Here is a 57,671-nt window from a genome sequence, read left to right as displayed (position 1 = left end):
CGCCCTCGGCAGGCTTCACGCTGGCGAGATCGACGCCCAGGTCCTGCGCCCGTGCCCGAACGGCGGGCGAGGCCAGCACCTTCTTCTGCTCCCTCTCCCCTTGTGGGAGAGGGAGTTTGCGCTTCTTCGACGCCGGGGTTTTCCGCCTCTAGCACCGGTTCCTCGGTCGCGGGCGACGCCGCTTCCTCGACCGCATCGGTCTCGATCACCATCAGCGCCGATCCGATCGGCACCTGATCGCCGACCTCGCCTGCCAGTTCGACCACCATTCCCGACACGGGCGATTCCATCTCGACGGTCGCCTTGTCGGTCATCATGTCGGCGACCGACTGGTCCTCTTCGACCCGATCGCCGAGCTTGACGTGCCAAGCGACGATCTCGGCCTCGGAGATGCCTTCGCCGATATCGGGCAGGCGGAAGGTGAAACGAGCCATGTCAGGCGTCCTTCAGCAAGTTCTTGAGCGCCTGGCCGATACGGACCGGGCCGGGGAAATAGGCCCATTCCAGGCTGTGCGGATAGGGCGTGTCGAAGCCTGTCACGCGCGCGATCGGCGCTTCGAGGTGATAGAAGCAGCGTTCTTGAACCAGCGCGGACAGCTCCGCGCCGTACCCGCCGGTGCGCGTCGCCTCGTGCACGATCATGCAGCGGCCGGTCTTCTTCACCGATTCCTCGATCGCCTCGATGTCGAGCGGTACGAGCGTGCGCAGGTCGATGATCTCGGCATCCACGCCCATATCGGCGACCACGGCGGCGCAGACATGGACCATCGTGCCGTAGCACAGGATCGTCACCGCCTCGCCTTCGCGCACCGTCGCCGCCTTGCCCAGCGGGATGCGGTAATAGCCGGTCGGGACCTCGCCGCCGGGATGCTTGGACCAGTTTTCGGCCGGACGATCCCAATGGCCGTTGAACGGGCCGTTATAGATGCGCTTGGGCTCGAAGAAGAGGACAGGATCATTGTCCTCGATCGCGGCGATCAGCAGGCCCTTGGCGTCGTACGGGGTCGCCGGGATCACCGTCTTGATGCCCGAGACATGGGTGAAGATACCTTCGGGCGACTGGCTGTGCGTCTGGCCGCCGAAGATGCCGCCGCCGAAGGGCGAGCGTACCGTAATGGGGGCGGTGAACTCGCCCGCCGAGCGATAGCGCAGCCGTGCCGCCTCCGACACGAGCTGGTCGAGCGCGGGGTAGATATAGTCGGCGAACTGGATTTCGGGGACGGGGCGCAGGCCGTACGCGCCCATGCCCACCGCGACGCCGATGATTCCGCATTCGGTGATCGGCGTGTCGAACACACGGGTCTTGCCGTATTTCTTCTGCAGGCCCGCTGTCGCCCGGAAGACGCCGCCGAAATAGCCGACATCCTCACCCATCACGACCACATCGGGGTCGCGCGCCATGACCACATCCATGGCGGAGTTGATCGCCTGGATCATGTTCATGCGGGTCGTTTCGCCCGCGTCGGGAGCGGTTTGGTTGATCAGGTCGCTCATCAATTATCTTCCACCCCGGCGAAGGCCGGGGTCCAGTTGCGAGACGATAGGAGGCACACGATACCCTGCGATCGCAAGGACGTGGCGACTGGACCCCGGCCTTCGCCGGGGTGGTGCCGAACGGGGGTCACTTCCGCGCCCATGGCCGTCCGCTCGCTTCTTCCTCATCCAGCATCTGCTGGCGCTGCTCGCGCAGATGCCAGGGCATCTCCTCGAACACGCCGTCGAACAGGCTGTCGAGCGGCTGGTGCAGGCCGTGGCCCAATATACCGTTCGCCTCGGCCGCCTTTTGCGCGGCGCGGACCTCCTCGGCGACTTCGCGGTCCTGGGTCGCGTGGCGCTTCTCGTCCCACTCGCCCAGGCCGATCAGATGGTCCTTCAACCGCCGGATCGGATCGCCCAGCGGCCACGCCGTCGGCTCGCCCGCCGAGCGATACTGGGTGGGATCGTCGGAGGTGGAGTGCCCCTCGGTGCGATAGGTGAAATGCTCGATCAGCGTCGCACCCTGGTTGGTCCGCGCCCGCTCGGCCGCCCACTGCGTCGCGGCATAGACCGCCAGCGCGTCATTGCCATCGACCCGCAGCCCCGCAATGCCATAGCCGATCGCCCGCGCGGCAAAGGTCGTCGCCTCCGCACCCGCAAAGCCGGAAAAACTGGAGATCGCCCACTGGTTGTTGACGACGTTCATGACGACCGGCGCGCGGTAGACGGCGGCAAAGGTGCAGGCCGAGTGGAAGTCGCCTTCCGCCGTCGAGCCCTCGCCGCACCACACGGCGGCAATGCGGGTGTCGCCCTTGGCGGCCGAGGCCATCGCCCAGCCCACGGCTTGCGGATATTGCGTCGTCAGATTGCCCGAGATCGAGAAGAAACCAGCCTCTTTCGCGGAATACATGATGGGCAGTTGCTTGCCGCCCAGCCGGTCCGCGCTGTTGGAATAAATCTGGTTCATCATGTCGACCAGCGACCAGTCGCGCGCGATCAACAGCCCCTGCTGGCGGTACGAGGGGAAACACATATCCTCATAATCCAGCGCATGGGCAGCGGCGACGGCGACCGCCTCCTCGCCCAGCGCCTTCATGTAGAAGCTGGTCTTACCCTGGCGCTGCGCGCGGAACATGCGCTCGTCAAAGGCGCGGAGCAGCACCATGTGGCGCAGCATCCGGCGGAGACGATCGGCCGAGAGCCGGGGGTCCCAGGGACCGACCGCGCGGCCCTCGTCGTCCAGCACGCGAACGAGCGTATAGGCGAGTTCATGGAAGCTATCGGCGGGCGCGGCGGTGTCCGGGCGGCGCTGCGCACCGGCGGGCGGAACCTCGACACTGGCGAAGTCGACCGCATCGCCCGGCCGGAATTTCGGCTCAGGGACATGCAGCTGCAACGGGGCCAGGTTGGCGCGCGAAATGCCTTCTGGCGGCACGGCCATGCTCTCTCCTCAAAGCTTCGCCCGATTCCGCTCGGGTCGTTGCTATCTTTCAACCGGATGGAATTTTATTTCAAGCGCATTTTGGGGCGCTTCGTCCGGTGTAACGCGTCGAGTGGTGGTGTTTTCCCTTTCGGTCGAACCACCCTCACCCTTCCCACCCGCTGACGCGGGCGGGCCCCTTCCCTCTCCCGGCGGGAGAGGGAGGGAGGCGCGAAGCGCTGGAAGGGTGAGGGCGGCTTCCGTCAGTTTCCCGTAATCGCCGCCTCGAACGGCACCACCGGATGCGGGGCTTCGTCATAGAAGTTGACCACCGGCGCATCGGCCCAGGCGTAGCGGACACGGACATCACCCGGCTTCGCATCGGCCAGTCGTACCTCCGACCCGTTCACGCTCGCATTCGCATAACGACAGGCGCTTGCGTCACACAGCTCGAATCCGATCGGCGCGGCCGCACTCCACGCATGAAGCGCGCCCTGCACCCCGTCGAAGCGCAGCACGACCTCTCCCCCCGCGCGGGTGGCCGAGGCGATCATCGGCCCGGACGCATGGGCGCGGTCGCCCGCCTCCAGATGCTGTTCGGCGAAGACCAACCGCTTGGCGAGTTCGTTCTTGTCCGCCGGATGGATATCGTTGCGCACGCCGATATCGATCGTCGTCGCCAGCGCCGCATGATTGTCGCGCAGCACCGCCAGACGCTGCGTCTCGCGCAGGGCCGCCCAGCCGCTGTCGCCGATCTTCACCGGCGGCGCGCCGAAATCGGCGAGCTGGACGATCAGGAAGGGCAGGTTCGGGTCGCCAAACTGACGCCGCCACCCGGTCATCAGCGCCGCCAGCCGGTCGCCATAGCTGGCGAGCCCGACATCGGACTCGCCCTGATACCAGGCGACGCCCTTCAACCCGATCGGACCCAGTGGCGCGATCATGCCGTTGTAGAGTGTGCCGAGCCCCGCATGGCTTTCCCAGGGGCTGCGCGGATAACTCTGGTCGTTCGCCTTATAGACCGAATAGCGCCACCCGGTGCCGAGCGGGATGGGCTGGCCGCCCGCGGGGGTGAACTGGATCTTGTCGCCGGGACCGAACATGCCGCCCGGACCATAGGTATCGCCCAGCCCGACGACGATCTCGTTGTGTCCCTTCTTCAGGGCCGAGCGCGGCACGGTGTAGCGCCGCCAGTCGCCCCAGCCAAAGGTCGCGCCGACGACCACGCCATTGACCCAGACGGTGTCGAGCTCGTCGATTCCCGCCAGTTCGATCACCCCGTCGCCGGTCGGGGCGGTCGGCAGGTCGAAGCCCTGCCGGAACCATACCAGCCCGTTATAGTCGGCGAGTTCGGGCACGCCCCATTCCTCCCACGGGCCGAATTTGGGCACCGGGGTCCAGTTCAGCCGGTCGGGGGCGTTCCACGGCTCCTGCCCGCGTTTCGTGCCCATCGCCTTGCGCCACCACTCGCCCCAGCGGTCGCCGAACGCGCGCAGGCCCGCCGCATGGTCGCGCGCGTACAGGGCCAGCAGATCGGCGTCGGCCGACAGGCCGGGCAGCTTGCGCGCATCGGTGGGGTCGATCCATGGCAGGATCTTGGTCCCACCCCAGCTCGAATCGATCGCGCCCATCGGCACATTCGCCTTGGCCGCCAAATCCTTGACCATCAGATAGCAGGCCGCCGAAAAATCGGCGACGCTGGCGGGCGAAGCGGCGGCCCAGACCGGGCGCTTCTCCAGCGGCTCATCGGCGGACAGGCCGACATGATGGGCCACGTCGAGCAGCCGGATACGGTCATTGGCCGCGCCCTTGACCAGCCCCTCGCCGTTCAGCGCCTGCTTGGTCGGATATTCCATGTTGGACTGGCCCGAGCACAGCCAGACGTCACCGACCAGCAGGTCGTCCATCGTGTCGACAGCGCCGTCCTTGCCGGTCGCGGTCAGCGTCAGCGGGGTGGCGGTCGCCGCCATGGCGGGCAGGGTCGCGCGCCAATGGCCCTTGGCATCGGCAGTCGCGGTGGCGCTGGTTCCGCCCAGCATCACGGTGACGCCCTCGCCCGCGTCGGCCGCGCCCTCGACGATGATCGGCCGATCGCGCTGCAGAACGGCATGGGCGCTCATCGGGGTCAGGATGCGCGGCCGCGCCTCCGCCATGACCGGCCAGGCCGCCGCCGTGCCGAACAGCAGCGCCCATACCGCCCCTCGCCCCGCGCCGGACCGTGATTGCCCCTTCCGCATATCATCCCTCTCCTATGCCCGGCATACGCGCGATTCCCCGCCGCCCATGGCTGTCCCGCCGATCATAGGAGGGGCCAAATGATAACGCTATCGGGAAACGAAGCTCCCTAATGCGGGATGGGGGAGGCCTCTCAGGGCTTCTCGCCCTCGAACGACAGGGTCGCGCGGATCGGGAAATGGTCCGACGGATAGACCTTGCCCCGGTGATAGGTGTCGGTCGTCACGGTGTCCGCCTTGAACCCGCGCAGGAAGAGATAGTCGATCCGGCGGTCGGGCGTGCCGGTGAAGTCGTGGAAGGTCAGCACCGGCCCCTCGCGCCGCTTCGCGCTGCCCCAGGCATCAGTCAGCGCGCCTGCGAAGGTGCGATAGGCGGCCGTATCCGGCCGGGCGTTCATGTCGCCCGCCAGGACCAGCGGCAGCCCCTTGGCCAGGTCGGGCAAGCGCGACAGGATCAGCCGGGCCGCCTTGTCGCGCGCCTCGCCGTCCTGATCGCGGTGCGGCAGATGGGTGTCGACGAACAGGAAGCGGTGCGGCTTGGCCTCCCTGGTCTCGAACACCGCCCAGCTCGCCAGGCGCGGCAGGTCGGTGCCCCAGCTCTGGCTGCCCACCACCTCGGGCGTGTCCGACAACCAGAAGTCGCCCTGGTCGATCAGGGTCAGCCGGTCGGTGCGATAGAAGATTCCCATATGCTCGTCGGCGTGCCCGCCGCGCCGGTCGCGCCCGAACCAGCGATAACCGGGCAGCGCGGCGACGATATCGTCCCCCTGTCGCTGGAGCAGTTCCTGCGTCCCGATCACATCGGGCGCGGCGCGGCGGATCAGTTCGACCATCACCGGTCGCCGCACCGCCCAGCGCTGTGCCCCCTCGTCCGAGGCATAGCGGACATTGAAGGTCATGACCTTCAACGGCTCGGCCAGCGCGCCGGTCGCGACGAGTAGCCCCGTCGCCAGCACCGCCAGGCCTCGTATCGTCCGCCGCATCGCCGTCATTGAAACTGCCCTTCCCATCATTTCACGCGCGGTCCGTCACCGCTCGCCCCGGCCATGGCGGACCAGCATGGCAGAGGCGTGACAGCCCGAGCAGACCAATAACGATCCATTTTATGATTGAGAGTTATTATCATTATCGATACTGGCCGCCGACATTCAGTGGTTTGGGGTTTATCGAATATGTCGAAGGCGATCGGATGCGCCGTGTTGCTGGCCGGGATGGCGATGGGCCAGGGTGCGGTGGCGCAGACGTCGCGCGCGCCGGTCGATGGCGGCAGTGACGAGCAGAAGGATATCGTCGTCACGGCCCTGCGTGACGCCAATGCCAGCATCACCGGCACTGATACGCCCCCCAACCGCTATCCCCAGTCCTTGCGCATCATCGACCGCGCGTTGATCGACCGGACCGGCGCGACCCGACTGGACGACACGATCGACCTGGCGGGCGGCGTGTCGCGGCAGAACGATTTTGGCGGGCTGTGGGACAAATATGCCATTCGCGGCTTTGCGGGGAACGAGAATAGCGGCCCCGACATCCTCATCAACCGCTTCAGCAGCAATCTGGGCTTTAACGCGCCGGTCGATGTCGCGACGGTCGAGCGGTTCGAGTTTCTGAAAGGCGCCGCCGCCGCCCTGTCAGGCATGGGCGAGCCGGGCGGGTCGCTCAACATCGTCACCAAGGCACCGACCGACACCCGCCAGGGCGAGGTGTCGCTCAGCTATGGCAGCTGGAACCGGGTGCGCGCGATGGGCGATATCAGCGGCCCGGTGACGAATACGCTGTCGGCCCGGCTGATCGGCGTGTCGGAGGAGGGCGACAGCTTTCGTCGGTTCGTCCACACCGACCGACTGCTGCTGGCCCCCTCGGTCTCGTTCACGCCCAGCCAGGATCTGCGCTTCCTCTATCAGGCCGAGTTCATGCGCAACCGCGCGCCGATCGATCGTGGGGTCGCCGCGATCAAGGGCAATCCCCGCGCCATGGACCGCGACACGTTCCTGGGCGAGCCCGCCGATGGCCGCATGACCCAGCGGATGCTGTGGCAGCAAGGCAGCGTCTTTGCGACACTGACCGACCGGATTTCGCTGGAGGCCGGGTTGTCGAGCCGCGACGGCTTCCTGACCGGCCATGCCACCCAGGTCGATTTCGGCGCGCGCGGTGTGCAGGCCGATGGGCGGACGATCGGGCGCTCCTATCGCTATCATGATTTCCGCTGGCAGGACCTGACCGCCCGTGTCGAGCTGACCGCCAAGGTCGACTGGCTGGGCCTGTCGCACGACATCCGGGTCGGGATGGACCGGGTGCGGCACGGCCTGGACTTCCGCATGGATCAGGCGCGCGGGCGGCCGGGTGCGCCGATCCTGACCATCGACGCCTTCGATCCCGTCTATGGCCAGCCGCTGCCGGTGCCGCAGCCCTTCGCGCTGCGCCATTCCTCCTATCGCAGCGAGAGCGTCTATGCGCAGGACCTGATCCGCTTCGGAGACTTCACCGCGCTGATCGGCGCGCGCTGGAACAGTTTCCGCGAGACGATGGTCAATGCGTTGCGCGGCAACCTGACGCTGGAGACGGTTGATCGCGGCGTAACCCCGCGCGCCGCGCTGACCTGGTCCGCAAGCCCGAACTTCTCGCTCTTCACCAGCTGGGGCCGGTCGCTGCGGCTGAACCCGTCGGACGGGGTGAGCAGCTTCGATGCCGAGCGTAGCGAATCCACCGAGCTGGGCGCGAAATACACGCTCTTCGGCGGAGCGCTGACCGGCCAGACCGCGCTGTTCACCATGACCAAGCGCAACGTGCTGAACCCCAATGCCACCGACGTGTTCGTCAAGACCCAGATCGGGCGGCAGCGGTCGCGCGGGGTGGAGACGGTCGCAGACCTGCACCTGACCGGCGGGCTGACCGGCACCGCGACCTATACCTATACCGAGGCGACGGTGCGCAACGACAAGAACGCCGCGCTGATCGGCACGATGCTGTCCAACGTGCCCAAGCATATCGCCGCGCTCGACCTGCATCAGCGGATGGGCGACATGACGATCGGCGGCGGTGTCACCCATGTCGGCGCGCGCAATGGCGATCCCTTCGCCAGCGGCTATCGCCTGCCCGGCTATACGATCGTTCGGGCGGATGCGACCTGGGCGGTGAACCCGCGCTTCGACGTTCGGCTCGACCTCGAGAACCTGTTCGACACCTATTACATCGCCAGCAGCTATGCCGATGTGTGGACGATGCCCGGTGCGCCGCGCAACGTTCGCGTGACGCTCCGGGGGCGGTTCTGATCCATACTTCCTCCCCTCTAAGGGGAGGTGGCAGGGCGTAGCCCTGACGGAGGGGTGTCCCGCTCTCGATAGGGTGACACCCCTCCACCAGCTTCGCTGGTCCCCCTCCCCTTGCAGGGAAGGAAAGTTAGCCGAGCAGCCGTTGTAACGGCTCGGTCAGAACCTCTTCCACCGCCCCGCCCCGCCGAACCAGGATACGCGCCGCGACCCGCATCGGTGCCAGCGCCGACAGGTCGGGGAACAGCACCGCGACGGCGGTCGCCAGCGCATCGGCCAGCATCGCAGTTTCGGCGACGACATGGACCGCGATCACCCCGTTGGTCGGCGGGCGGCCGGTGCGGGGGTCCAGGCCGTGCTCGCCCTTGCGATAGGTCCCGCTGCCCGCCACCGCCATCTGGTGCAGCGCCACGCGCATCGCGGGCAGATCGACGCCCGGCGGAATTTCGAGATCGACCCACCAGGGATCGCCATCGGGTCGCGTGCCGCGCCCGACCAGCTCGCCCCCCACCTCGACCAGGCAATGCCGAAAGCCCAGCGCCGCCAGCGTGTCCGCGACCGCATCGGCGGCATAGCCCTTGGCGATGCCCGACAGGTCGAGCGTGATGCCGCCCGGCTGCCACAACCGCGCGCTCGCGCTATCCCAGCGCAGGCGATGCCAGCCACCCGAGACGCGAGCCCGCTCGATCGCCGCCACGTCAGGCTCAGGCTGCGGCCCCTTCGGCCCATGGCCCCAGAGATCGACCAGATGCCCGATCGCCGGATCGAACGCGCCGTCACTCAGCGCCGCGACGCGCAGGGCCGTGTCGATCACCGTCGCAAAATCGGGCGGCAGCACACTCCAACTGCCCGTTGGCGAGCGGTTGAAGTGCGACAGCACCGAGTCGGTCTCCCAGTGGCTCATCTGGGCGACGAGATCGTCCAGCCGCGCCTGCACCGCCGCCCCCACATCTTGCGCGCCGGGCACGTCGTGGGTGGCATAGAGCACCCGCCACATCGTCCCCATCGTCTCGCCGCCCAACGTGACGACCGCCGCCGGATCGCCGTTCGCCACGGCGTTCGGGTCGATCCGGGGCGGCAGGATGATCCTCACGGGGTCATGACTTCCAGCGTGGTGGTGTAGCTCATCCGCCGCTGAGTCGCGCGCGGGGCGGTGGGCTTGTCGTCGGTCAGCGTCGCATTCAGCCAGTACATGCCTGCGGCGGGCCAGGCATAGGACAGCACGCCTTGCGCGTCGGTGGTCACCTCCTTGGCCCCTTCGGCGTCGCGGTAGCGCTTGCCGCCGGGGACGATGGTGACCTTCAGGTTCGGCGCAGGCTTGCCGTCGACCAGAAAGCGGAACTTCGCCGTCTCGCCCGCGACCAGTTCATCGGGGTGGGTGACGGGATCGAGTTCCAGCCCCTTGCCCGTCGGCTTCAGGACGGTGCGCGTCGGCTCGCCCGCCGTCACGAAAATCTCGTTACGGCCGAGCGTTTCGGTCAGCGTCACGTCGGTCGCATTGGCGGGGATGTTGGCGACGGTCAGCGGCGGCTGGCGCACGCCGTTCGGGCCGGGCGGTCCGCCACGTCCACCGACGCGCTTCTCGACGCCATCGACCTTGAAGCTGCCCATGATCCCCGACATCTCGCTGCCGATCTTCCAGGTGCCGGGCTTGTCCAGCTGCACGTCGAAGACCGAGCGATAACGCCCGGTCGATCCGTTCTGGATGCGGCCGGGCGTGCCATCGGGCTGCCAGACCTTCATCCATTCGATCCGGCCGGGCTGGTGGTCGGCGTAGAACAGGTCATTGGAGACGGCGCTGTCGACCGTCACCCAGCTGTCGGTGCCCGAGAAGATGGTGCCCGAGGGGAGCAGCCACATGCGATGCGCCGAGGCGAAGCCGGGAATGGCGAGCAACGCGGCGGCGGCGAGCAGCTTGAGGCGATGGTTCTTCATGATGATCCCCCTGTCAGCGCGCCGAGACGGTCACGGCGCCCAGTTCATGGCTGCCCGCCCCGCGCGCGTTGGGGTTCGGCACGGTCAGCGGCACCTGCACCAGCTCGCGCCCGCCGGTCTCGCGCGCAGCCTCGACGTTCAGGACATATTGGCCGGGCTTCAGGTCGGCGGGCAGCGGGATGGCATGGGTGCCGGGCGCGCGGGTCGCGCCGCTGATCCCGTTTGCGGGCATCGCCATGCTCCGCCCGCCCTTCCGCCACCAGGCGCGCAGGTCGGACAGCCACTTGGTGCCGGGCTCGCCGCCCTGCTTCTTGACGTCGTACCAGATGGCGAGCGTGCGCGCCGGGCCGCCGGTCGCAGGCTCCAGCCAGACCGCGACATAGGGCTTGTGATATTCGGCGACGTTCAACTTCGGAATGGTGACGTTCACCGTCGCGGCGCTCGCCGCCCCCGGCAGTGCCACCGCGCCCAGCGCCAGAATAGCGGTCGATCGCATCGTGAGTTTCTCCATCAGTGCAGGACAAAGACGGCGATCGCCGCCGGGATCAGGAAGCCCGCCGCCACCAGCGGCCAGGTCGAGGGCCGGTGCCGCGCGTGCATCTGGAGCAGCAGCAGCCCGGTCAGGGTGAAGACGATACAGGCGACCGCGAAGACGTCGATGAACCAGAACCAGGCGGCCCCGGCATTGCGCCCCTTGTGCAGGTCGTTGAGATAGGAGATCCAGCCGCGATCGGTCCGCTCCGAGGTGATCGCGCCGCTCGTCCGGTCGATGCTGACCCAGGCATCGCCGCCGGGGCGCGGCATGGCGACATAGACTTCGCCGTCCGACCATTCGCCCGGCCGGCCGGCGGGATCGAGATCGACCGCGCGCTCCACCGCTTCCGCCACGCGGGGCGGCAAGGGCGCATCGTTCGTCTTCGGGTTGGCCAGCAGCGGCCGCAGGCCGGGGGCCAAGAGCCCACTCTTCTGCACGGTCTTCGGGCTGGCCGAGATGCTGGCGGCGTGGTTCAACGTGAGCCCGGTGATCGCAAACAGCATCATGCCTACCAGCGACACCGCTGCGCTGATCCAGTGCCAGGTGTGGAACTGCTTCAACCACCAGCTGCGCCATTTGCGCTTCTTGGACTTGGAAAGGGTCGCGGCGGTCATGCGTCGGCCCAGCGGCGCAGCAGGTTGTGGTAGACGCCGGTCAGCTCGACGACCGAGCGATCCCCCTGCCCCTTGTCCGCGCCGACCCGCTGCACCGCGCGGTCCAGGTCGAACAGGATGCGCCGCTCGCCATCGTCGCGGACCATCGACTGAATCCACAGGAAGGAGGCGACGCGCGTGCCCCGCGTCACCGGCTCGACCCGATGGAGGCTCGAGGCGGGATAGAGGACCGCGCTCCCGGCCGACAGCTTCACCCGCTGCTCGCCATAGAGATCCTCGACCACCAGTTCGCCGCCGTCATAGGCGTCCGGGTCCTCGAGGAAGAGGGTCAGCGACAGGTCGGAGCGCATCCGGAAATCGCTGCCCCGCTTCAACCTTACGGCATTGTCGACATGCACGTCGAACGCCTGTCCGCCCGCATAGCGGTTGAACAGCGGCGGATAGACCTTCAGCGGCAGCGCCGCCGCCACGAACAAGGCTGAGCGGCCCAGCGCGTCGAGGACCATCCGTCCCGCCTCGACCGCCGCCCCCGAATCCTCGGGTAGTTGCTCGTTGCGCTTGGCAAGCGCCGCCTGCGGGCCGGAGGTGGCGTTGCCGTCCGCCCAGGCTCCCGCATCGATGACGCGGCGGACCTGGGCGACCCCGGCGGGATCGAGGATATCGGGGAGGACGATCAGCATGAGCGCAGGCTAGTCCGGTCAGAAATTATAGAACAGGCTCAGCGTCGCCTGACGCCGGTCGCCCGGGACCGCCCAGCCGCCCGTGACGACGCCGGTCGTCGCGTTGATGTTGTTGCGCACGCCCGTGACGTATTTCTCGTCGGTGAAGTTCTGGACGTTGAGCTGCATCGTCCAGCGCTGGGCGATGGTGTAGGCCAGGAAGGCGCGGTGGATCAGATAATCGTCCACATGGAACTGCACCCGATTCCCCGCAACGGGGACGTTGGTCGCGAACGATCCCTGATAGGTCAGGCCGTAACCGACCTCCAGGCCGAAGGGCAGCTTGTAGGTGGTGAACAGGCTGCCCGAATGCTCGGGCGTCTGGACCAGCTCGGCACCTGCCTGCGGATCGAGCACGCCCGCCGCCTTGTCGCGGTTGGAGATACTCTGCAGCACCTTGCCGTCGAGATAGGTATAGTTGGCGAAGATCGTCCAGGCCGGGGTGATCGCCCCCGACGCACCCAGCGCGATGCCGTCGACGCGGCTGCGCCCGTCCAGCACCTGCAAGCCCACCGGCAGCGCCGGATCGTTGGAGGGCACGCGGTAATTGGTCCGCTCGTTGCGGAAGATGGCGGCGGTCAGCTCCAGGCGACGACCGAACAGCCCGGCCTTCACCCCCGCCTCGTAATTCTTGGCGGTCTCCGGGGCGACGGCGCAGGGGTTCGCGGCGGTCGCGGTGGACGGCACGCCGCAGCCCAGCCGGACGGTCGTCGAGGACGGCGTCTTGGCATTGCCATAGCCCGCATAGATGCTGACATTCTCGACCGGGTGGAACACGGCGCCCGCGCGCCAGGAGAGCAGCTTCTCGCGGCTGACCTGCGGCTGATAGGCAAGTTGCCCCGCATTGGCCGCCGCCAGCGGCAGGGCGCGGAAATTGGCCTCCTGATATTCCCAGCGCACGCCGCCGTTCAGCTCGAAGAAGCGGTTCAGCGCCAGCGTGTCGAAGGCATAGACGGCCAGGTTGCGAGTCTCGCTGCGCGACTGGGCGGTGGCCACGAAGTTGATCGGGCCGGCATAATTGGTGTTCGGGTTGGCGATCTCGATCGCGGGCTGCGCCACCACGCTGCCGTCCGCGTTGCGCAGCAGCGACCCCTGGGTCAGGCGGTAATTCTCGATCATGCCCGACATGCCGATGTTCAGGACATTGTGGAAACCGCCCTTCGCGCCTGCCTCATGGCGCAGGTCGATCTGGTTGGTCAGCATCTGGTTCTGCTGATCGCGCACCAGTCCGCGCGGACCGGACGGCAGGTAGAAGCCCGCTGGCAAATTGGTCGGGCATGCGGCGCCGATGGTGGCGCCCGGCGTCGCCGTCACCGGCTGGCGGTTGGTCGAGGCCAGACAGAAGGTCCCCTGTGGCGCGGAGGTGACGCTATACTGAGTCACCTGCTGCCAGCGGGTCAGGTTGCGCACGCTCCAATGCTCGTCGATCTGGTGGCGGAAGGTCGTGGTGAAGCGATCGACCGTGCTGTCCTGCCGGTCGAGATTGGCGATCCCGAAATAGCTCGAACGCTTGGCGCCGGGCACGAAGCCATCGACCAGGCCATTGTCGAACCAGGGAATGCCATAGACCGGCGTGTTGCGATCCTCCTGATGGACATAGGCCAGCGTCAGGCTGGTCGGCCCGCCGATGCCGATCGTGACCGAGGGCGCGATGCCCCAGCGCTCCATCTTCTCGACATCGCGGCCGGGTACGTCGTTATGGTGGTAGGCGCCGTTCAGGCGCACCGCGACCAGGTCCGACACGCGGACATTGCTGTCGATCGCGCCGCGATAATAATTGTCGGTGCCGACCGAGCCCTGCATGATCGTCAGCGTCTCGGGCGTGGGCACCTTGGAGACGAGGTTGATCGTGCCCCCGACCGAACCCGATCCGTTGAAGACGCTGTTCGCGCCGTTATAGACCTCGACCTGTTGCAGGTTGAACGGGTCGGTGCGGCTATACTGCGCACTGTCGCGCACCCCGTCGATGGTGATGTCGTTGCTGGCCGAATAGCCGCGCAGGTTGATCGAATCGCCATAACCGCCGCCACCCTCGCCCGCGCCGAAGGTGATCCCCGGCAGTGTCTGGAGCACGTCGCGCAGCGTCTGGAGATTCTGTTTCCGGATGGTCTGCTCGCTGACCACGGTGATGGTCTGCGGCGTGTCGAGCAGCGCGGCGGTCGCCTTCGGGCTTTCCAGCGTCGCGGTGGCGGCGCGCTGACCAGTCACGACGACCGTGTCGCGCTGCCCCGTCGCATCCTGCGCGCGGGTGGCCGTGCTGTCGGCGCGCGGCGTGCTTTCGGCTGCGGCGACACCGGGTGCGGTCGCCAGAAAGCCGACACAGGATAGGGCGATGAACGAATGTGACATGATGTTTCCCCTTTGCATCAAGCCGCTATTGCGAGACACTCGCACTGTCAACGCGAATGATAATGATTATCACGTCATATGATGAGCTTGGAGGGCAACGGGGCGTTGGATAGCGGTCGGGCGACCCGACGAACGTCCCCGAATATTTTTTAGAGCGGTTTTGTCTGACCAAAATGGTCAATACATGGATTTTTCAACGTTTTAACGGAACGTAAGGACAATGCCGATCCGAGCTGCTCGAAACCAAAATTTTACCGTGCCTCGGTAAGCATTCCCCCTATGAACGAGCGGTCAGACACAAATCGATATCTGCGTATCGAGGGCAGCCAGGCAGAGCTGGGAATGTTCATTCACACCCTGCATTGCGGATGGCTGAAGAACCCATTTTGGCGAAAGTCCTTCCTGCTGGTGGACAGCGAGGACCGGGACAAGATTCGCAATTCCGTGCCGCATGTGACCATCGATCTGGACAAGGGACGCGGCCTGACATTGGTGTCGGCAAGGGATATCGCCGAACAGGCAGCGCCAGTGCCTGTGCCGGTGCCCGTTGCCACTACCCCAGGCGCCGCGCCCGTGATGGCCATGATCAAGCCCAAGCGTCGCAAGCCCCGTACCGACATGGAACTGGCCAGCGTCACCGCCGAACGCGCGACCGAGGCGGTGACCCAGTTGTTCGGCGAAGCCCGGCTGGGCCATGTGATCCGCACTTCCGACCTGACGCCGATGATCGAGGAGATCGCCCAGGCCACCTCGCAGGGGCCCGCCGCGATGATCGCGGTCACCCGGCTGAAGGACAAGGATCGCTATACCTATATCCATTCGGTTGCGGTCGGAACGCTGATGATGGCGCTGGCACGTCATCTGGGGCTGAGCGACCATGATGTCCGTGTGGCGGGCATGGCGGGCGTGCTGCACGATATCGGCAAGATGAAGATCGAGTCCGAGATCGTCGACAAGCCCGGCCGCCTCGACCCGGCCGAACTGGCCAAGATGCGGATGCACCCCAGCCTGGGGCACAGCATCCTGCTCGACATGGAGGATCTCGACCCGCGCATCCTGGATGTGTGCCGCCATCATCACGAAAAGATGGACGGCACCGGCTATCCCGACGGGTTGAAGGACGAGCAGCTGAGCCTGTTCGTCCGCATCTCGGCGGTGTGCGACGTGTATGACGCGGTTACCTCGATCCGGTCGTACAAGCGCGCCTGGTCGCCGCACGAGGCGCTGGCCCAGATGATTGAATGGGACGGGCATTTCGACACCGAAATCCTGCGGGCCTTCATCACCAGCCTGGGCATCCAGCCCTTTGGCGGGCTGGTCCGGCTCAATTCCAATCGGCTGGGTGTCGTGGTGCGCGAAGGGTGCAGCCCGACCACCCCGATCGTGCGCGCCTTTTTCAGCGTGCCGGATCAGCAGATGATCCCGAGCGACGATGTCGCCACCTCGCACGATCCGATCCTTCGCGTCGAACGCGGCGAATATTGGTTTGGCGAGGGCTGGCACGCGCTTCGGGCAGAGATCATGGACCAGGCCGCCATGCCCGAACTACCCCAGCGCCGCGCCGCGGGCGGATAACTCCCGACGCTGGCGATCGCACCGTAGCCTGATAGCATGGCGGCTTCGATCCCAGCGTCGTGAGGCCCCTGCATGATGATCCGCACCGCCACCCCGAACGATGCTGTGGCGATGAGCCATGTTCTTCGAGAGATCATGGCTTTGACCGGCCGAACGCGTCCGCACGATCCGGCCTTCACGCTGTCAAACTACATCACCGCGCCCGATGGCATCCGCTGCAGCGTCGCGGTCGATGACGACGGCGAGGTGCTGGGCTTCCAATCGCTCAAGCGCGCCGTAGCGGGCAATCGCTATGACGTGCCCGAGGGATGGGGCATCATCGGAACCCATGTCAGCCCGCGTGCCCATCGGCGGGGAGTCGGCCGAGCACTGTTTGCCGTCAGCCGGGACGCCGCCATTGCGGCGGGCCTCGCAAGGATCGACGCAACGATCGGTGCCGACAACTCCATGGGCCTGACCTATTACGAAGCCATGGGCTTTCGCACCTGGCGCGAAGGGCCCGAAATCATCCAGAAGATGCTGGTTCTTTCCCCCGACGCGTGATCCATAGGGACGATGGCGGGACGCGGCGCAATTCTATATGGCGCGCGGGATGATCCGCCTCAGTGAATTGAAACTGCCTCTCCACCATGCGGACGAGGCCCTGCCCGCCGCCATCTGCCGTCGGTTGCGCGTAACCCCGCGTGAACTGGTGCGCTTCGTCGTGGCGCGGCGCGGGCATGATGCGCGCGACAAGAACAATATCCAGCTCGTCTATTCGGTCGACGTGAACCTGAAAAACGAGGCCACCGTGCTGGAGCGGTTCCGCCGCGACCGCGATGTCCAGCGCACGCCCGACACCCGCTATCATCTGCCGAGCGGACCACCGGCAGGTACGAAGCGCCCGGTCGTGATCGGCGCGGGCCCCTGCGGCCTGTTTGCCGCGCTGGTGCTGGCGCAGGCGGGATATCGTCCGATCATCCTGGAGCGCGGCAAGGTGGTGCGCGAGCGGACCCAGGACACCTGGGGCCTGTGGCGGCGCAGCGTCCTGAATCCTGAATCCAACGTCCAGTACGGCGAAGGCGGGGCAGGCACTTTCTCGGACGGCAAGCTCTACAGCCGGATCAAGGACCCGCGCCACCTGAACCGCAAGGTGCTGACTGAATTCGTCAAGGCGGGGGCGCCGCCCGAAATCCTGACCGAGGCGCATCCGCATATCGGCACCTTCCGCCTGGTCACCATGGTCGAGAGCATGCGCGCGACCATCGAGGAGCTGGGCGGCGAATACCGCTTCTCGACCCGTGTCGACGGGCTGGACGTCGAGACCGACGGGTCGGGCCAGCGCCGGGTGCGCGGGCTGCACCTGAACGGCGGCGGCTATCTCGAGGCCGATCATGTCGTCCTCGCCATCGGCCACAGCGCGCGTGACAGCTTCGCGATGCTGCAGGCGGCGGGTGTGTATGTCGAGGCCAAGCCCTTTTCGATCGGTGTGCGGATCGAGCATCCGCAGGGCTGGATCGACCGCGCGCGCTTCGGGCATCAGGCGGGCAACCCGATCCTGGGCGCGGCCGAATATCACATCTCGCACCACTGCCAGAACGGACGGACGGTCTACAGCTTCTGCATGTGTCCGGGCGGCACGGTGGTCGCCGCGACCAGTGAGGAGGGCCGCGTCGCGACCAACGGCATGAGCCAATATTCGCGCAACGAGCGCAACGCCAATTCGGGCTTCGTGGTCGCGATCGACCCGGAGCGCGACTTTCCCGGCGATCCGCTGGCGGGCCTCGCGCTGCAACGCCATTGGGAAGAGCGCGCCTATGTCGCGGGCGGCTCCAACTACAAGGCCCCGGCGCAGCGGGTGGGCGACTTCCTGGCCAAGCGCCCCTCGACCAGCCTGGGGTCGGTCACGCCCTCCTATCGCCCCGGCGTGACTCCGACCGACCTGTCCGAATGCCTGCCCGACTTCGTGGTCGAGGCGATGCGCGAGGCCATCCCCGTCTTCGGTCGCCAGATCGCCGGATACGACCACCCCGACGTGGTGATGACCGGCGTCGAGACGCGCACCTCCTCGCCGGTCCGCTTCACGCGCGGCGAGGACGGGCACAGCCTGAACACTTATGGCCTATACCCGGCGGGCGAGGGCGCTGGCTATGCGGGCGGCATCCTGTCGGCGGCGGTCGACGGCATCAAGACGGCCGAGGCGGTCGCGCGCAGCATCGGCGGGCTGTGAAAATCTTCTTCGACGGCGGCTATCGCCCCGGCGGCATGGAATATGCGGTGGTGATCGGGGGACAGGCTCGCATCGTCCGAAACCTGGGGCCCGGCACCAGCATGACCGCAGAGTGGCTGGCGCTGATTGCGGCGACCCGGGCGGCGCATGAGGCGGGGCTGACGGATGCCCTGCTGCTGGGCGATGCGGCGGCAGTGGTGGCGCAAGCGACCGGAAAGGTCAGGGTGCCGCCCGCGCATGTCGCGCATTTCGCGGAGTGGTCGGCCCTCCCTCGCCCGCCCCGGTTCCAGCTGCGTCATATCAAGCGGACGCAAAACCTCGCGGGGATCGCACTGGGGCGGTCGCGAGAGAAAATGAGAACCGCATAGGCCGTTCTGTGATTGCGGTGCGTTCGATTATGGTGGATTGCGGACATTGGCTCAAAATGCCAGCATTCCATCATGCCTCTATACGAGCCGATCGAAACAGGCGTTCGCCTGAATGCTCTTGCCAGCGACCTCCTTTCAATTCGCTGGGAGACGAATGCAATCTCTGCGGACTTCGTCTTACCGGATGACGATGAGCACGTTCTTCGTATCTCCTTCGACGGCCCCTGCATCGTGCGCCTGCTCGATGAAATGGCACTATCTACCGAGGAGGACGACACACCGGATAAAGGGCTGGCCCCCAATCACTTCGCATACCGTCTAGAAGGTGCGCGGTTTGCCTGCTCTCAATCCGAGACATGGAGGGAAGTCAGTGCCCCTGTGGGCCAGCCAACCATCCATTATCGGTTTGTCACAGGCTGGGCCTGCATGGATGTTTTGAGCGGCGCAATTCCATCCTTTTCGATTGCGGCCAAGGGTAGTTGAACGTCCGCAACTGGGCGTTTCCCGACCAGTGACCCTATCAGCGCACACTCTCCTCTACCGGCCGCATCGCAAACGTCCGCGACAGGCCGTGGTACAGCTTCTCGCGGCACACCAGCTGGCTGACCCCGTCGGCGATGAAGGCGGTGGCGAACATGGGCAGCATCAGGCCGCGGCTGGCGGTCGTTTCGGACAGGATGATGACGGCGGTCAACGGCGCGCGGACCACGCCCGCGAAATAGCCGACCATGCCCAGAATCACGATCGCCGAGGCAGGCGAGTTCGGGAAGACCGAGCGCAGCAGGTTGCCGAGCCCCGCCCCCACCGACAGGGACGGCGCAAAGATGCCGCCCGGCAGCCCGGCCACGGCGGTGGACAACGTCGCCAGGAATTTGGCCGGGCCGAACCACAGCGGCGCATCGACCCCGACGATCATCGCCCGCGCCGCGCCGTAACCGGTGCCCCAGGTCAGGCCGGTGCCGACCCCCAGCCCCGCGACGACGACACCGCACAGCCCCGCGAACAGGATCGGCCGCTGCTTGGTCCACCGGGTGACGCTATTGGTCCCGGTCGCCAGGATCAGCATCAGCCGGGCAAAACCGCCCCCGGCCAGCCCGCCGACGATCCCCGCCACGGGGGCCGCGACCAGCGCGCCGACGATCGGCATATGCGCGCCGATCAGCCCGAAATAGACATAATCGCCCTGCACCGACTGGGCGATCATGCCCGCAATCGCGATGGCGGCGATGACCAGCAGCGTGACCTTCTGCTCATAGGCCGACGCCAGCTCCTCAATCGCGAAGAGCAGCCCGGCCAGCGGCGTGTTGAACGCCGCCGCAACGCCCGCCGCACCGCCCGCGATCAGCACCGCGCCGCGCAGCGGCACGCCCAGGATGCGGTGGGTCAGCCCCATGATGGCGGCGGCGATCTGCACCGTCGGCCCCTCGCGTCCGACCGATGCGCCGCCCAGCACCGCCGCCAGCGTCAGCCCCGCCTTGGCGACGACGGTACGGATCGACACCAGCCCTTCGGTCGCGCGTTCGGGGTCGGCCTGTGCCGCCATCACCTGCGGAATGCCCGACCCCCGTGCCAGTGGCGCAAAGCGGCGGGTGATCCAGACCAGCCCCGCGAACAGCAGCGGCGTCACCACCAAGGGCGCCCAGTGATAATGTTTGGCGAAATGGCCGAACCACTCGCCCGCGACATCGGCAGCCCAGGCGAAGACCGTCGCCGCCAGCCCGATCGCCACCGCACCGATCAGGACGGCCAGACGCGTGCGGAACTGGACCGAGCCCGGCCCGGCCGTGCGCAGCAGCGCCCGATACCGCGCGGGTGTCCATTTGCGGATGATCGAGTGAGACGGGCGCTGATCTGCCATGTCCCATCCCCTACACCCGGAGGTCGGTGGAAAACCAGCCGAACCAGACTCTCTTTGCGGAAGATACAACCAGGGTCGCATCCTCGGGCCCGATCGCCTAGCAGGGAGATTCGGATCGACAAAAACAGGTTGGACCATGACCGAATCCCCCTCGCACGAACGCAGCACGATACGCCGGTGGTGGTCGATGTGGGTGGTCGGCGGGGTCGATTACGAAGCGGTGCTCGCCCAGATTTCGCAGGATTCGGGCTGGTCGGGGCGCTATGCCTTTCTGATCGTCATTTCCGCCGCGATCTCGCTGCTGGGCTTGCTGATGCCCTCGGTCGCGGTGTTGATCGGCGCGATGCTGCTCTCGCCGCTGATGATGCCGATCATCGGGCTGGGCTTCGGTATCGCGACCTTCGATACGCGGGAAATCCGGCGCGCGGCGACCGCACTGCTGGCCGGGGCGGCGATCGCGATCCTGCTGTCGACCGTCTTCGTCACCCTGTCGCCGGTTCAGACCATCACCAGCGAGATCGCCGGGCGCACCCGCCCCACCTTGTTCGACCTGCTGGTCGCGCTGCTGTCGGCGGTGGCGGGGGCCTATGCGCTGATCCGGGGGCGCGGCAACACGGTGGTGGGCGTCGCCATCGCCATCGCGCTGATGCCGCCGCTGGCGGTGGTCGGCTTCGGCATCGCGACGGCCAACTGGACCGTGTTCAGCGGCGCGCTGCTGCTGTTCCTGACGAACGCCGTCACCATCGCGCTGACCGCCGCGATCGTCGCCCGTGTCTATGGTTTCGGGCGGCATCTGTCGCACCAGCATACGGGGTGGCAGGTCATCCTGTTCTGCGGCGCGATCGGCGTGCTGTCGATACCGCTGGGCGCAGCGCTGCGCCAGATCGCGTTCGAGGCGGTGGCGCAGCGCCAAGCGCGCGACACGATCCGCGCGCGCTTTCCCGACACGTCGCGGCTGGGCCAGCTCGACATCGATTATGCCGCCAAACCGATCCGCATCCGCGCGGTCGTCTTCACCCCGCATCTGGAGTCGCAGGCCGACACGCTACTCGCCGCCGATCTGCGCCAGCGGCTGGGCCAGCCGATCGACCTGCATGTCGACCAGCTGCGCGTCTCGCTGGACGACAATGGCGCGGAGGCGGCGCAGATCGCCCGCGCCAGCCAGTCGAGCGGCCCCAGCGATGCCGACCGCCAGCAGCGTGCGGTTGCCGACCTGGCGCTGATCGCTGGGGTGGATGCGAGCGCGGTGCAGACGGACGCCACGAACCGCACGCTCACCACCACCGCCGCCGCTTTGCCCGGCCTGGGGCTGGCGGGCTATCGCGCGATCGAGGCACGGGCGGCCGACGCCCTGCCGCAATGGACGGTCCACCTGGCGCCCCCCGCCGATGTCGCGCCGCCCGCGATACGCTTCGTGCAGGGCGTGCTGAACGGCGACGGACTCGACGCCGCCGCCTGGGCCAGCGCCCGGTCGCAGCGTGCGCTCTTGGTCACGGGCGGCACTCCGGCCCAGCGCCGCGCGGTCGCCGATGGCTTGACCAGCCGGGGCGGCCGAGCCGAGATCGGCGGGGGCGGCGGCGCGATCCGGCTGAGCTGGCCACCCGTTCCGCCCAAAGCGGACGATGCGGCCCCGTCCTCCCCTGCCCGGGGAGATAGCAGGCCGCAGGACTGACGGAACGGTGTCCCGGTCCAGGAAGTCGGACCAGGCAAGGCCGCATCGCATGGGCCTCGTTCAGCGCCTAATCGAGCGTGTATCCGGTGATGGCGGGCGCAAAGCGCGCATTGTGCAACTGGCGCAACCGCTCGACCTGCGCCAGCGAGGCGGTGAGGATCGCGGCGGGAGCGAGCCGGTCGGCGCGGTGCAGTGCCAGCACGGCCGTATCGGGCAACGCCCGCATCGCCGCCTCGTCAACGGTGTAAAGCCCTGCCAAGTCATGCACGGTCCCGTCACCCTTGGTCAGCGACAGTGCCAGCGGGCGGATCAGACGATGCCCGGCCCAATCATCGACTAGGGCTTGTGCCGCCGCGACATCGGCGACCAGCCGCTCCAGCCCTTGCGCGATGTCGGCCAGCAGCGGGCCGGGGCGATCCCCGTCGAACAGCGGCCGCCCGTCCTCTCCCAGGCTCGGGTCGGTCGGGTCGATCGCCAGCCCGCCCGCCCCGCGCGCGTCGAGACGGAATCCGCCGAGCAGCACGGCGCGCGGGACATAGGTCGCCTGGAAACCGCCACCGAAAACGAACAGGTTCGCAGGTTCGATAAGGCTCATCAGCGCGATCAGATTGAACCGGCCGGTCTGGCCGTCCTTGGCGAGGCACAGCGGCATGTCGGCCGCCGCCAAGGCGATTTCCGACAGTCCGATCCGGGCAAAGCGACGGGCAGCGCCAGCGACGCGGTGGCTATAGAGCAGGTCGCGATGCGTGGACGCGGACAGCGGGACGATATCGGTCATACCCGCTGCAGACCATGTTCGCGGATCGCCCGCAACAGGTCGCGGTGGACGGGCGCACGGGCGCGCAGCTCGTCCTTGGCGCGTGCCGTCCTGCCCACGAATCGCTCCGCCAGCACCGCATCGGGGGCGGCCGGGTCGACAGGCGGCCGATGGCTCTCAAACCCCATGCCGTGCAGGACATATTGATAGCTGGGCCAGGAAAACACCTCGCGGGCATGGTCAAAATCCTGCGGGCCGGGCGAATGATGCCGCCACAGTTCCAGCCGCTCGGCCAGGCCGTCGGGAATGGAGGAGGCCGCGACATTGTCGCGCCAGAAATCGGTGTCGGTGCGCTTGGTCAGGACATAATGCAGCTTCAGGAACTCGATGATCCGCATCCAGTGATGGGTGAAGGTCGCGTTGAACTGGCGCGCCATCACGTCCATCGCGGCGCGGGTGCGCGGCAGCCGGTCGGCGATCGCGTCCATCGCCGTCTCGATCAGCATCAGCGCGGAGGCCTCCAGCGGCTCGATGAACCCAGCGGACAGGCCGACCGCGACGCAGTTATTCTGCCAGAAGCGCGTCCTATGCCCGGCATAGATGGTGATCCGCCGCGCGCTCAACCCCTCGGCGGCGGGACCGATATAGGCGCGCAACGCCGCCTCGGCCGCATCGTCGCTGGTATGCGCGCTGCTATAGACATGGCCGACGCCGCGCCGGGTCCACAGGCCGATGTCCCAGATCCAGCCCGATTCTTGCGCGGTCGACACGGTGTGGCAGGTGATGGGGTCGTCCGGCTGCGCATAAGGCACCTGCAGCGCGATGGCCCGGTCGGCGAACAGCACGTCCCCGCACCGGCGGAACGGCACGTCATAAACCCCGCCGATCAGCAGCGCGGCAAAGCCCGTGCAGTCGACGAACAGGTCGCCCGCCACGGTGCCGCCATCGGCCAGCTCCAGATGCGCGATGTCGCCATTGTCCGCGACCGCGACCCGCACGACATCGCCCAGCACATGCTCGACGCCCAGCTGCCCCACGCCATGGTCGCGCAGCAGCGTGGCGAACTTCCCCGCGTCCATATGATAAGCATAATTGGCATGGCCCGCATATTCGGGCGCGACAATCGACTTGGGCGCCAGGCCTGCGTCGCACAGCATCGCCTGATAATCGACCCAATCGGCAAAGCTCGCGCCCATCTCCGACCGGTGCAGCCAGTGCGGCGCCAGATCGATCTCCGTCGCGCCCGCAGGCGGGTTGAGCGGGTGGTAATAGCCGTCGTCCGCCGTCCCGTCGGTCCAGCCGACGAACCGCGCGCCCTGTTTGAACGCGGCATCGCAGGATCGGATGAAGTCGGTTTCGCTGATGCCGATCTTGGCCAGCGTGTTGCGCATGGTCGGCCAGGTCCCCTCACCCACCCCGACCGTGGGCACATTGCGCGATTCGACCAGGGTGACGCGGACATCGCCGCCGGTCCGCCGCGACTGGGCCGCCAGCCGACAGGCGGCGATCCAGCCCGCCGATCCGCCGCCCACCACGACCACGCGTCGCACCGGACCATCGGTCCGCTCCGCTCGTCCCGTCATCCGATTCCTCTCCTCTCACCGCACAGCGCATCATAGCGGTTTGAATTTCATTTGTATTTGTCAGACATAGATAATAACACCGCATTGACAAGCAGTTCATCAGAGACTGCGACCAAGTTCATCTAGGGGAGCAAATTGATGCAAGTTTATGCCATCGGTCAGTATCGCGGCCGGACATGGACCGGTGGGCTGTCCTGCGCACTTGTCGCACTTATTGCGGCAACGCCGGCCCTCGCCCAGAGCCAGACGCCCCCCGCCGACCAGACGGCCACCCTGCCCAGCCAGAGCACCGCCGATGGCGCCTCCTCCGACATCGTCGTCACCGGCATCCGCCGCAGCATCGAGTCGGCCGCCGCGATCAAGCGTGACGCCGCCGGTATCCTCGATGCGATCTCCTCCGAAGACCTGGGCAAGTTCCCCGACGCCAATGTCGCCGAATCGCTCCAGCGTATTCCGGGCGTCGCCATCGACCGCAGCAATGGCGAGGGCGCCTCGGTCAGCGTGCGCGGCCTGGGCCCCGCCTTCAACACGGTGTTGTTCAACGGCCGCAGCTTCGCCTCCGACAATTACAACCGCGCCTTCTCGTTCGACCTGATTCCCGCCGAACTGATCAGCGGCGCGCAGGTCTATAAGAGCTCGCAGGCCCCGCTTCAGGGCGGCGGCATCGGCGCGACGATCAATGTCCAGACGCCGCGCCCGCTCGCGCTCAAGGAGTTCAAGGGCGTCTTCACCGCCAAGGCGCTGTATGAGGGCAACAGCAAGAAGGTCACGCCGCAGCTGTTCGGCCTGCTCAGCGACACCTTTGCCGACGGCAAGCTGGGGCTACTCGCCTCGCTGTCGTACCAGAAGCGTATCGCGTCGATCCGGGCGATCAGCACCGACGGTTATATCCCCGGCACCTCGGTCGGGCCCAATAACGCGCCGCTCTACACCAACGTCTATGCGCCGCGGAACCAGGACGTGAACGAGACGCGCGACGATCGCACCCGCCTGGGCGCGACGCTGGTCGCGCAATATGCGCCGACCGACGAGCTGACCTTCACCGTCGACGGCCTCTACAACCGTTTCAAGAGCGACACCACGACGCGGGGTCTCGGCAGCTGGTTCGAGCCGACCAGCTATACGGCGGCGGGAATCGACTCCAACCGCACCGTCACCTCGCTGACCACCAACGGCAATGCCGACTTCATCGCCTCGGGCGGGGTGCGCGAGACGACGACTTACGAGGCCGGGTTCAACGCGGAATGGCGTCCGGCCGACAATGTCCGCATGGTGTTCGACGCCACCTATTCGCAGGCCAAGAATGCGGGCGGCGGCAAATCCTATTTCACCGTCATCGGCGTGCCGACCCAATATTCCTTCACCGCCGCGCAAGGAAACGGCATTCCGTCGACCTCGGGTTATGCGAACGGCGTGCTGACCAACCCGGCGCTCGGCCGCACCCATATCGCCGGGCGCAGCGGCAACGACGTGACCGAGAAGGTCCAGGAATATCGCTGGAACACCGAATGGAAGCCGGGCTGGGACATCGTCACGGCGCTGCGCTTCGGCGTGACCGGCACCTCGCGCGACAAGCGCAACGTGCCCTTCACCTCCGACCCCAATATCGGCTGCCTCTATTGCGGTTATCCGACGCTGGCCGATCCGTCGCTGCTCTCGCCCTTCACCCTCGGGTCGCTGGGGCAGAAGGGCGGCAGCGTGCCGACCACCTTCCTGACCTATAACCCGCAGGCCTATTTCAACTATCTGACCAGCACCGCCGCGACGACCGCGCTCGACCTGGCGCGCGGCCAGCCGGTGGGCACGACGGCGGCGATCTTCGCGCGGACCAACGGCTATGCCGTGACCGAGCAGCCCTCGGCCCGTGTTCGCGAAAAGGTCTTTGCCAGCTATGCCGATGTCGATCTGGAGGGCACGGTCGCGGGCCTTCCCTGGTTCATCAATGTCGGCGGGCGGTATGAATATACCGAGCTCGTGTCGGCCGGGCAGCAATTGCAGCTGACCGACCTGCTGCCGGTGCCGGGTGATCCGACCACCTATACCGGCGTCTTCGCCAACAACCGCGCGGCGGTGTCGGTCAACAAGCGGTCGTCGTACAGCAACTTCCTGCCCAATCTGAACGCCAAGCTGAACCTGACGCCCAAGCTGCAGGCGCGCTTCGCCGCCTATAAGACGCTGACGCGCCCGGCCATCGGCGACCTGGCGCCCAGCCTGGACATCGGCACGCTGCGTCCCGCCACGCTGACCGCCAGCGGCGGCAATCCCGAGCTGAAGCCGTATCGCGCGACCAATTTCGACCTGTCGCTGGAATGGTATCCGACGGCGACCACCACCCTGTCGGCGGCGGTGTTCCACAAGACGGTCGACGACTTCATCGTCCAGACCTTTGGCGAGGAGCTGTTCACCATCGCCAATGCGGGGAACATCCCCGTCGGCGGGCTGATCGTCGGGCCCAACACCGCCAAGTTCAGCGTGCGGCGTCCGCGCAACGCGGAATCGCTAAAGATCAAGGGGCTGGAGCTGAACCTGGTCCACACGCTCGACTGGCTGCCCGGCGTGCTCAGCGGCTTCGGCGTACAGGCCAACGCCACCTTCGTGACCACCAATCGCGAATTCGACGTCAGCCAGGTCGGCCAGTCCTTCGCGGCCGAGGGCATCGGCAATTCGCAGAACGCGACCCTGTTCTACGAGAAGTTCGGCGTGTCGGCGCGTATCGCCTATAACCGGCGCGAACGCTTCCTCCAGCAGCTGGCGGGCGGTCCGGGCAACGAGCCGGTGTTCGTGCGCGATTACGGCCAGTTCGACGGCAGCGTGGCGGTGAACATCACCCCCTTCGCCCAGGTCTTTGTCGAGGGCACGAACCTGTTCAACGCGAAGTATTTCGCCACCGGCCGCTTCGACAATCAGCTGCTGCGCTACCAGAATTTCGGCCCCCGCTACGACGCGGGTGTCCGCTTCTCGTTCTGATAACCTTCAGGCAGGCGTGACCGGCCCCGTCGGTCGCGCCTGCTCGGTTTCCGCCAGCGGGCGAACGCGCAGGAGCAGGACTCCGCCGAGCAGAGCCAGGACGCCCAGCACCAGACAGAACGCGACCACGCCGCTCCATCCGGCACGGGTCCAGGCGAAACCGCCCGCAGAGCCCAGCACGCTCGACCCCATATAATAGAAGAACAGATACCAGGCCGCGGCCTGGCCGCGCGCCGCGCCACCCCGCCGCCCGACCCAGGCGCTGGCGATCGAATGCGCCCCGAAAAAGCCGATGGTGACGACCGCGATCCCGACGATCACCATCCACAGCGGCGCGGCACCGCTGAGTATGACGCCCGCGATCAACAGGGCGACGGGCACCCAGAACATGCGGCGACGCCCCGCCTTGCCCGCAAGGCCGCCGAACAGGCGCGAGCTGATCGATCCCAGGATATAGATCAGGAATATCGCGCCCACGACCGCATGGCTCAGATGATAGGGTGGGCCCAGCAGATGAAAGCCGACATAGTTGAAGACGGTCACGAACACGCCCATCAACAGGAAGCTTTCGGCATAGAGCAGCCGCAGGCCCGGATCGCGGAACAGGCTCGCCGCCCCGCGCGGCAGCGCCAGCCAATCGTCGCCGCTCGCCACGAACCGGCGCGAGGGCGGTGCCAGTCGCCGGAACGCCTCCGCCAGGAGCAGGCCCGCCACGCCCACCGCCGCCAGCGCCCACCGCCAGTCGGCGACCGCCGCGACCAGGCTGGCGACCAGCCGCCCGCCCATGCCGCCCAGCCCGCTTCCGGCGATATAGAGCCCCATCGCCGAGCCGATCGAGGCCGCGTCCACCTCTTCGGCGACATAGGCCATCGCCACCGCCGGAACCCCGGCCAGCGCCAGCCCGGCCAGGAAACGGAGCGCCAGGAATCCGTACCAGCCCGGCACCACCGCCGCCGCGAGGGTCAGGAGCGCGGCGGTCATCATCGCCGCGACCATCAGCGAACGCCGCCCCAACCGATCCGATACCGCCCCCGCGACCAGAATGCCGACGGCCAGCGGGCCGGTCGCCAAGGATACGGCCAGGGACGACGCCTCGGCGCTGATGCGATAATGCGCGGCTAGCAGCGGCATCAACGGCTGCACGGCATAAAGGGTCGAAAAGGTCGCGAACCCGGCGAACAGCATCGCCCAGGTCAGGCGGCGATAGCCGGGAGTCCCGGCGGCCAAGGCCTGTGATGGAGCGGAAGATGGGTCGGTCACGGTCATTCCTAACGGCTCAGGGACGCATGGGGCTCCGCACCTTGCCTCTCCCAGCCTTTGTCACGATGACGCTATGCGACGAAACTATGGGCAGAGTATGAACGAGCCGGCTGCACACCCGCTGATGAAGGATATTCTGGGCCACGCCGCACTGCGTGTGATCGCGGATGCCGGAATGGCCGCGTCGCCGCGTTTCGATCGCGCCGCCTTTCTCGATACCGCGACCCAGGGGCTGGACGCGCTGTCGGTCATGGCGCGGGTGCGGCATATCGCCGATGCGCTGCACGGCGCGCTGCCCGGTGACTATCCGCACGCGCTCGCGGTGCTGCGCGCGATGGGCCCGCACGTGACCCATGCGTTTCAGGGTTTTGCGCTGGCCGAATATGTGGCGCGGTACGGGCTCCACGATGTCGACGCGTCCATGGAAGCGCTGGCCGACCTGACCCGCCACGGCTCGGCGGAGTTCGCCATCCGCCCCTTCCTGGCCCGCGATCCGACGCGCGTCCTGGCGCAGATGCGCGCCTGGGCGGAGCATCCGAACGAGCATGTCCGGCGGCTGTCCAGCGAAGGCGCGCGACCGCGCCTGCCCTGGGGAACACGGGTGCCCGCGCTGAAGGACGATCCGACGCTCGCCGCGCCGATCCTGGAGAGGCTGAAGGCCGATCCCAGCCTGTATGTACGCAAATCGGTTGCCAACCATCTGAACGATATCGGCAAGGATCGCCCCGACTGGCTGGTCGAGCGGATGGCGGGATGGTCGCGCGACGATCCGCGCACCGCCTGGATCATTCGCCATGCGCTGCGCTCGCGGATCAAACAGGGCGATCCGGCGGCGCTCGCCATCGTCGGGGCGCGGGCGGATGTCGCAGTGACGGTCACGGACTTCGCGATCGCCCCGGCCAGCATCCGGTTGGGCGAGACGATCGCGATCACGGCGGCGCTGACGTCCAACGCGGAGTCAGAACAGCGGCTCGTCGTCGATTACCGCGTCCATTATGCCCGCGCGAACGGGCGGACAGCGGCCAAGGTCTTCAAGTGGAAGAGCTTCGACCTGGCCGCAGGAGCCTGTGTCTCGCTGGCGACTCGACAGATCATCCGGGATTTCAGCACCCGGCGGCATCATCCCGGCCGTCACGAGATCGAACTCCTCGTCAACGGCCGGGTGATGGCGGCGGCAGGATTCGACCTGCACACCGCCTGAAACGAACGCTTACCAGTTCAGCCCGGCGCGAACGTAGAGATAGCGCCCGTTGAACCCGAAGGGCGAGAAATAGGGGAAGCCCAACACGCCGGTCGAGTTATTGGCCAGCGCCGTCGCACGCGGATAGACGTCGAACAGGTTGCTGACGCCGATGCCGATCTGCGCGCCCTTCGGCGCCGCGTATCGCAGTTCGAGGTCGGTGATCGCGCGGTTGCCGGTCAGCACGTCGGCGGCGGGCGTCGTGCCCGGCTGGTTGACGTTGCCATAATAGGTCACGCGGGCCAGCGCACCCAGCCGGTCGAGCGACCAGTCGATCGTGCCGGTGATCTTCTCGCCCGGCGTGCCCTCCTCCAGGGTCAGGATGCGGCTGCGGGCGAACAGGGTCGGCGCGGGGTTCAGCGTCGCGGTCGAGGTCGGCACGCGCGTCACCTCGATCGTGTTGATGTTACCCGCCAGCGTGAAGTCGAACGTCCCCGCGCTTGTCGTGCGCGCGCGGTAATGGCCGACCACGTCGATGCCCTTGGCGGTGCTCGCCAGGCCGTTGATGAAGAAGCGCGCCGCCGAGACGTCCAGCGGTCGGAGCAGGCTGGCGACCTGCGCATTGTTCGCCGCCTGGATGTTCTCCGACAGGCCGATCTGGTCGCGGATATGGATGCGGTACGCGTCCACGGTCAGGTCGAACCCGCCCGCGCGGATGACCGTGCCGACCGACAGGTTGGTCGACTTTTCGGGCCGCAGCGGCAGGCCGCCCAGCGCGACGCCGACCGGGTCGGTCGACGGGAAGGTGCCGGTCTGGATCGGCACACCGTTGGTCACGACCGAAGCCGTCTGCGTGAAATATTGCTGTTGCAGCGACGGCGCGCGGAAGCCGGTCGAGGCGGTGCCGCGCAGCGCGAACCAGTCGGTGACGTCATAGCGCGCCGATACCTTGCCGGTCGCGGTCGAGCCGAAGTCCGAATAATCCTCGCCACGCCCGGCGATGCCGAGCAGCAGCTTGTCGGTGATCTGCGCCTCGACATCCAGATAGATGCTGCCGCTGCGCCGTGCCCGCTTGGTCGCGTTCTTGGGCTGGAACCCGCCAAAGCCCTGCGCCCCGCGCGAGGCCCCCGCCACGGCACCGCTGTCCGGCGCGCCATAGGATGCCTGCTCGCCCGGCGAGATCTTATAGCCTTCGCGCCGCCCCTCGATGCCGAAGGCGACGTTCAGCGACTGGAACACGTCGAACTTGCGCGTCACGTCCAGCCCGGCGACATATTGGTCATAGGCGACCTGGCCGTCATAGAAATTCTTCGGCGTCGCCGCGCCATAGGCGTAGTTGGCCGAGTTCAGCGTGCGGAAATCGACGATGTTGCGGCCATAGCTGAGCGATAGGTCGACATTATATCCGCCGAAATCACCGCGCAGGCCGACCGCCGAATTGATGTCCTTCGACTTGGTGTTGATGATCGGCAGGAAGCCGTTCGGATAGCCCGCCGTGATCGTCGCCGCGCTGGTATTGCGCGGGAAGGCTGCGCCGCGCGTGTCGCGGTCCTGATAGCCGCCGAACGCGTACAGGCTGACATTATCGGTCAGCGAGGTGCCCGCATTCACGAAGCCGGTGAACTGTTCGACCTCCGGGTCGCCGTAACGGCCGGTGATGCGGTTGGGCGTCACGCGGCGGTCGATATCGGCGCGATTGGTCGGCTGGCGCTTGGTATATTCGCCCGACACGGTGACGAAGCCGTCGCTACCGAAACCGAAACCCTGCCAGGCCGAGGCGGTGACTACCGGCTCGCCATTGACGTGGCGGCTGTTGGCGGCAGTGTTCACATCGGTGTTGTAGAAGCCGTAGGTGACTGAGGCACCGCCGCCGTTACGCGCCTCGCGCAGGCGCAGGTTGACGACACCGGCGATCGCGTCCGATCCATATTGCGCCGAGGCACCGTCGCGCAGCACCTCGATCCGGTCGAGCGCGACCGTCGGGATGGTGTTCAGGTCGACCGCCGCCGATCCGCGACCCACCGTGCCGTTGGTGTTGAGATTGGCGGAGGTGTGGCCGCGAATGCCGTTGATCAGCACCAAAGTCTGGTCGGGCGACAGGCCGCGCAGCGTCGCCGGGCGGATCGCGTCGGTGGCGTCATTGGCGGACGGACGCGGGAAATCGATCGAGGGGGCGACGGTCGACAGCGCGGCGGCGAGTTCGGTCGTCCCCTGCCGCTGCAGGCTGGCGCCGCTCAGCACATCGACGGGCGACACGCTGTCCAGGCGGGTACGCCCCTCGGCGCGGGTGCCGGTGACGATGATCTCGTTCCCCGCATTGCCCGCGTCGCTCGCGGGGGCGGCCTGCTCGTCCGCCTGCTCTGCTGGCGTGGCCGTCTGGGCGGCAGCGGCCTGCGCGCCGAGCGCCAGCAACGAAACCCCCAATAGGGCGATGATGCGACCCTGTTTCATTCCCTGAATCCCTTGTTCTTTTCTCGCCCGGACACTCGAAAGGCCGGCTGAGACTGCGACGTAACAGTCCAGGCCCCGCGCCATGGCCAAAGAATTTCTATATCGGCCATCACCCCCTTTATACCGATCGGGGAAATAGGTTTTATTTCCGGGCGGTCGACTGCGTCACTTGGGTCACGAAGCGCGCGACATCGTCCAGCACCGGCGCACGGCCCCGAAAGGGTCGGGCGATGGCCAGCAGCAGGCCGACATGACCCAGCTTGGGATAGGAGCGCAGATCGACCGCCACGCCCCCGGCGCGCAGTTTCGCGGCCAGCGCCTCGCTGTTGCGCGGCTGCACCGTCTTGTCCTCCGCGCCCACCAGCAGCAAGCTGGGCGGATCGCCCGCCCCCGCCCAGGTGACGGGCTGGGTTTCCTCAGGCCGCGGCCAATCGCCGAACGCCGCACGGGCCACATCCACGTCGAACGGCGCGAAATCATAGGGCCCGGCAAGCCCGACAAAGCCACGCACCCGCCGCGCATCCTCGCCCAGCCAACGCCGATCGACCGCCAGCATCGCGGCGATATAGGCCCCCGCCGAATGGCCCATCAGCACGATACGCCCCGGATCGCCGCCGAAATCGCGGACATGCGCCTCGGTCCAGCGCACCGCCGCGGCGCCGTCCTCGACGAAGCCGGGATAGCGGACCTCCGGCACCAGCCGGTAATCGGGGATCACGACGACGAAACCCCGCGCCGCCAGCGCGCGTCCGACAAAGGCGTAGCCGCTACGCGTGCCGCTGTTCCAGCTGCCCCCATAGAAGAACAGGATGACCGGACGGTCCGCGCCCCTGGTCGCGGGCGCATAGACATCCAGCATCCGGCGCGCCCCTTCGCCATAAGGAATGGCCGAGGCGACCCGCGCCGCCCCGCCATCCTTGGGCACCAGCGAGTCGAAGGTCTTGAGCGGCGAGCAACCGGTCAGCGCCAGTCCGATCGCCATCACCAGCGACCGGCCGCGTGCCGTCATTCCCAATGCCTTACCCATGCGCCGTCCATGTCCTTTTCCTCGATCCGTATCGCAACTCGCGAACCGTCGCGGTGGCTGCATCATGTCCTGTTCCCCCCTTGCAGGGGAAGAATGATGGAGCCGCAACCCGCCCCGCGACGTTGAAGCGCTTTCGGAAGGCATTCCCATGAACGAGACGACCAAACTCGGCCTTCGCCGCTCCGCCGAGATGGCGGCGGTCTTCATGATCGGCGACGGGCTGCTGGGCCTGCTCCAGCCCGTTCGGCATGTCGATCTGTGGCGGTCGGAGGTGGCGGCGGTCGATGGACTGGTCCATCCCTTTGCCGGGCGTCCGGGGCGACGACGCGCCTATGGACTGGTGCAGCTGGCGGCTGGACTGGCGCTGGCGACGATGCTGAGGCCGATACCCGACCGACAGTAAGCCCGTCCGGGTAACTCCCGATAATCCCGCTACTTTCCCCGGCGGACGGCCATGCCCGATCCGGCCCCATTAAGCGCTTGACCGACAGGCTGTGTTGGTCAACCATCACGCCCAGGGACCTGGCGAAGGGCCGGGCGGGGGAGATAGCAAAGTGCATCGACGCGACTTCATGGCCGCCAGCGGCGCGGGGCTGGGCGCCCTGTTGCTGGGGGCCTTTCCGGGCCGGGCGATCGCCGCCGAGGAATTGCTGTCCACCATGGACGTCGGATTGAAGAAGCGGCTGTCCGACGTGGCGCTGAACACCGCCAAGAGCGCCGGGTGCAGCTATTGCGACGTGCGCGTCGGGCGCTACCTGCGCCAGTTCGTGGTGACGCGCGAGAAGAATGTCGAGAATGTCGTCAACACCGAATCGACCGGCGCGGGTATCCGCGTCATCGCGGGCGGGGCCTGGGGCTTTGCCGCGACCAACGACCTGACCCCCGACGGCGTCGCCGCCGCGACGCGCCAGGCCGCCGCCATCGCCAAGGCCAATGCCCGTATCCAGTCGGAACCCGTGCAGCTCGCCCCCGTGACGGGCGTCGGCGAGGTGTCGTGGCGCACCCCCATCGTCAAGAACGCGATGGCGGTGCCGATCAAGGACAAGGCCGACCTGCTGCTGGGCGTCAACGCCGCCGCCACGGGTGCGGGCGCGGACTTCGTGAACTCGATCCTGTTCGTCGTGAACGAGCAGAAATACTTCGCCTCGACCGACGGGTCGTACATCGATCAGGACGTACACCGCATCTGGGCACCGATGACGGTGACGGCGGTCGACAAGACCACCGGCAAGTTTCGCACCCGCGAGGGGCTGTCCTCGCCGCGGGGCATGGGCTTCGAGTATCTGGACGGCAACGCCGCCGACAAGCGCACCCTGCCGGGCGGCGCGGTCGTCTATGGCAACAGCTATGACATGCGCGAGGATGCGGTCTTCGCCGCCAAGCAGGCGCGCGCGAAACTGACCGCGCCGTCGGTGAAGCCGGGCAAATATGATCTGGTGCTCGACCCGTCCAACCTGTGGCTGACCATCCACGAGTCGGTCGGCCACCCGCTCGAGCTCGACCGCGTGCTGGGATACGAGGCCAATTATGCAGGCACCAGCTTTGCCACCCCCGACAAGCTGGCCGCGCATTTCCAATATGGCAGCCCGCAGGTCACGATCGTCGCCGACAAGACCCAGCCCGGGAGCCTCGGTGCCGTCGCCTATGACGACGAGGGCGTGAAGACCAAGCAGTGGGACCTGATCCGCGACGGCAAGCTGGTCGATTACCAGGCGATCCGCGACCAGGCGCATATGATGGGCAAGAAGGAGTCGGACGGCTGCTGCTATGCCGACAGCTGGTCCTCGGTGCAGTTCCAGCGCATGGCGAACGTCTCGCTACAACCCGGCAAGGCGGCGATGACGCCCGAACAGATGATCGCAGGCGTCGAGAACGGCATTTACATCATCGGCGACGGGTCCTTCTCGATCGACCAGCAGCGCTACAACGCGCAGTTCGGCGGCGAGCTGTTCTACGAGATCAAGAACGGCAAGATCACCGGCCAGATCGAGGATGTCGCCTATCAGATCCGCACCCCCGAATTCTGGAATAGCTGCGTCGGCGTGTGCGACCGCAGCGATTACCGGCTGGGCGGGTCCTTCTTCGACGGCAAGGGCCAGCCATCGCAGGTGTCGGCGGTCAGCCATGGCTCGTCCACGGCGCGCTTCAACGGCGTCAATGTCATCAACACCGCGCGCGCGCTCGGCTGAGGAATCCATCCATGACCATGTTCACCGAGGAACAGGCCCGCGCGATCTGCGCCAAGGCCGTGTCGATGTCCAAGGCCGATGACTGCACCGCGCAGCTGAGCGGATCGGTCACCGGCAATATTCGCTTCGCCCGCAACGGCGTGTCGACCAGCGGCATCGTCGATACCGCCGACCTGGCGGTCGAGGTCGCGTTCGGCAAGCGGTCGGGGGTCGCGACGATCAACCAGTTCGACGACGCCTCGCTCGAACGGGTGGTGCGCCGCGCCGAGGAACTCGCCCGGCTCGCGCCCGAGAACCCCGAATATATGCCCCCGATCGGCAAGCAGGCCTACCGCGCCAGCGACACGTTCAGCCCGGCGACCGCCGCGATCACCCCCGATTACCGGGCGCAGGTCGCCGCCGCCTCGATCACTCCGTGCAAGGCGGGCAAGCTGGTCGCGGCGGGCTATCTGGAGGATGGGCAGAGCTTCGTCGCCTTTGCCAACAACAAGGGCAATTCGGGCTATCAGCGCTCGACCGGGCTCGACTACACCTGCACCGTGCGAACCGAGGACGGGCGCGGGTCGGGCTGGGTCGGGCATAACGTTCAGGACGCCAGCAGCTTCGACGCCGGGACCGATATCCGCACCGCGATGCGCAAGGCCTCCGCGTCGGTCGACGCCAAGGCGATCGAGCCGGGCAAATACACCGTCATCCTGGAACCGGCGGCGGCGGCGGGCCTGATCTCGTTCATGATGAACTTCTTCGACGCACGCTCGGCCGATGAAGGCCGCAGCTTCCTGTCGAAGAAGGGCGGCGGCAACAAGATCGGCGAGCAGGTCTTCGGGCCGCAGGTCGATATCTCGACCGATCCCTGGGCTCCCGGCGCGGCGGTGCTGCCCTGGGACAATGGCGATTACCTGCCGCGCCAGAAGAGGCCGATCATCACCGGCGGCAAGGTCCAGAACCTCGAATATTCGCGCTACTGGGCGCAGAAACAGGGTAAGCAGCCGGTGGCGGGACCGGGCAACCTGTTGATGGCGGGCGGCACCAAGTCGACCGCCGAGCTGGTCCGCACCACCGAACGCGGCATTCTGGTCAGCCGTACCTGGTATATCCGCATGGTCGATCCGCAGACCGTGCTGCTGACCGGCCTGACCCGCGACGGCACCTTCTATATCGAGAATGGCGAGATCAAATATCCGATCAAGAACCTGCGCTTCAACGAAAGCCCGGTCATCATGCTCAACAATATCGACGAGCTGGGCAAGCCGGTGCGCGTGGCGGGCGACGAATCCTCGCTGGTGATGGTGCTGCCGCCGATGCGGCTGCGCGACTTCACCTTCACCTCGCTGTCCGACGCGGTGTGACGATGGCTGGCGCGGGCGCGGCATGACCGACGGGCGAGTGACCCGCGCCGAGTTCCTGATGGGCGCGCTGGCGGCAACCTTGCTGCCTGCGCGCCTGTCGGCCGCGCCCGCTTACGACTTCTGGTTCACCCGGCTGCGTTATGAAAGCGGGGACTGGGACGTCGACCGGCGGATGCCGTCGAACATGATCACCGCGCTGATCGACTATACCAATTTGCGCGTCGATCCGAAGGAGCATGTCGTCGCGCTGGCCGACCCGAAGATGCTGACCGCCCCCTTCTGCTATCTGGCGGGGCACAAGCTCGTGGAGTTCAATCCGGCCGAGAAGCGCAACTTCGCGACCTATGTGCGCAATGGCGGCTTCGTGCTGGTCGACGACTGCAACCACGATATCGACGGCCTGTTCGCCAAGTCGTTCGAGCGGCAGATGGGGGCGATCTTCGGCCCCCGCGCGCTGGCCAAGCTGCCCAACACCCACCCCATCTATCGCCGCTTCTTCAAGTTCACCGGGCCGCCGCCGACGGGCCTCGAGCTCAATGGCTGGGGCGACGATCTGGTGCATGATTATCTGCGCGGCATCGCGATCGGCGGGCGGCTGGGCGTCCTCTACTCCAACAAGGATTATGGCTGCGAATGGGACTACGACTGGCGCAACAAGCGTTTCCTGGCGGTCGACAATACCCGCTTCGCCGTCAACATCGCGCTCTATGCGCTGAGCGCGTGATCGCATGACCGAGGCGGAGATCCAGGACAAGCTGGCGCGGCTGACCGGCCTTCGCGACGCGATCGGCCAGGCGATCGTCGGCCAGGCCGAAGTCGTCGAGCAATTGCTGATCGGCCTGATCGCGGGCGGCCACTGCCTGTTGGAAGGCGTGCCGGGGCTGGGCAAGACGCTGCTGGTGCGCAGCCTGGGCCAGGCGCTCGACCTGCCCTTCCGCCGCATCCAGTTCACCCCCGACCTGATGCCCAGCGATATCCTCGGCACCGAACTGCTGGAAGAGGATCACGGCACCGGCAAGCGGCATTTCCGATTCCAGCAGGGGCCCATCTTCACCAGCCTGCTCCTCGCCGACGAACTCAACCGCACGCCGCCCAAGACGCAGGCCGCGCTCCTCGAGGCGATGCAGGAAAAGACGGTCAGCTATGCGGGCGTCACCCATCGCCTGCCCGAGCCGTTCTTCGTGCTGGCGACGCAGAACCCGCTGGAGCAGGCGGGCACTTATCCCCTTCCCGAGGCGCAGCTCGACCGGTTCCTGCTGCACGTCCGTGTCGGCTATCCGAGCGAAGCGGAGGAAGCCGCGATCCTGGCGCAGACCACCGGGTCGGCGACCGCCACCGTGCCGCGCGTGATGGACGGCGCGGAGATCGTCGCCATCCAACATCTGGTACGCGAGGTGCATCTGTCCGCCGACCTGCTCGGCTGGATCAACCGGCTGGTCCGCGCGACCCGGCCGGGCGAGGGCGCGCCCGCGATCGTCGGGCACTATGTCCGCTGGGGCGCGGGGCCGCGCGCCGGGCAGTCGCTGGTGCTGGCGGCCAAGGCGCGCGCGCTGCTTCACGGACGGCTGGCCGCGACGCGCGAGGATGTCCAGGCATTGGCCGCGCCCGTCATGCGCCACCGGCTGCTCCTGTCCTTCGCCGCCGAGGCGGAAGGGAGAAGCGCCGATGACGTTATCGCGGGCGTGCTGGCCGCGATACCGCTCGACGCCTGAGCTTCGTGAGCGCCGACCCGATCCCGCCGGCCGTCCGGCACCGGCTTTCGGGTCTGCGACTCGTCTCGCGTCGTCTGGCGGGCGGCGACGGTCTCGGCCTGCATGCCAGCCGCAGCCGGGGGGCTGGGTTGGAGTTCGCGCAATATCGCCCCTATGAGCCCGGCGACGAGCCGCGCCAGATCGACTGGAAACTCTATGCCCGCGCCGACCGCTTCTTCGTGCGCGAGGCGGAGCGCGAGAGCCCGCTCCGCCTCTGGATCATGGTCGATGCCAGCGCGTCGATGGCGCAGGCCGATGCCGATGGCGCGACGCGGATCGGGGCGGCGCGGGGGCTGGCGGCGGCACTGGCCGAGCTGGCGCTGGCGGGCGGCGATCGGTTCGGCTGGGTCTGGCTGAGCGAAGGCGGACTGCATGTCGCCACCCCCGCCAACGGCACCCGCCAGCGCGACCGGTTGCGGCTGGAACTGGGCACGATCCCCGTCGGCGGCGGTTTTCCCGGCCCCGCCACGCTGACCCCGCTCTGGGACCGGATCGCCGCGCGCGACATGGTGGTGATGCTCAGCGACTTTTTCGACGAAGCCGCCGTGGCGCTCGCCACTCGGCTGGCCTCGGCGGGGCGCGAGGTGCTGACGATCCAACTGCTGACCGTGGCCGAGCGGGACTTTGCGTTCGAGGGTGGCCATCTGTTCCGCGATCCCGAGACCGGCGAGGAACTGCTCGGCGATGCGCCCGCGTTGCGGGCCGAGTATCTCGAACGCTTCGCCGTCGCGCGCGCGGCCCTGGCGGCGGAATTGCGCGCAAGCGGCATCCGCCACACCATCCATGTCATAGACGAAGCTCTCGATGCGCCCTTGCGCCGCCTGTTCCGGCGAGGTGAAGGGTGATGCCGACGCTGCTCGTCCCCATGGCGCTGGTCGCCTTGGCCGCGCTGGCGCTGCCGCTCCTGATCCATCTGGCGCGGCGGACCGAGCAGCGGCGGACCGACTTCGCCGCGCTCCGCTGGCTGCGCGCCAAGCCCCGCCCCCGCCAGCGTCCGCGTTTCGAAGAACGGCCGCTGCTGATCGTCCGGCTGCTGCTGCTGGCACTGCTGGCGCTCTGGCTGGCGCGGCCGGTGACTCCGGCCGCGCCCGATCTGCGCCCGCGCCTTTATGTCGTGCCGGGCATCGCTGCGACGCAGGCCGCTCGGTGGCAGACCAAGGATAGCGACGCGCATTGGCTCGCCCCCGGCTTCCCGTCGCTGGACACCCCCGCGCCACGAGCCACTGTCCCGGTTGCCAGCCTCGTACGGCAACTCGACAGCGAATTGCCGCCCGGCGTGTCGGTCCGCTTGCTGGTGCCAGACGTGATCGAGGGTGCCGATGCGCAAGTGCCGCACCTGTCGCGCACCATCGATTGGCGGGTGGTGCCGGGCCGAATGCCGACAGCCCAGCCAGCCGCGCCGACACCGCTCGCCCTGACCATCCGGGCGGGACAGGGACGGAGCGACACCCGCTATCTCGCGGCCGTCGCCGCCGCTTGGCAAGCGCCGGGCAGCGCCGTCGACATCGCCGCGCTCACCGCGCCGCTACCCGATCGCAGCACCCTCCTCGCCTGGCTGGGCCGCGGTGCGATGCCCGCCGAGCTGGTCGCCTGGGTCCGCGCGGGGGGCACGACGATCGTTCCGGCCGAGATGACGGCACCGCCCGGGCCGATCATCACCGCCGCGCGCGATGGTCAGGGCCGCACCTTTCTTCAGCTGACACCGCTGGGACAGGGCAGGCTGTTCCGGTTCACCGTGCCACTGTCGCCCGCACGGCTGCCCGCGCTCCTCGAACCCGATTTCCCCGACCGTCTGCGCAGCGCGATCCGTCCGGCGCCGACACCGACGCGCGCTTATGCCCGCGATATCGCCCCCGACACTGGTGCGCCGCCGGGCTTCCGCCCCGCACCACTGCGCGAATGGCGTGACGTCATCGCCCTGATCGTCACGGCACTGTTTCTTCTCGAACGCTGGCTCGCCACCGCGCGGCGGCGATGGCCCGGGCCATGATCGCGGAAGACTGGCTCCGCCCCGCCCGACGGCGCGCGGCGCTGATCGTGATGCTGGTCGCCGCGCCGGTCGTCGCAGTCGTGACGGCGGCGGCGCTGCGCTGGTCGGGGCCGGTTGCGGCAATTACCCTCGGCCTGCTGACCGTCGGCGTGGCTGCTCTGATCGCCCGCCACCATGCGCAGCGCCTGACACACGCCTGGCTGATCCGCGCATGGAATGGTCTGCGCCCCGATCTCGAGGATAGCGCCGAGCTGCTGTTCAGCGCCCCCGCCACGCTCGGCCCGCTGCAGGTCCTGCAACGCGACCGGTTGCAGGCGCGGATCGAAGCGGTTGCTCCGCCAGACCTGCGCACTCCCCTACCACTACGGATGCTGGCGCTGGCCTGGGTGCTGGGTCTTGCCATCCCCATCGCGCTGCTCGTCTGGCCCACGCAGCGGTCGGCGGACACTCTGGCGCCGAGTGGCGAGGAAATACCCACCGCCCCCGGCATGGCCCGGCTGGTCGGCCAGCGCTTGCGCGTCGTACCGCCCGCCTATACCGGCCTGCCCGCGCGCGATCTGGGTGAGCTGGATGCCAGGGTGCCGCAGGGATCGCGGCTGATCTGGACGCTGGCCTTCGCGCCGCAGCCAAGCGGTGCCTCGCTCGCCATCCTCGGCGGCGGTGCGATTCCGCTTGTCAGAACGGGCGGACGCTGGGGGGCGAGCACGATCCTCACCGCCTCGATGCTCTATCGCATCGCCCCCGTCTCCAGCCGCCGCCACCGGATCGAGGCGATCGTCGACCAACCACCCGTGGTGACGGTGCGCGTGCCAGCCAAAACCCTGTCGATCGCCACGGCGGGACAGCGCGGCTGGCCGCTGGTCTTCGAGGCGACCGACGATTACGGCGTCGCCGCCCAGGCCGACCTGACCATCACCGTCGCGGCGGGCGAGGGCGAGAATGTCAGCTTTCGCGAGCACCACCTGACCCTGCGGGGCAGTGGCGATCCCAGGCAACGGCGCTTTTCGACGACGCTCAACCTCGCCGCGCTGGGCTTTAGCGGTCCGGGCGATTTGGTCGCACAGCTGACCGTGCGCGACGGTCGCAACCCCGGCCCGCATATCGTGCGCAGCCCCAGCCTGATCCTGCGCCGCCTGCCCCCGTCCGTGTCGGAGGGGACCGGCATCGACGGCGCGCTGCGCGCCACCCTGCCCGCCTATTTGCGCAGCCAGCGACAGGTCATCAACGACACCGAGGCGCTGCTCCGTGAGCGCGGCCGCCTGTCGCCCGAGCGGTTCCGCCAGCGCAGCCTGGCGATCGGCGAGGATCAGGCCGCACTCCGCCTGCGCTATGGCCAGTTCCTCGGCGGCGAGCATGAGATGCACGATACCGAACTGCCCACCAGCGACCCCGCCCCCACCACGCTGGGCAAGGACGATGACGTGCTGGGCGATTTCGGCCACAAGCATGACGAGGGCGAGGCCGCGACCCTGTTCGACCCCGAAACCCGCGCGCGCCTGACCCAGGCGGTCGACCAGATGTGGCAGTCGGAAGGCGCGCTGCGCGGTAGCGAGCCCGCCCGCGCCCTGCCCTTCGCCAACCGCGCGCTGGTACTGATCAAGCAGGTGCAACAGGCGACCCGCGTCTTCCTCGCCAAAGTCGGCGGCAACGAACTGCCCCCGATCGACGAAGTCCGCCGCCTGACCGGCAAGCGCGACGATATCGCGCCGGTTGATCCCGGGTTGTCCGCCCTGCCGATCAATAGCGAGGCAGTGGCGGCCTGGGCCGCAATCGATGGGACACCGGGTGTGGCGACGAACCTGACGCCACTGACCCGCTGGTTCCGGGCCAACCGGGCGCGGGTCGGTGATCCGCTGGCCTGGGACGATGCGCTCGACCGGTTGCGGCGCGATCCGGGGTGCGAGCCGTGCCGCGTCCGGTTGCGCGGCCTGGTCTGGAGCGCGCTTCCCCGCCCGCCGGTAGGCGCGGCCCGGCGCGATGGCGCGGGGGCAAGCGGCGCGCGCTATCTCGATGCACTGGCGCGGGGGACCGGCCGATGATCGCGATGATCCTGCCCGCCCTGCTGGCGCTGGCCGTCCTGGTGGCGTGGGTCCGCCTCGGCTGGCGGCAGTGGCGTGCGGGCGAGCGCTCACGCGGCTGGCGCATCGCGCTGCTGCTGCTCGCCCAGCCCGCGCTGGCCGTCCTGCTGTACCTGACGCTGGCACCGCCATCGACACGCCTTGCGGAGCCGGACGTACTGACCGTTCTGACCCGGGGCGGAACGGCCGCTGGCGGGCAGACGGTCGCGCTGCCCGAAGCCGAGGGGCCACGTGGGATCGAACAGGCCCCCGACCTCGCCACCGCGCTGCGCCGCCATCCCGGCATCCGCCGCCTGCGCATCCGGGGCGAAGGGCTGGAGGCGCGCGACCGGCCTGTGGCGCAGGGTATGGCGCTCGCCTTCACCCCCTTGCCGCTGCCGCCGGGACTGGTCGCGCTCACCCCGCCGGATCGGACCGCACCGGGCGGCATGTTCCGCGTGTCGGGCCAGGTCGAGGGCGGGGGCAGCGTCGAGTTGCTCGATCCGGCGGGCGCGAAGATCGCCGCCGCGCCGCTCGATGGCGAAGGCCGGTTCACGCTGGAGGGGCGCGCGCGCGTGCCCGGCGTGGCCTTGTTTCGCCTGCGCAGTCGGGGTCCGCGCGGCGAAGCCGTGTCCGACACGGACATCCCCGTCTGGACCGCCACCGAACCCAGCCTGCGCGTGACGCTGCTCGGCGGCGCGCCGGGGCCGGAGGTGAAGTTCTGGCGGCGCTGGGCGAGTGATGCGGGGCTGAATCCGGTCGTCCGCGTGTCGCTGGGCGCAGGCCTGGATCTGGGCGATCCGATGCCGCCCCTGACCGCCAGCGGACTGGCAAAGGTCGACCTGTTGATCCTGGACGAACGCCGCTGGGCGGGGCTTGGCGCGGGCGAGCGGGCGGCGGTCGCGGCGGCGGTCCGCGGCGGCATGGGCGTCTTGCTGCGCGTCACCGGGCCGGTGCCGTCGGGCTATGGCGCGGCCCTGGGCCTGCCCCTGTCGGGCGGAGTCGCCACCGCGCCCGTCCGGTTGCTGGGCCACGACGGCAAGGCCCTGCCAACCCTGACGCGCCGCATCGCACGGATCGGCGCGGGCGATGCCCAGACGGTGCTGGCCGATGCGACCGGAGCGCAGCTGGCCGCCTGGCGGGCCCTGGGGCGCGGGCGGGTCGGCGTATGGCTGGTCACCGACGCTGCCGGTCTGGTGATCGCCGGGCATGGCGAAAGCTATGGCGAGCTATGGAGCCGGATGATCGCTACCCTGGCGCGGGCCGGGAATACACCGTCACCGCGTTTCGATCCGCTGGCGCATCGGGGAGAGCGGACCGCGCTTTGCGGGCTGCAGCCGGGCGACACGCTCGTGAGGCCGAATGGGCAGGCCGTGCGGCTGCTGTCCGATCCCGCGACACCCGGTTGCGCGGGCTATTGGCCCCGGGCTGGCGGATGGCATGTGCTGCGGCGGGGCAAGGATGCGTGGCCCTTCTATGTCCGCGCCACCCTGCCGCTTGGTCTGGCGGCGGCCGAACGGCGCGACGCAACACTGGCACTGATCCGCGAACGGGCGGACATGCGCCCCGCTTATGGTTCGTCGCCGCGTCCCGGTACGTCCTGGCCGTGGCTGCTCGGCCTCCTCGCACTGGCAGGCCTAATCTGGTGGTTCGAGCGGGCGCGGTGCGGGCGCCGACTTAGCCTGTAGCGGCCAGCGGGAGGATCATGCCGTCCGCCATGGCCGCGTGCGGGGTCGGGCGACCATAGAGAAAGCCCTGTCCCAGCTGGCATCCCAATTGGCGCAGCCGCAGGGCCTGGACCTCGGATTCGATCCCCTCGGCCACCACCATTTTGCCCAGCCCGGTGCCGAGCCCGACGATCGCACTGACGATCGGGAACGTCCCATCCTCGGGCTGGTCGAGTTCGGCGACGAAGGAGCGATCGATCTTGATCCGGTCGACCGGCAACTGGCGCAGATGGACCAGCGAGGCATAGCCGGTGCCGAAATCGTCGAGCGCGATGCTGACGCCCGCATCGTGCAGTTCGCGCAGATTCGCCAGGATGCTGTCCGCCGCGCGGTCCAGCATCACGCCCTCGGTCACCTCGACGCACAGCCGCTGGGGCGCGATGCCGTGATGCGCCATCCGGTCCAACACAAGGCGCGCCGCGCGCGGTCCCGACAGCTGGGCGGAGGTGAAATTGACGCTCAGCACCCCCAGCCGCTCGCCGGAATCGCGCAACATGATCAGCGCCATGTCCAGCACATGGTCCTGAATCCGCAGCCCGATCCGCTCTGCGACCAGCACATCGGCGAAATCGTCCGGGGCCATCAGCCCGTGCAGCGGATGGTTCCAGCGCAACAGCGCTTCGTAACCGCACACCGCCTCGTTCGACAGCGTGACGATGGGTTGCAGATGGAGTGAGAATTCACCTCGTGCCAAGGCGCCCTCCGCCTCGCCCACGACCGCCAGCTGCCGGTCCCGCAGGCGGCGCTGCACGGGGTCGTAGCGGATATAGCGGCCACGTCCCTGCCGCTTGGCGGTGTACAGGGCCAGATCGGCATTCTGGTAAAGCAGGTCGAGCGCCGGGGCATCGTCGGGGAAACGCGCCGCACCGATGCTGAACGACAGGGTACAACCCGGATCGCCCGCGCTCCAGCATTCCCCCTGAATGGCGGACACCGCCTCGACCAGCACCGCCTCGATCAAGGGTTCGCCGGGGCACAGGATCACGAACTCGTCCCCCCCGATCCTGGCGACCCGCATATCGCCCAGGGGACGAGTCGCCCCCGCGAGCGCCACCGCGACATGGCGCAGCAGCATGTCGCCGCTGGCATGGCCCAACCGGTCGTTCACGTCTTTCAGATAATCGACATCGATCAGGAACAGGGTGAACGGCTTGGCGTCCGCGATCAGCGCCTGCGCCTGTTGTTGAAAGGCGGCGCGGTTGCCCAATCCGGTCAGGAAATCGGTCTGCGCGGCGGAGCGCAGCGCTTTGGCCTCGGCCAGGTCGACCTCGCGACGCTGGCGGGCCTGGTCCAGTTCCTGCCGGATCAGGCGGAACCGGTCGGCGATCGCCAGCGACAGGACCAGCGCCTCGAAGGCGAGCGCGGCGAAGGTCGCCATGTCGACCAGGTCGTTCTGCGGCGCGAACCCCAGATTGCGGATCAGCCGCGCGACGAAGACCGAGATCACCGGTCCCCAGCCGATCATGTAGAACCAGATGACTCGGCTGCCCCGTCGCACCGCGATGACGCAGGATAGGGCGATCGACAGGGCGGTCCCGGCGATCGCATAGTTGAGCAGCCGGTCGGTCAGCACGGGGAGAAGCCACTGGTCAGCCGCCGCCACGAAGCCCAGCACTGCGCCGACCGCCGCCAGCCACCGCCCCCAGCAGATCAGCCAGCGCGGCAACACGCCCTGCTCGACCACCGCGAACAAGAACATGTTGCCGCCCGCGACCATCAGCCCGACCAGCACGAAGTCCAACCGTACCGCGAGCGGCCCCACCAGTTGCGGGAACACCAGCATCGCCGTGTTGGACCAGGTCAGGCCATAGGCCAGCGACACTGTTACCCAGAAGATATACCAGCGCTGAAACGGGTGCCGCTTGCCCGTGTGGATGACCAGATTGTACAGCAGCGCCGACAACAATGTGCCGGCGAACAGGCCGATCAGCACCAGCCAGGCAACGTCCACGTCGGTCGGCGTCGATCCCGGCCGGGCGATGATCTTGCGCATCAGCGACAGGTCGTCGATGTGCCGGAAACCGATATACAGGCCGCGCACTTCGCGACCCGGCGGTGGAATGGTGAATTTCAGCAGCCCGCCAGGGGCCCCGTGATCCCGCAGTTCCGATGCCGCCCGAACCAGGCGTACCGTCCCTCGATCGGTCCGCGCCAGTACCGCGATCCGGTCGAAACGCGTCTGATCGACCAGCAGACTCCATCCACCGGGCAGCTCGGCCAGTCCCGACGGATCGAGCCGCAGCCACAGCCATTGCTCGCCCCGGCTCGGGGCGTCCGTGCCGCACCGGTACGGCGCGCGCTCAACCGCCGCGTCCGTCGCTCCATCGGGCAAGACGGCGCTACACATCGACGGGTACAGGTCGACAGGTACGGCCAGGGCCGTACGAGGCATCAGCCCCGCCGCGAGGAGCAGCAACGCCAGCCCCCATGCCCTGATAGTCGATGCCACTTACGCGGCTCCCATGCGATCGAAAGACTAGGGGAGCGCTATACGGGACATGTTAATATTTGAGTCAACCAACAACAACGTTCCACCCGTCATTTTGTTGCAAACCTGATTCAAAGCATTCCGATCTGCCTCATCCAGCGTTCGACCAGCTGCGGCCACAGGCCCACCGGCTCGGCGGCATGGCGCATCGCAAAGGCGTGGCCGCCCTTGGCGAACAGATGGAGCTCGGTCGACACCCCCGCCTTGTCGAGCGCACGGGCGTACATCAGACTGTTGCACACCGGATCGATGGGATCGTCCCAGGCCTGGACGATGAAGGTCGGGGGCGCGGCGGCGCTGACCGGCAACGTCTTGTCAAAGGTCGCGTCATCGCGACAGATATGCCCTGGATAGAGCGCGATCGCGAAATCGGGGCGGCTGCTGATCCGGTCGACCGCATCGACCGGTCGATAGGTCGGCGTCAGGATGTTGCTGGTCTGCGCAACCAGATAGCCGCCCGCCGACATGCCCAGTACGCCGATACGGCGCGGATCGATGCCCAGCTCCTTCGCCCTGGCCCGGACCAGCCGGATGGTCCGCTGTGCGTCCTGAAGCGCGCGGGGTATGGCGGGCCTGATCTGGCGCCGGGTCTTGTCGTCCCAAAAGTCGTTGCCGCCCGGCGCGCGATACTTGGAGACAATGCAGGCGACGCCCTTGGCGGTTATGCGAAAGGCTACTGCGGTGGCGAGGCTCCCATGCGTTCGATCCGGGCCGGACTGAACAGGCAGACCAAGAAGCCCGAGCACTTCGCATCCCTGCCGCACGATCAAATTGGGGCACTTATGGCGAAGCTGGCGACCAACGACACGGCGGGCGAGCGCCAAGACTTCAAGGGCGACCACCGCGCCTGCCAGCGGCGTGCCGAACACCGCGCCGAAGCCTGCCGCGACGCCGGCCATCAACAGGATGCGAATGCCGGATGCATCGAGACGGAACAGGCCGGCGATTGCACTTGCAAGACTGCCGCCGAGCTGCACGGCGGTTCCCTCGCGTCCCGCCGACCCGCCCAACAGATGCGGCGCGATCGTGCCGAGGAAAACCAGCGGCGCCATACGGAGCGGCACGCCGCCCCCAGGTTCATGTATCTGTTCAGAGATCAGGTTATTGCCGGCTTCGACCGAACGCCCTGTATGATGATAGAGAAGCGCGATGGCTGCCCCGCCCACGGGCAGAAGGTAAGCAGCCAGGGATAATCGAAGCGGGCCTGTATGGCGGCATCGAGGCTCCACAGAAAAGCCGCGCACAATGTCCCGACCAGCGCCGCCATCGGCAGCAGGATCAGCGTCCAGGGAACCACCGACATGGCATGGTCGTGGCGGTCGCGAAAAGGCGCCAGGTAGGAATCATCGGCCCTTGCGAGGGCGGTTCGGTCAAATGACCCGGCGGAAATCCATCGCCTTGGAGAGATATATGTCGCTGCAATGCAGCAACGTCAATTCCCGAAATACCATCCCAATGGGAAAGTGGGCTGCCGGTGAGACGTGCCGTTATGGTAGTGCCGCCGTATGACGAACTTCCCCAAGCCCGTTCTCGATTACTGGCATGATTCGTTTTCTGGCGAAAGCAACTCGACGTGGGTGGTCAGCGAAAAGCTGAACCCCAAACGTCCGGCGATGATGCTGGAAGGCATGGACGGCTCGGTGCGAACCGTATTGCGGCCCGAGCTGGTCGACCGGATCGGTCCCAACGCGGCAGATGTTATGTCGATCGGCGACATACAGGACCAGTGGGCACGCAGTGGCGTCAGCCTGCACGATCCTGATTATCTGTTCTACCTTCCCGCGGATACACACGTCGTACCGGGCAGATTAACGGCCGCACGTCGTCTCACGATTGAGGATCGAGCCGCGTTCGAGGTGTTCCAAGCCGATGCATCAGAGCAAGACCGCGACGATGCGTTCGTCGAAACCGATCATTGGGCGGTGTTCGGTTGTTTTGTCGGCGATCGATTAGTCAGCGCCGCTAGCGCATGCCTTTGGGAAAACGCCCCGGTCGCGGACCTGGGCGTACTGACGCTTCCCCACGTTCGGGGAAGAGGATTTGCACGCGCGGTCATCCTGACGATCAGCGACTTCTCCCGCGGAGAGGGATACGAGCCGCAATATCGTTGTCAGCTCGACAATCTCCCGTCCCTTGCCCTTGCTAAGTCCTGCGGCTTTGCGCTGTTCGGCAAGTGGATAGTGGCATCCGACGTGCCCGATCAAACTGCGGCTTGAAGGTCGCACATTCCCGATTCTCGATCCCAATGGGAATGCCCTAGCCGTCTCGTTGGCCGTTCCCAATCGGGAACGCCGTTAGGATTGCGGCGAGGTCGCAATGCTGGACAGGTCTGCGGCGGCGTTGATCGGCACACCGGCTTCCTTTCGCTCCGAATAGCGATCGACCAGTTGCGCGGTATGCGGGCGCAACAGGACGGTGAAGCGCACCAGTTCCTCCATCACGTCCACGATCCGGTCGTAATAGCTCGACGGCTTCATGCGGCCGGCTTCATCGAACTCCGCGAACGCCTTGGCGACCGACGACTGGTTGGGGATCGTCACCATCCGCATCCAACGGCCCAGCACGCGCAGCGTATTGACGCTGTTGAATGATTGCGATCCGGCCGACACCTGCATTACCGCTAGCGTGCGGCCCTGCGTCGGGCGCATCCCGCCCATGCTGAGCGGCAGATGATCGATTTGCAGCTTCATGATGCCGGTAATCTGGCCGTGGCGTTCGGGGCTGCACCATACCTGCCCTTCCGACCACATCGATAGTTCGCGCAACTCATGGACGGCCGGATGATCGTCGCCAGCATGCTGGTCGGGTAGCGGCAGCGTCGCGGGATCGAAGATGCGCGTTTCGCAGCCGAAGAAACGGAGCAGTCGCGCCGCCTCCTCGATACACAGGCGCGAATAAGACCGCTCCCGCAGCGATCCGTAGAGAAGCAGGATGCGGGGCGGCGGATCGCCAGCGCCCAGCCCGAGAGCGGGCCGGTCGCGCGCATAGCGCCGGTCCAGTGCGGGCAGATGATCGGGGTCGGCAAGGTCGCGGAGAGGCATCAGGCAATCCCAATTCGCAGAGCAAGCGCCACCAGCGTGATGAGCAGGACAGGCACAGTCAGCGTGACGCCAACACGGAAATAATAGCCCCATCCGATCCTGACGCCCTTTTGCCCCAGGACATGCAGCCACAGCAGCGTGGCGAGCGAGCCGATCGGCGTCAGCTTGGGGCCGAGGTCGCAGCCGATCACGTTGGCGTAGATCATCGCTTCCTTGACCGCCCCTGTCGCGTGCGCGGCGTCGATCGACAGCGCGCCCACCAGCACGGTCGGCATGTTGTTCATCACCGACGACAGGACGGCCGCTATCACGCCCGTACCCAGCGCCGCGCTCCACACGCCGCCTTGCGCGGCGCGATCGAGCAGTGTCGCCAGATGATCGGTCAAGCCGGCATTCCGCAGGCCATAAACAACCATGTACATGCCGAGCGAGAAGATCACGACCTGCCACGGTGCGCCGCGCAGCACCTTGGCCGTTGGGATCACGTGGCCCCTCCCTGCGATCACCAGCAGCAGGACCGCACCGGCAGCGGCCACGGCGCTGACCGGCACGCCGAGCGGTTCGAGCAAGAAGAAGCCGGCGAGCAGCAGGGCGAGCACGATCCATCCGGCGCGGAACGTTGCGGCGTCCCGGATCGCGGCATCAGGGGCACGCAACGCCGCCACATCGTAATCCTGCGGTATGTCGCGCCGGAAGAAGAGCAACAGCGCGCCCAGCGTGGCGGCGATCGACACCAGATCGACCGGCACCATCACGGCCGCATACTCACCGAACCCGACGCGGAAGAAGTCGGCCGACACGATGTTGACGAGGTTCGACACGACCAGCGGCAGGCTGGCGGTGTCGGCGATGAACCCGGCCGCCATGACGAATGCCAGCGTCGCCTTATCCTTGAACCCGAGCGCCCGCAGCATGGCGATGACGATCGGCGTCAGAATCAGCGCCGCGCCGTCATTGGCGAACAGCGCGGACACGCCTGCGCCGAGCAGCACGATCAGGACGAACAGCCGACGACCATTCCCACCGCCCCAGCGCGCTACGTGCAGCGCCGCCCACTCGAAGAACCCGGCTTCATCGAGCAACAGGCTGATGACGATGATCGCGACGAACGCGGCGGTCGCGTTCCAGACGATGCCCCATACCACCGGCACGTCGGACAGCGTGACGACGCCCGCGAGCAGCGCCACGATCGCCCCGGCCATCGCGCTCCACCCGATGCCGAGGCCCTTGGGTTGCCAGATGACGAGCGCGATCGTCGTCACGAAGATCAGGACGGCAAGGAGCATCAGGCGACGCGCTGGCCCGAAGCATCGACCACCTGTTCCCCGTCTTCCTTGGCAAACGCGCCGCGCTGCCCGGTCGGGAGCATATCGAGGACGGCTTCGGATGGCCGGCACAGCTTGACGCCGAGCGGCGAGACGACCAGCGGCCGGTTGATGAGGATCGGATGCGCCATCATCGCGTCCACCAGTGCGTCGTCGGACAGCGACGTGTCGCCCAAGCCCAACTCGGCGTAGGGCGTCCCCTTCTCGCGCAGCAGGTCGCGCGGGGTGATCCCGGCACGGTCGATCAGCTCGGCCAGCAGCGCGCGCGAGGGCGGCGTTTTCAGATACTCGACGACATGCGGCTCGATGCCGGCATTGCGGATCATCGCCAGCGCGTTGCGCGACGTGCCGCACTCGGGGTTGTGATAGATGATGACATCGACGGGCGCATTGTCGGTCATTCCGGGCGTCCTTTCAGCAGCAGGGAGCGAGTTCGGCGATGAGCGGGGCGCACAGTTCGGGCGAGCCGGCGCAGCAGTCCTTGACGAGGAACAGGGTCAGCGCTCGCAGGCCGTCGAGGTCAGCGCGGTAGATGATTGATCGGCTATGGCGTTCTGATCGGACCAGGCCGGCGCGAGCAAGGATGCCGAGATGCGCGGACATGGTGTTTTGCGGAACGTCGAGCTGACGGGCTATTTCGCCGGCTGCCATGCCATCGGGTTCGTGGCGGACCAGCAGACGGAACACATCCAGGCGCGTTCCCTGCGCCAACGCCCCAAGCGCAACGATAGCCGAATCATTTTCCATATATCCAGCATAGCAGATATATGAGGCAGCACTACTCTCGCTTGCTTATTCGTGAATTTGGTGTCTCGCCATTCACCCCGCGATATACTTCCGTGAGGGCCGCTATCGATCCGTTTGGCGATCCCGAGTGAAAACGCCGCGGCGGTCTCGCAGACGTTCCTGATTAGGAAAGCTGGCGCCAAGCCAGTCAAACCGTGCGTGCAGCCTTTCGCCGGCGAAGCCAATGAAGGATGCCTGTCGCCATCAGGATCGTCGGGACGAAGCCGATCAACACCGCGAGGATGCGGGTCGCCACCCCGCCCACCGTGCCGTCGTGTAGTGTGCGGACCCAGCTCGCCACGGCGGTGCCGGTGCCGGCCCGGCGAACATCATGCACGGCCAGCACGCGACCGGAGAACTGGTCGATAAACACGTAGCTGCCGGGGAAGCGCCGGTGCGGATCACCGGGCACCTGCGACCGTACCCGGATCGGTGCATCACCGTCACCTGGCATGTCGATGAAGACGATGCGACCGTCCGGTAGGGCTTGATGGGCTGCATCGAGCGCCTCGACGATCGCGATTTGGCGATCACTTCTTCCTGCCGATTTCGGCGCGGGAATGGTCGCGGGAGCCAGCAACGCCTGCGTGACGGCGGGCAGCGCCAGCAGCACGCCTGTCGCCACCAGCACGAACAACAGCGCCATGCTCCACAGGCCGGACAGCTTGTGAAGGTCGCGCAGTCGGCGGATCGGTGCGGCGTTGCGCTTGAAGGCGAGCGCCTTGCGCCAGCTTCCACGCGGCCACCACGCCGCGATGCCGCTGACGAGCAGCACCAGCATCGCCACGCCCGACCAGCCTACCACCTGACCACCGAGGTCGCCGGCAAGCAGCGCCATGTGGAGCTGGTAGAGCCAGCTCATGAGATAGCCGCCCCACGGCTCGGCACGAACGATCCGGGTGCCGTCGCCCGAGAACCAGACCATCATCCGATCGGTGTGATGCCCCTGCCCGGACGCCGGGTAGTAGCGGGCGGGAATAGGCCCTCCTTCGCCCGTCACCTCCAGCGTCCACTTGTCGCCCGGATGGTGCCAGCGGGCACGCCCGGTCGCCAGCGCGCGATCCCATACCGGCGAGGTTAGACCAGGCGGCACATCACCCGGTCCGGCTTCGACCACCGGATGGAGCGCGGCATCGATGCCGGTGTAGAACACCAGCGCCGACCCGGTGAGGCCCAGTACCGCGAACAGCAGCCCCAGGCTCAAACCCAGCCACAGATGGACGCGGCGCACGAGGATACGCGCGCACGTCGCTGCCGATCGCGGGTGCGCGGCCATCAGAACCGCGTCGCCAGCGCCACCTCAAACGACCGCGGCGCGCCGATATAGACGTTGGTGGTCGGGTAGCCGGAGTATTCGCCATAGAAGGCATCCGTCAGATTCCGACCACGCAGCGTCAGGGTTGCTTGCGGTGCGACCGGGAACGACAGGCTGGCATCCAACACGGTGTGTCCGGCGACCCGGATGGTGTTGGCGGTGTCGGTGTAGAAGGCGCTGGCGTGTCGCAGGAACCCGCCCACCGTCACCTTGTCGGCGATGGTGTAAAGCGCCGAGGCGTTGACCGTGGTCGAAGGGACGTTGATCGGGCGGTTGCCGCTCCGGTCGATCCTCACGCCCCCCACCAGCTCGGACAAGTCGTCATATTGCGCGTCGGTATAGGATACGCCGCCCGACAGGCGCAGCGCCTTCGCCGGCGAGACGACGGTGGACAGCTCGACGCCCTGCGACGACTGCCGCCCGCCCTGCACCGTCAGCGTTGGGTTATTCGGATCGCGGGTCAGGATGTCGCGCTGCTCGATGCGATAGGCCGCACCGGTGACGCTTGCTCGCCCGCCCCATGCGGTCGCCTTGAATCCGGCCTCGTAGGCGCGACCCTTGGTCAGCCGAAAGCGGCTGTTGGCGATCGAGGCCAGCAGGATCGAGGACACCGGCGATACCGCTGTCGTATATTGCGCGTACAGCGTCAGGCCAGGTGTCACGTCCCACGTCGTGCCCGCCCGCCACGAGACAGGATCGAACGTCGGGCTGTTTCGATCGACCGCACCGGTGACATTCTGGATCGTCGCGCGGTCCAGCTCCATGTGGTCCCAGCGCACCCCGCCGACCAGCAACCATTTGGACGTCAGGTTCAGCGCATCCTCCGCGAAGACGGAGGTCTGTTTCAGTTTGGAATCGAAGGTGACGTTGCCGGCGGTGAAGATCGCCGTCCCCGTAGGCAGCGGCACGATGGCCGGATTGCGCACGTCCACCGCCGGAAGGGCCGAAGTGGAGGCCGTCTGACGCAGGCTGACAAAATCGGTGTCGTTGTGTTCGACGCCGAGGCTGAAGCGGTTGCGCAGGCCCGCGATCGATTGATCGTTGCCGATCACCCCGCGCGCGTTCCAGAACTGATGATCGTGGCGGAAGTCCTGATAGGTCTGGCGAAAGCTGCCGTTCGGGAACGCCGCGGTGGGCGCGACGAAGGTCTGACTGTCGGCGAGCAGAAACGCACGCTTCGCAGTGTAACCGGTCAGGTCGAGCGCGAAAGTCCACCCGCTGCCGATCGACCAGTCGAGCCGCGAGCGTACCGTGGTCTCGTCGGCACCGGAATAGGCCCCTTGGGGATTGTAGTTACGGCGGCGCAGCGCGCGGTCCGCGACCAGGCCGTTCGCCGTCGTGACGGCATCGGTCGGGCGTAGCGCATACTGGCCAGGGATCAGCGGCAGACCCTGATAGGTGGCGTCGTAGCGATCCTCGAAATGATCGACGGCGACGAGCAGCGACAGTCGATCGCTCGGCTTCCATAGCGCGCTCGCGGTCAGCCCGGCCGAGAAGGTGTCGTTGTTATCGACGTCGTAGAGGCTGTCCGACCGCTGGTAGCTGGCGTCCCCCCGCACCGCGATCGTGGACGATACCGGCAGGTTGACCCCGCCGGCTGCGAACACCGTGTCGAAACTCCCGACCGACAGCAGCGTGTCGAGATGCCGTTCGCCCGGCACCGGCTTGCGCGTCACCTTGTTGATGACGCCGGCCAGCGCGCCCTCGCCGTAGAGGACCGAGGCCGGTCCCTTCAGCACCTCGATCCGGTCGTAGTGCCAGTTGTTGCTGTCGCGCTGGACGACGGTGGAGGTAGAGATACGCACCCCGTCCTGAAGGATCGACACGGTGTTGCCGGCGAAACCGCGTAAGGAGACGACGGCCGGGTTGCCCGGCACGTTGCCGGCAATAGCACCCACCACGTCGTTGAACGTCTCGCGCGCGGTGCGCAGACCGCGAACCTGGAGATCGTCCTGCGTCAGCACCTCGACGCTCGCCGGGGTCTCCCGGATCGACAATCCGAGGCGGCTGCTCGCCTGCACCTGATCATCGAGCTTCAGCGGATCGCGCTGGCCAGTGACGACGATTGTCGCATCGGTGCGGTCATCTGTAGCATCGGCGCCGCGCACCTGTGCGGCGGTCGGGAAAGCGAGCAGTAGGCAGGGCGCAGCCGCACCCGCCAGAAGGTGTGTTCGAAGCATTATGATACCTTTGACCGGCCCAACGCCGAGAGCGTGGGTCGCAATTCATGGACGCGCCTGAAGAAGCGACGCGGAATGACAGGTCAGAGGTGGGCAGGTGGTCCGCGCAATGGAGGCCGTAAGTAGGCCGGACGTGAGGGTGTTGGCGGGATGGTAGCGATCAGGCCGAGAGCAAGGATAAAGACGATCAGCGCGGCGAGCTGGACGGGATCGATCGGCCCAAGCATCGCGGCCGACACTCCCGAGAACGCGCAGGGCATTTCCGCCTTGCCGTGATCCTTCGAGTTGCCTTGATCGGGCATGTCGCCGTGCATCCCCGGCATGTCCATCGTCATGGTCGCCGGACCGAAACCGGAGCAGATCGTGACGGTCATGCGGCCGGACGCGTTGTCGATCATATAGCCGGTGGGGACCAGCAGCTTCAGCAGCAGCGTCGCCGCGCACAGCAACACTGCAAAATGGCGTTGCGCGAGAAGTTGCCGGACGGCCTGCACGGAGGCTAACTAGCTGTGCATATGGGAAGTGTCACTGAGGCAATCGGTCTCACAGCCCTTTCTCAAAAGGCGTCTCGCAAATCGGTTTTGGGAAGCCAGTCGTGTTTCCAAAATTCGATCCCAATGGGAATGCCCCGGCCGTCTCGCGGATCGTTCCCTATTGGGAAAGCCGGAAAGTGTATTCGCGGCGCTGCGGACAGGTCATCACGATTTTTCGGTTATATGCCACAGCACTCCAGAAGGATCTTGGACGAAGCCGACGGTCAAACCCCAAGGCTGAACCGCAGGAGCTGTCGGAGCTGGCGCGCCAAACCGTTCTGCCACGGCTGCGGGATCATGGCGATGCCACCATTCCTGGCAGTCCGAAACCACCAGCTGCACCATGAAATTCTCAGCCAGTTCCTTCACATAAAAGTTTTGAAGGAGGAAGCTCCCGTCGCCGTTCGACATGACGGCTATGCTATCGTCAGCATATTCGACCAGAAAGCCCAAGGCTTCGTAGAACGATCGGGATCGACCATGATCGCGCGCGGGGATAAACGGGCGTAGCATATTTACCCTCTAACTATTAGCAGGCAGATTTCAAATCCGTGTTGGTGTGGTTAATGACCATAGCCACGTTGTCGATTCCCGCATCGAGTCATACGGGCGAGACGGCAGTCCCGAAACTCGATCCCAATGGGAATGACCTGGCCGTTCCTGATCAGGAATAGGTCGAGGCCAGTTCGTTGACCAATTCATCCGTCGCCTGCTCGGCCGTTGCGATCGAAGCCGCCAGCCTTTCGTCGGCGAACTCGTCATATTCAATCGCAATGGCATGGCTGTCGGTCAGCCCGACATAGTCGAGCGGAACCTGCAAGCTCGACTCCACGAGGTTCATTGCCGCCAAGCGCCCACCCGGATCATAACCGTAATCCCCGCGCGCAGACAGGATGACAAGCCGTTTGCCGCGCGGCAGCATCGGCCAATATGGCTCGCCATCGCGCGATCGATCGAACCCGAAGGTCACCCCGACCCGGACGATATTGTCGATCCAGGCCTTCAACTGTGATGGCAGGCCGAAATTATACATCGGGGCGCCGATCACCAGTAGGTCGGCCGCAAGCAGTTCGGCCACCAGTTGGTCGCTTTCCGCAAGCCGCGCCGACTGCGCGGGTGAGCGATGCTCGCGGGGGGTAAAGGCGGCGTCGATCCAGGAGGAAGAAAACTTACGCCGCTGTGCACCCAGCGAGATGCGGGCCGCTGCCCCGCCCGATACTCCAACCGATACGCGGCCATCGGCAGATGCCCCTAGCGGCGACACGCCTATGCCAAGCATGGAATAATTGACCCAATTGCAGTCATTCGCGCGATCTTCGTCGCTCCCCAACCTCAGACGTTCATTCATGTTTGGAGGGGAGGTATTACAGCTAGCAGCAGCGCAGGCCGGACAGTCATTAGCCGTCTTAGGGCTGAGACTCAATCAGAGCCAGAATGCGAGCGCGGTTGCGATGGCGACGCCGGGAAGAACAGGGACAGCGAGTT

Annotated in this window: 47 protein-coding genes, 1 pseudogene and 1 riboswitch (1 of these 49 running past the window's edge); of the genes and pseudogenes, 19 read left to right on the top strand and 29 right to left on the bottom strand. The window is 67.0% G+C overall.

The annotated features are described in order from the left end of the window. The 5 genes and pseudogenes from SB4_RS04495 to SB4_RS04475 all read right to left on the bottom strand — a co-directional run. Positions 1-434: pseudogene (locus SB4_RS04495) on the bottom strand (dihydrolipoamide acetyltransferase family protein); it reaches 788 nt to the left of the window's first position. 1 nt (position 435) lies between these two features. After that, positions 436-1,443 carry an alpha-ketoacid dehydrogenase subunit beta gene (locus SB4_RS04490; RefSeq protein WP_058751600.1) on the bottom strand — a complete coding sequence of 336 codons (1,008 nt, stop codon included), beginning with the start codon at positions 1,441-1,443 and terminating at the stop codon, positions 436-438. A 178-nt stretch (positions 1,444-1,621) separates the two neighbouring features. Beyond that, positions 1,622-2,917, bottom strand: a complete 1,296-nt coding sequence (locus SB4_RS04485) for a 3-methyl-2-oxobutanoate dehydrogenase (2-methylpropanoyl-transferring) subunit alpha (protein ID WP_058751589.1) — start codon at positions 2,915-2,917, stop codon at positions 1,622-1,624. Between the two features lie 242 nt (positions 2,918-3,159). Then, the gene (locus tag SB4_RS04480) at positions 3,160-5,133 is read right to left on the bottom strand and encodes a sialate O-acetylesterase (RefSeq protein ID WP_058751588.1); all 1,974 of its coding nucleotides are present in this window, start codon (positions 5,131-5,133) and stop codon (positions 3,160-3,162) included. A 131-nt stretch (positions 5,134-5,264) separates the two neighbouring features. Beyond that, on the bottom strand, positions 5,265-6,122 hold the full coding sequence (locus tag SB4_RS04475; protein WP_241488476.1) for an endonuclease/exonuclease/phosphatase family protein: 858 nt from the start codon (positions 6,120-6,122) through the stop codon (positions 5,265-5,267). Between the two features lie 180 nt (positions 6,123-6,302). Between SB4_RS04475 and SB4_RS04470 the strand changes: the two genes are divergently transcribed. Further along, positions 6,303-8,399, top strand: a complete 2,097-nt coding sequence (locus SB4_RS04470; protein WP_082669955.1) for a TonB-dependent siderophore receptor — start codon at positions 6,303-6,305, stop codon at positions 8,397-8,399. A gap of 127 nt (positions 8,400-8,526) precedes the next feature. On the opposite strand, the gene SB4_RS04465 is transcribed toward SB4_RS04470, so the two are convergent. From SB4_RS04465 to SB4_RS04440, 6 genes are read right to left on the bottom strand one after another with little or no spacing between them, the layout of a single operon-like run. After that, the gene (locus SB4_RS04465; RefSeq protein WP_241488475.1) at positions 8,527-9,489 is read right to left on the bottom strand and encodes an FAD:protein FMN transferase; all 963 of its coding nucleotides are present in this window, start codon (positions 9,487-9,489) and stop codon (positions 8,527-8,529) included. After that, positions 9,486-10,331, bottom strand: a complete 846-nt coding sequence (locus tag SB4_RS04460) for a DUF4198 domain-containing protein (protein ID WP_058751587.1) — start codon at positions 10,329-10,331, stop codon at positions 9,486-9,488. Before SB4_RS04460 ends, SB4_RS04465 begins: the two co-directional genes overlap by 4 nt. Before the next feature lie 13 nt (positions 10,332-10,344). Continuing rightward, complete coding sequence (locus SB4_RS04455; RefSeq protein ID WP_193753732.1) at positions 10,345-10,827, bottom strand: DUF2271 domain-containing protein; 483 nt, start codon at positions 10,825-10,827, stop codon at positions 10,345-10,347. A gap of 14 nt (positions 10,828-10,841) precedes the next feature. Then, positions 10,842-11,480 carry a PepSY-associated TM helix domain-containing protein gene (locus tag SB4_RS04450; protein WP_058751585.1) on the bottom strand — a complete coding sequence of 213 codons (639 nt, stop codon included), beginning with the start codon at positions 11,478-11,480 and terminating at the stop codon, positions 10,842-10,844. Beyond that, a complete protein-coding gene (locus SB4_RS04445; RefSeq protein WP_058751584.1) occupies positions 11,477-12,160 on the bottom strand; it encodes a Fe2+-dependent dioxygenase in 684 nt (227 codons plus the stop codon). Before SB4_RS04445 ends, SB4_RS04450 begins: the two co-directional genes overlap by 4 nt. Before the next feature lie 18 nt (positions 12,161-12,178). Next, positions 12,179-14,548 (bottom strand): TonB-dependent receptor, encoded by a 2,370-nt coding sequence (locus SB4_RS04440; protein WP_082669954.1) that lies wholly within the window; start codon positions 14,546-14,548, stop codon positions 12,179-12,181. 279 nt (positions 14,549-14,827) lie between these two features. Here SB4_RS04440 and SB4_RS04435 point away from each other — a divergent pair, with 279 nt between their 5' ends. The 5 genes from SB4_RS04435 (at position 14,828) to SB4_RS04415 (ending at position 19,183) form a co-directional block, all read left to right on the top strand. Continuing rightward, complete coding sequence (locus SB4_RS04435; protein WP_082669953.1) at positions 14,828-16,123, top strand: HD-GYP domain-containing protein; 1,296 nt, start codon at positions 14,828-14,830, stop codon at positions 16,121-16,123. Positions 16,124-16,195: 72 nt separating this feature from the next. Beyond that, positions 16,196-16,666: a GNAT family N-acetyltransferase gene (locus SB4_RS04430; protein ID WP_058717087.1), complete on the top strand. Its 471-nt coding sequence runs from the start codon at positions 16,196-16,198 to the stop codon at positions 16,664-16,666. 49 nt (positions 16,667-16,715) lie between these two features. Further along, complete coding sequence (locus tag SB4_RS04425) at positions 16,716-18,332, top strand: NAD(P)/FAD-dependent oxidoreductase (RefSeq protein WP_058751596.1); 1,617 nt, start codon at positions 16,716-16,718, stop codon at positions 18,330-18,332. Beyond that, positions 18,329-18,700, top strand: a complete 372-nt coding sequence (locus SB4_RS04420; protein ID WP_058751581.1) for a reverse transcriptase-like protein — start codon at positions 18,329-18,331, stop codon at positions 18,698-18,700. The genes SB4_RS04425 and SB4_RS04420 overlap by 4 nt, the downstream gene beginning before the upstream one ends. A 72-nt stretch (positions 18,701-18,772) precedes the next feature. Then, positions 18,773-19,183 (top strand): hypothetical protein, encoded by a 411-nt coding sequence (locus SB4_RS04415; protein ID WP_058751580.1) that lies wholly within the window; start codon positions 18,773-18,775, stop codon positions 19,181-19,183. 37 nt (positions 19,184-19,220) lie between these two features. On the opposite strand, the gene SB4_RS04410 is transcribed toward SB4_RS04415, so the two are convergent. Further along, positions 19,221-20,558, bottom strand: a complete 1,338-nt coding sequence (locus tag SB4_RS04410) for a chloride channel protein (protein WP_058751579.1) — start codon at positions 20,556-20,558, stop codon at positions 19,221-19,223. Between the two features lie 136 nt (positions 20,559-20,694). Between SB4_RS04410 and SB4_RS04405 the strand changes: the two genes are divergently transcribed. Continuing rightward, entirely contained in the window at positions 20,695-22,230 is a 1,536-nt protein-coding gene (locus SB4_RS04405) for a DUF389 domain-containing protein (protein ID WP_241488474.1), read from the top strand. A gap of 67 nt (positions 22,231-22,297) precedes the next feature. Here the strand turns inward: SB4_RS04405 and SB4_RS04400 are convergent, their stop codons facing one another. Together SB4_RS04400 and SB4_RS04395 are read right to left on the bottom strand one after the other, a co-directional pair. Continuing rightward, the gene (locus tag SB4_RS04400; protein WP_058751578.1) at positions 22,298-23,008 is read right to left on the bottom strand and encodes a SapC family protein; all 711 of its coding nucleotides are present in this window, start codon (positions 23,006-23,008) and stop codon (positions 22,298-22,300) included. Further along, positions 23,005-24,570, bottom strand: coding sequence for a tryptophan halogenase family protein (locus SB4_RS04395; RefSeq protein WP_058751577.1), 1,566 nt, complete (start codon positions 24,568-24,570; stop codon positions 23,005-23,007). The genes SB4_RS04400 and SB4_RS04395 overlap by 4 nt, the downstream gene beginning before the upstream one ends. 138 nt (positions 24,571-24,708) lie before the next feature. Between SB4_RS04395 and SB4_RS04390 the strand changes: the two genes are divergently transcribed. Beyond that, positions 24,709-27,537, top strand: a complete 2,829-nt coding sequence (locus SB4_RS04390) for a TonB-dependent receptor (RefSeq protein WP_058751576.1) — start codon at positions 24,709-24,711, stop codon at positions 27,535-27,537. Positions 27,538-27,543: 6 nt separating this feature from the next. Here SB4_RS04390 and SB4_RS04385 read toward each other — a convergent pair whose 3' ends face one another. Then, on the bottom strand, positions 27,544-28,797 hold the full coding sequence (locus tag SB4_RS04385; RefSeq protein ID WP_241488473.1) for an MFS transporter: 1,254 nt from the start codon (positions 28,795-28,797) through the stop codon (positions 27,544-27,546). Positions 28,798-28,894: 97 nt separating this feature from the next. Between SB4_RS04385 and SB4_RS04380 the strand changes: the two genes are divergently transcribed. After that, positions 28,895-29,998 carry a DNA alkylation repair protein gene (locus tag SB4_RS04380; protein ID WP_058751574.1) on the top strand — a complete coding sequence of 368 codons (1,104 nt, stop codon included), beginning with the start codon at positions 28,895-28,897 and terminating at the stop codon, positions 29,996-29,998. Positions 29,999-30,007: 9 nt separating this feature from the next. Here SB4_RS04380 and SB4_RS04375 read toward each other — a convergent pair whose 3' ends face one another. Together SB4_RS04375 and SB4_RS04370 are read right to left on the bottom strand one after the other, a co-directional pair. Further along, positions 30,008-32,428 carry a TonB-dependent receptor plug domain-containing protein gene (locus SB4_RS04375; protein WP_058751573.1) on the bottom strand — a complete coding sequence of 807 codons (2,421 nt, stop codon included), beginning with the start codon at positions 32,426-32,428 and terminating at the stop codon, positions 30,008-30,010. A 142-nt stretch (positions 32,429-32,570) separates the two neighbouring features. Beyond that, complete coding sequence (locus SB4_RS04370; RefSeq protein ID WP_241488472.1) at positions 32,571-33,455, bottom strand: alpha/beta hydrolase; 885 nt, start codon at positions 33,453-33,455, stop codon at positions 32,571-32,573. 148 nt (positions 33,456-33,603) lie between these two features. On the opposite strand from SB4_RS04370, the gene SB4_RS04365 reads away from it, so the two are divergent. The 9 genes from SB4_RS04365 to SB4_RS04325 all read left to right on the top strand — a co-directional run bounded on the left by SB4_RS04365 (position 33,604) and on the right by SB4_RS04325 (position 44,479). Beyond that, complete coding sequence (locus SB4_RS04365; protein WP_058751571.1) at positions 33,604-33,858, top strand: hypothetical protein; 255 nt, start codon at positions 33,604-33,606, stop codon at positions 33,856-33,858. Between the two features lie 151 nt (positions 33,859-34,009). Further along, entirely contained in the window at positions 34,010-35,644 is a 1,635-nt protein-coding gene (locus SB4_RS04360) for a TldD/PmbA family protein (protein ID WP_058751570.1), read from the top strand. An 11-nt stretch (positions 35,645-35,655) separates the two neighbouring features. Beyond that, the gene (locus SB4_RS04355; RefSeq protein ID WP_058751569.1) at positions 35,656-36,993 is read left to right on the top strand and encodes a TldD/PmbA family protein; all 1,338 of its coding nucleotides are present in this window, start codon (positions 35,656-35,658) and stop codon (positions 36,991-36,993) included. Positions 36,994-37,015: 22 nt separating this feature from the next. Further along, a complete protein-coding gene (locus tag SB4_RS04350) occupies positions 37,016-37,717 on the top strand; it encodes a DUF4159 domain-containing protein (protein WP_058751568.1) in 702 nt (233 codons plus the stop codon). 4 nt (positions 37,718-37,721) lie between these two features. Further along, entirely contained in the window at positions 37,722-38,705 is a 984-nt protein-coding gene (locus SB4_RS04345; protein ID WP_058751567.1) for an AAA family ATPase, read from the top strand. Between the two features lie 5 nt (positions 38,706-38,710). Continuing rightward, positions 38,711-39,589: a DUF58 domain-containing protein gene (locus SB4_RS04340; RefSeq protein ID WP_058751566.1), complete on the top strand. Its 879-nt coding sequence runs from the start codon at positions 38,711-38,713 to the stop codon at positions 39,587-39,589. After that, positions 39,589-40,734 (top strand): BatA domain-containing protein, encoded by a 1,146-nt coding sequence (locus SB4_RS04335; protein WP_082669952.1) that lies wholly within the window; start codon positions 39,589-39,591, stop codon positions 40,732-40,734. Before SB4_RS04340 ends, SB4_RS04335 begins: the two co-directional genes overlap by 1 nt. Then, positions 40,731-42,773 (top strand): DUF4175 family protein, encoded by a 2,043-nt coding sequence (locus SB4_RS04330; protein ID WP_058751564.1) that lies wholly within the window; start codon positions 40,731-40,733, stop codon positions 42,771-42,773. The genes SB4_RS04335 and SB4_RS04330 overlap by 4 nt, the downstream gene beginning before the upstream one ends. Further along, a complete protein-coding gene (locus SB4_RS04325; RefSeq protein ID WP_058751563.1) occupies positions 42,770-44,479 on the top strand; it encodes a hypothetical protein in 1,710 nt (569 codons plus the stop codon). The genes SB4_RS04330 and SB4_RS04325 overlap by 4 nt, the downstream gene beginning before the upstream one ends. Here SB4_RS04325 and SB4_RS04320 read toward each other — a convergent pair. From SB4_RS04320 to SB4_RS20290, 3 genes are all read right to left on the bottom strand, one after another. Next, positions 44,469-46,967: a putative bifunctional diguanylate cyclase/phosphodiesterase gene (locus SB4_RS04320; protein ID WP_241488471.1), complete on the bottom strand. Its 2,499-nt coding sequence runs from the start codon at positions 46,965-46,967 to the stop codon at positions 44,469-44,471. The genes SB4_RS04325 and SB4_RS04320 overlap by 11 nt on opposite strands. 110 nt (positions 46,968-47,077) lie before the next feature. Beyond that, positions 47,078-48,172 (bottom strand): chloride channel protein, encoded by a 1,095-nt coding sequence (locus tag SB4_RS20295; protein WP_241488470.1) that lies wholly within the window; start codon positions 48,170-48,172, stop codon positions 47,078-47,080. After that, a complete protein-coding gene (locus tag SB4_RS20290) occupies positions 48,103-48,309 on the bottom strand; it encodes a hypothetical protein (RefSeq protein WP_193753735.1) in 207 nt (68 codons plus the stop codon). The genes SB4_RS20295 and SB4_RS20290 overlap by 70 nt, the downstream gene beginning before the upstream one ends. Before the next feature lie 27 nt (positions 48,310-48,336). Further along, positions 48,337-48,413: riboswitch (Fluoride riboswitch) on the bottom strand. A gap of 98 nt (positions 48,414-48,511) precedes the next feature. Between SB4_RS20290 and SB4_RS04310 the strand changes: the two genes are divergently transcribed. Then, complete coding sequence (locus SB4_RS04310) at positions 48,512-49,222, top strand: GNAT family N-acetyltransferase (RefSeq protein WP_082669950.1); 711 nt, start codon at positions 48,512-48,514, stop codon at positions 49,220-49,222. A gap of 78 nt (positions 49,223-49,300) precedes the next feature. On the opposite strand, the gene arsH is transcribed toward SB4_RS04310, so the two are convergent. The 9 genes from arsH to SB4_RS04265 all read right to left on the bottom strand — a co-directional run bounded on the left by arsH (position 49,301) and on the right by SB4_RS04265 (position 57,465). Then, positions 49,301-50,047, bottom strand: coding sequence for an arsenical resistance protein ArsH (gene arsH, locus SB4_RS04305; protein WP_058751562.1), 747 nt, complete (start codon positions 50,045-50,047; stop codon positions 49,301-49,303). After that, entirely contained in the window at positions 50,047-51,333 is a 1,287-nt protein-coding gene (locus SB4_RS04300) for an arsenic transporter (protein ID WP_058751561.1), read from the bottom strand. The genes arsH and SB4_RS04300 overlap by 1 nt, the downstream gene beginning before the upstream one ends. Then, positions 51,333-51,773, bottom strand: a complete 441-nt coding sequence (gene arsC, locus SB4_RS04295) for an arsenate reductase (glutaredoxin) (RefSeq protein WP_058751560.1) — start codon at positions 51,771-51,773, stop codon at positions 51,333-51,335. The genes SB4_RS04300 and arsC overlap by 1 nt, the downstream gene beginning before the upstream one ends. Before the next feature lie 13 nt (positions 51,774-51,786). Further along, positions 51,787-52,119, bottom strand: a complete 333-nt coding sequence (locus tag SB4_RS04290) for an ArsR/SmtB family transcription factor (protein ID WP_058751559.1) — start codon at positions 52,117-52,119, stop codon at positions 51,787-51,789. A gap of 187 nt (positions 52,120-52,306) precedes the next feature. Further along, positions 52,307-53,434 carry a PepSY-associated TM helix domain-containing protein gene (locus SB4_RS04285; protein WP_058751558.1) on the bottom strand — a complete coding sequence of 376 codons (1,128 nt, stop codon included), beginning with the start codon at positions 53,432-53,434 and terminating at the stop codon, positions 52,307-52,309. Continuing rightward, positions 53,434-55,653, bottom strand: coding sequence for a TonB-dependent receptor (locus tag SB4_RS04280; RefSeq protein WP_058751557.1), 2,220 nt, complete (start codon positions 55,651-55,653; stop codon positions 53,434-53,436). The genes SB4_RS04285 and SB4_RS04280 overlap by 1 nt, the downstream gene beginning before the upstream one ends. A gap of 83 nt (positions 55,654-55,736) precedes the next feature. Then, positions 55,737-56,147, bottom strand: coding sequence for a DUF2946 family protein (locus SB4_RS04275; protein ID WP_058751556.1), 411 nt, complete (start codon positions 56,145-56,147; stop codon positions 55,737-55,739). Between the two features lie 204 nt (positions 56,148-56,351). Next, a complete protein-coding gene (locus SB4_RS18800; RefSeq protein WP_082669949.1) occupies positions 56,352-56,699 on the bottom strand; it encodes a VOC family protein in 348 nt (115 codons plus the stop codon). A 151-nt stretch (positions 56,700-56,850) separates the two neighbouring features. Further along, positions 56,851-57,465: an FMN-dependent NADH-azoreductase gene (locus SB4_RS04265; protein ID WP_082669956.1), complete on the bottom strand. Its 615-nt coding sequence runs from the start codon at positions 57,463-57,465 to the stop codon at positions 56,851-56,853. Between the last annotated feature and the right edge of the window lie 206 nt (positions 57,466-57,671).

It is taken from the genome of Sphingomonas sanguinis (assembly GCF_001476905.1).
GTDB classification, from domain to species: domain Bacteria; phylum Pseudomonadota; class Alphaproteobacteria; order Sphingomonadales; family Sphingomonadaceae; genus Sphingomonas; species Sphingomonas sanguinis_B.
The sequence above is the reverse complement of the archived record's forward strand: the minus strand, read 5'-3'. Positions and strand labels throughout refer to the sequence as shown.

Bases quoted from the DNA above. Each gene is read 5' to 3' on its own strand.
- SB4_RS04490 (WP_058751600.1), bottom strand. From the start codon at position 1,443: ATGAACATGATCCAGGCGATCAACTCCGCCATGGATGTGGTCATGGCG.
- SB4_RS04485 (WP_058751589.1), bottom strand. From the start codon at position 2,917: ATGGCCGTGCCGCCAGAAGGCATTTCGCGCGCCAACCTGGCCCCGTTG.
- SB4_RS04480 (WP_058751588.1), bottom strand. From the start codon at position 5,133: ATGCGGAAGGGGCAATCACGGTCCGGCGCGGGGCGAGGGGCGGTATGG.
- SB4_RS04475 (WP_241488476.1), bottom strand. From the start codon at position 6,122: ATGACGGCGATGCGGCGGACGATACGAGGCCTGGCGGTGCTGGCGACG.
- SB4_RS04470 (WP_082669955.1), top strand. From the start codon at position 6,303: ATGTCGAAGGCGATCGGATGCGCCGTGTTGCTGGCCGGGATGGCGATG.
- SB4_RS04460 (WP_058751587.1), bottom strand. From the start codon at position 10,331: ATGAAGAACCATCGCCTCAAGCTGCTCGCCGCCGCCGCGTTGCTCGCC.
- SB4_RS04455 (WP_193753732.1), bottom strand. From the start codon at position 10,827: ATGCGATCGACCGCTATTCTGGCGCTGGGCGCGGTGGCACTGCCGGGG.
- SB4_RS04450 (WP_058751585.1), bottom strand. From the start codon at position 11,480: ATGACCGCCGCGACCCTTTCCAAGTCCAAGAAGCGCAAATGGCGCAGC.
- SB4_RS04445 (WP_058751584.1), bottom strand. From the start codon at position 12,160: ATGCTGATCGTCCTCCCCGATATCCTCGATCCCGCCGGGGTCGCCCAG.
- SB4_RS04440 (WP_082669954.1), bottom strand. From the start codon at position 14,548: ATGTCACATTCGTTCATCGCCCTATCCTGTGTCGGCTTTCTGGCGACC.
- SB4_RS04435 (WP_082669953.1), top strand. From the start codon at position 14,828: ATGAACGAGCGGTCAGACACAAATCGATATCTGCGTATCGAGGGCAGC.
- SB4_RS04430 (WP_058717087.1), top strand. From the start codon at position 16,196: ATGATGATCCGCACCGCCACCCCGAACGATGCTGTGGCGATGAGCCAT.
- SB4_RS04425 (WP_058751596.1), top strand. From the start codon at position 16,716: ATGATCCGCCTCAGTGAATTGAAACTGCCTCTCCACCATGCGGACGAG.
- SB4_RS04415 (WP_058751580.1), top strand. From the start codon at position 18,773: ATGCCTCTATACGAGCCGATCGAAACAGGCGTTCGCCTGAATGCTCTT.
- SB4_RS04410 (WP_058751579.1), bottom strand. From the start codon at position 20,558: ATGGCAGATCAGCGCCCGTCTCACTCGATCATCCGCAAATGGACACCC.
- SB4_RS04405 (WP_241488474.1), top strand. From the start codon at position 20,695: ATGACCGAATCCCCCTCGCACGAACGCAGCACGATACGCCGGTGGTGG.
- SB4_RS04400 (WP_058751578.1), bottom strand. From the start codon at position 23,008: ATGACCGATATCGTCCCGCTGTCCGCGTCCACGCATCGCGACCTGCTC.
- SB4_RS04395 (WP_058751577.1), bottom strand. From the start codon at position 24,570: ATGACGGGACGAGCGGAGCGGACCGATGGTCCGGTGCGACGCGTGGTC.
- SB4_RS04390 (WP_058751576.1), top strand. From the start codon at position 24,709: ATGCAAGTTTATGCCATCGGTCAGTATCGCGGCCGGACATGGACCGGT.
- SB4_RS04380 (WP_058751574.1), top strand. From the start codon at position 28,895: ATGAACGAGCCGGCTGCACACCCGCTGATGAAGGATATTCTGGGCCAC.
- SB4_RS04375 (WP_058751573.1), bottom strand. From the start codon at position 32,428: ATGAAACAGGGTCGCATCATCGCCCTATTGGGGGTTTCGTTGCTGGCG.
- SB4_RS04370 (WP_241488472.1), bottom strand. From the start codon at position 33,455: ATGGGTAAGGCATTGGGAATGACGGCACGCGGCCGGTCGCTGGTGATG.
- SB4_RS04365 (WP_058751571.1), top strand. From the start codon at position 33,604: ATGAACGAGACGACCAAACTCGGCCTTCGCCGCTCCGCCGAGATGGCG.
- SB4_RS04355 (WP_058751569.1), top strand. From the start codon at position 35,656: ATGACCATGTTCACCGAGGAACAGGCCCGCGCGATCTGCGCCAAGGCC.
- SB4_RS04350 (WP_058751568.1), top strand. From the start codon at position 37,016: ATGACCGACGGGCGAGTGACCCGCGCCGAGTTCCTGATGGGCGCGCTG.
- SB4_RS04345 (WP_058751567.1), top strand. From the start codon at position 37,722: ATGACCGAGGCGGAGATCCAGGACAAGCTGGCGCGGCTGACCGGCCTT.
- SB4_RS04335 (WP_082669952.1), top strand. From the start codon at position 39,589: ATGCCGACGCTGCTCGTCCCCATGGCGCTGGTCGCCTTGGCCGCGCTG.
- SB4_RS04330 (WP_058751564.1), top strand. From the start codon at position 40,731: ATGATCGCGGAAGACTGGCTCCGCCCCGCCCGACGGCGCGCGGCGCTG.
- SB4_RS04325 (WP_058751563.1), top strand. From the start codon at position 42,770: ATGATCGCGATGATCCTGCCCGCCCTGCTGGCGCTGGCCGTCCTGGTG.
- SB4_RS20290 (WP_193753735.1), bottom strand. From the start codon at position 48,309: ATGTCGGTGGTTCCCTGGACGCTGATCCTGCTGCCGATGGCGGCGCTG.
- SB4_RS04310 (WP_082669950.1), top strand. From the start codon at position 48,512: ATGACGAACTTCCCCAAGCCCGTTCTCGATTACTGGCATGATTCGTTT.
- arsH (WP_058751562.1), bottom strand. From the start codon at position 50,047: ATGCCTCTCCGCGACCTTGCCGACCCCGATCATCTGCCCGCACTGGAC.
- SB4_RS04300 (WP_058751561.1), bottom strand. From the start codon at position 51,333: ATGCTCCTTGCCGTCCTGATCTTCGTGACGACGATCGCGCTCGTCATC.
- arsC (WP_058751560.1), bottom strand. From the start codon at position 51,773: ATGACCGACAATGCGCCCGTCGATGTCATCATCTATCACAACCCCGAG.
- SB4_RS04290 (WP_058751559.1), bottom strand. From the start codon at position 52,119: ATGGAAAATGATTCGGCTATCGTTGCGCTTGGGGCGTTGGCGCAGGGA.
- SB4_RS04285 (WP_058751558.1), bottom strand. From the start codon at position 53,434: ATGGCCGCGCACCCGCGATCGGCAGCGACGTGCGCGCGTATCCTCGTG.
- SB4_RS04280 (WP_058751557.1), bottom strand. From the start codon at position 55,653: ATGCTTCGAACACACCTTCTGGCGGGTGCGGCTGCGCCCTGCCTACTG.
- SB4_RS18800 (WP_082669949.1), bottom strand. From the start codon at position 56,699: ATGCTACGCCCGTTTATCCCCGCGCGCGATCATGGTCGATCCCGATCG.
- SB4_RS04265 (WP_082669956.1), bottom strand. From the start codon at position 57,465: ATGCTTGGCATAGGCGTGTCGCCGCTAGGGGCATCTGCCGATGGCCGC.